Annotated in this window: 53 protein-coding genes and 1 pseudogene (1 of these 54 running past the window's edge); 38 read left to right on the forward strand and 16 right to left on the reverse strand. The window is 73.0% G+C overall.

What is annotated here, in order from left to right:
• Positions 1–135: 135 nt before the first annotated feature.
• The 14 genes from F9B16_RS00005 (at position 136) to F9B16_RS00070 (ending at position 16,030) form a co-directional block, all read left to right on the forward strand.
• Positions 136–990 (forward strand): HpcH/HpaI aldolase family protein, encoded by an 855-nt coding sequence (locus F9B16_RS00005; RefSeq protein ID WP_151537690.1) that lies wholly within the window; start codon positions 136–138, stop codon positions 988–990.
• 11 nt (positions 991–1,001) lie between these two features.
• Positions 1,002–2,030 carry an amidohydrolase family protein gene (locus tag F9B16_RS00010; RefSeq protein WP_151537691.1) on the forward strand — a complete coding sequence of 343 codons (1,029 nt, stop codon included), beginning with the start codon at positions 1,002–1,004 and terminating at the stop codon, positions 2,028–2,030.
• Positions 2,027–3,667, forward strand: a complete 1,641-nt coding sequence (locus tag F9B16_RS00015) for a thiamine pyrophosphate-binding protein (protein WP_151537692.1) — start codon at positions 2,027–2,029, stop codon at positions 3,665–3,667. The genes F9B16_RS00010 and F9B16_RS00015 overlap by 4 nt, the downstream gene beginning before the upstream one ends.
• Positions 3,667–4,506, forward strand: a complete 840-nt coding sequence (locus F9B16_RS00020; RefSeq protein WP_151537693.1) for a substrate-binding domain-containing protein — start codon at positions 3,667–3,669, stop codon at positions 4,504–4,506. The genes F9B16_RS00015 and F9B16_RS00020 overlap by 1 nt, the downstream gene beginning before the upstream one ends.
• On the forward strand, positions 4,494–5,630 hold the full coding sequence (locus F9B16_RS00025) for a DUF3500 domain-containing protein (protein ID WP_151537694.1): 1,137 nt from the start codon (positions 4,494–4,496) through the stop codon (positions 5,628–5,630). Before F9B16_RS00020 ends, F9B16_RS00025 begins: the two co-directional genes overlap by 13 nt.
• Positions 5,631–5,659: 29 nt before the next feature.
• The gene (locus tag F9B16_RS00030; RefSeq protein WP_151537695.1) at positions 5,660–6,526 is read left to right on the forward strand and encodes a hypothetical protein; all 867 of its coding nucleotides are present in this window, start codon (positions 5,660–5,662) and stop codon (positions 6,524–6,526) included.
• 27 nt (positions 6,527–6,553) lie between these two features.
• Positions 6,554–7,519: a substrate-binding domain-containing protein gene (locus tag F9B16_RS00035; RefSeq protein ID WP_151537696.1), complete on the forward strand. Its 966-nt coding sequence runs from the start codon at positions 6,554–6,556 to the stop codon at positions 7,517–7,519.
• A gap of 17 nt (positions 7,520–7,536) precedes the next feature.
• Positions 7,537–8,397 (forward strand): amidohydrolase family protein, encoded by an 861-nt coding sequence (locus F9B16_RS00040; protein WP_151537697.1) that lies wholly within the window; start codon positions 7,537–7,539, stop codon positions 8,395–8,397.
• Positions 8,398–8,449: 52 nt separating this feature from the next.
• Positions 8,450–9,169 (forward strand): GntR family transcriptional regulator, encoded by a 720-nt coding sequence (locus F9B16_RS00045; RefSeq protein WP_225991200.1) that lies wholly within the window; start codon positions 8,450–8,452, stop codon positions 9,167–9,169.
• The gene (locus tag F9B16_RS00050) at positions 9,169–10,755 is read left to right on the forward strand and encodes a carboxylesterase/lipase family protein (protein ID WP_151537698.1); all 1,587 of its coding nucleotides are present in this window, start codon (positions 9,169–9,171) and stop codon (positions 10,753–10,755) included. Before F9B16_RS00045 ends, F9B16_RS00050 begins: the two co-directional genes overlap by 1 nt.
• Positions 10,756–10,862: 107 nt before the next feature.
• Positions 10,863–11,717 carry an ABC transporter permease gene (locus F9B16_RS00055; RefSeq protein ID WP_151537699.1) on the forward strand — a complete coding sequence of 285 codons (855 nt, stop codon included), beginning with the start codon at positions 10,863–10,865 and terminating at the stop codon, positions 11,715–11,717.
• A gap of 98 nt (positions 11,718–11,815) precedes the next feature.
• Positions 11,816–12,967, forward strand: coding sequence for a lactonase family protein (locus F9B16_RS00060; RefSeq protein ID WP_151537700.1), 1,152 nt, complete (start codon positions 11,816–11,818; stop codon positions 12,965–12,967).
• A 61-nt stretch (positions 12,968–13,028) separates the two neighbouring features.
• A complete protein-coding gene (locus F9B16_RS00065; RefSeq protein WP_151537701.1) occupies positions 13,029–14,108 on the forward strand; it encodes an ABC transporter substrate-binding protein in 1,080 nt (359 codons plus the stop codon).
• 26 nt (positions 14,109–14,134) lie between these two features.
• Positions 14,135–16,030 carry a TolB family protein gene (locus tag F9B16_RS00070; RefSeq protein WP_151537702.1) on the forward strand — a complete coding sequence of 632 codons (1,896 nt, stop codon included), beginning with the start codon at positions 14,135–14,137 and terminating at the stop codon, positions 16,028–16,030.
• Between the two features lie 96 nt (positions 16,031–16,126).
• Here F9B16_RS00070 and F9B16_RS00075 read toward each other — a convergent pair whose 3' ends face one another.
• Complete coding sequence (locus F9B16_RS00075) at positions 16,127–16,714, reverse strand: TetR/AcrR family transcriptional regulator (RefSeq protein ID WP_151537703.1); 588 nt, start codon at positions 16,712–16,714, stop codon at positions 16,127–16,129.
• A gap of 95 nt (positions 16,715–16,809) precedes the next feature.
• Between F9B16_RS00075 and F9B16_RS00080 the strand changes: the two genes are divergently transcribed.
• The 5 genes from F9B16_RS00080 (at position 16,810) to F9B16_RS00100 (ending at position 21,320) form a co-directional block, all read left to right on the forward strand.
• Positions 16,810–17,514, forward strand: a complete 705-nt coding sequence (locus F9B16_RS00080; RefSeq protein WP_151537704.1) for a TetR/AcrR family transcriptional regulator — start codon at positions 16,810–16,812, stop codon at positions 17,512–17,514.
• A gap of 97 nt (positions 17,515–17,611) precedes the next feature.
• Positions 17,612–18,598: an NAD(P)-dependent alcohol dehydrogenase gene (locus F9B16_RS00085; RefSeq protein ID WP_151537705.1), complete on the forward strand. Its 987-nt coding sequence runs from the start codon at positions 17,612–17,614 to the stop codon at positions 18,596–18,598.
• A 125-nt stretch (positions 18,599–18,723) separates the two neighbouring features.
• A complete protein-coding gene (locus F9B16_RS00090) occupies positions 18,724–19,302 on the forward strand; it encodes an RNA polymerase sigma factor (RefSeq protein WP_151537706.1) in 579 nt (192 codons plus the stop codon).
• Positions 19,302–20,327 carry a hypothetical protein gene (locus tag F9B16_RS00095; protein ID WP_151537707.1) on the forward strand — a complete coding sequence of 342 codons (1,026 nt, stop codon included), beginning with the start codon at positions 19,302–19,304 and terminating at the stop codon, positions 20,325–20,327. Before F9B16_RS00090 ends, F9B16_RS00095 begins: the two co-directional genes overlap by 1 nt.
• A gap of 177 nt (positions 20,328–20,504) precedes the next feature.
• The gene (locus F9B16_RS00100) at positions 20,505–21,320 is read left to right on the forward strand and encodes an oxidoreductase (RefSeq protein WP_225991201.1); all 816 of its coding nucleotides are present in this window, start codon (positions 20,505–20,507) and stop codon (positions 21,318–21,320) included.
• Between the two features lie 42 nt (positions 21,321–21,362).
• Here F9B16_RS00100 and F9B16_RS00105 read toward each other — a convergent pair whose 3' ends face one another.
• The 5 genes from F9B16_RS00105 to F9B16_RS00125 all read right to left on the reverse strand — a co-directional run bounded on the left by F9B16_RS00105 (position 21,363) and on the right by F9B16_RS00125 (position 24,877).
• Positions 21,363–22,256 carry a LysR family transcriptional regulator gene (locus F9B16_RS00105; protein ID WP_151537708.1) on the reverse strand — a complete coding sequence of 298 codons (894 nt, stop codon included), beginning with the start codon at positions 22,254–22,256 and terminating at the stop codon, positions 21,363–21,365.
• Positions 22,257–22,339: 83 nt separating this feature from the next.
• Complete coding sequence (locus F9B16_RS00110; RefSeq protein WP_225991202.1) at positions 22,340–23,557, reverse strand: RNA polymerase sigma factor; 1,218 nt, start codon at positions 23,555–23,557, stop codon at positions 22,340–22,342.
• A 2-nt stretch (positions 23,558–23,559) separates the two neighbouring features.
• Positions 23,560–23,898 (reverse strand): YciI family protein, encoded by a 339-nt coding sequence (locus tag F9B16_RS00115; RefSeq protein ID WP_151537709.1) that lies wholly within the window; start codon positions 23,896–23,898, stop codon positions 23,560–23,562.
• Positions 23,898–24,320, reverse strand: coding sequence for a VOC family protein (locus F9B16_RS00120; protein WP_151537710.1), 423 nt, complete (start codon positions 24,318–24,320; stop codon positions 23,898–23,900). The genes F9B16_RS00115 and F9B16_RS00120 overlap by 1 nt, the downstream gene beginning before the upstream one ends.
• Before the next feature lie 128 nt (positions 24,321–24,448).
• The gene (locus F9B16_RS00125; protein WP_151537711.1) at positions 24,449–24,877 is read right to left on the reverse strand and encodes an ArsI/CadI family heavy metal resistance metalloenzyme; all 429 of its coding nucleotides are present in this window, start codon (positions 24,875–24,877) and stop codon (positions 24,449–24,451) included.
• A 127-nt stretch (positions 24,878–25,004) separates the two neighbouring features.
• Between F9B16_RS00125 and F9B16_RS00130 the strand changes: the two genes are divergently transcribed.
• The 4 genes from F9B16_RS00130 to F9B16_RS53445 all read left to right on the forward strand — a co-directional run bounded on the left by F9B16_RS00130 (position 25,005) and on the right by F9B16_RS53445 (position 27,470).
• On the forward strand, positions 25,005–25,385 hold the full coding sequence (locus F9B16_RS00130) for an ArsR/SmtB family transcription factor (protein WP_151537712.1): 381 nt from the start codon (positions 25,005–25,007) through the stop codon (positions 25,383–25,385).
• A gap of 14 nt (positions 25,386–25,399) precedes the next feature.
• Entirely contained in the window at positions 25,400–25,813 is a 414-nt protein-coding gene (locus F9B16_RS00135; protein ID WP_151537713.1) for an arsenate reductase ArsC, read from the forward strand.
• Positions 25,814–25,878: 65 nt separating this feature from the next.
• Complete coding sequence (locus tag F9B16_RS00140; RefSeq protein ID WP_151537714.1) at positions 25,879–26,229, forward strand: ArsR/SmtB family transcription factor; 351 nt, start codon at positions 25,879–25,881, stop codon at positions 26,227–26,229.
• Positions 26,229–27,470: a GNAT family N-acetyltransferase gene (locus F9B16_RS53445; protein ID WP_151537715.1), complete on the forward strand. Its 1,242-nt coding sequence runs from the start codon at positions 26,229–26,231 to the stop codon at positions 27,468–27,470. Before F9B16_RS00140 ends, F9B16_RS53445 begins: the two co-directional genes overlap by 1 nt.
• A gap of 34 nt (positions 27,471–27,504) precedes the next feature.
• Here the strand turns inward: F9B16_RS53445 and F9B16_RS00150 are convergent, their stop codons facing one another.
• A complete protein-coding gene (locus F9B16_RS00150; protein ID WP_225991203.1) occupies positions 27,505–28,536 on the reverse strand; it encodes a sigma-70 family RNA polymerase sigma factor in 1,032 nt (343 codons plus the stop codon).
• 181 nt (positions 28,537–28,717) lie between these two features.
• Here F9B16_RS00150 and F9B16_RS00155 point away from each other — a divergent pair, with 181 nt between their 5' ends.
• The gene (locus F9B16_RS00155) at positions 28,718–29,014 is read left to right on the forward strand and encodes a YciI family protein (protein WP_151537717.1); all 297 of its coding nucleotides are present in this window, start codon (positions 28,718–28,720) and stop codon (positions 29,012–29,014) included.
• Positions 29,011–30,501 carry an MFS transporter gene (locus F9B16_RS00160; protein WP_225991204.1) on the forward strand — a complete coding sequence of 497 codons (1,491 nt, stop codon included), beginning with the start codon at positions 29,011–29,013 and terminating at the stop codon, positions 30,499–30,501. Before F9B16_RS00155 ends, F9B16_RS00160 begins: the two co-directional genes overlap by 4 nt.
• Positions 30,502–30,553: 52 nt before the next feature.
• Here the strand turns inward: F9B16_RS00160 and F9B16_RS00165 are convergent, their stop codons facing one another.
• The gene (locus F9B16_RS00165) at positions 30,554–31,426 is read right to left on the reverse strand and encodes a helix-turn-helix transcriptional regulator (protein ID WP_225991205.1); all 873 of its coding nucleotides are present in this window, start codon (positions 31,424–31,426) and stop codon (positions 30,554–30,556) included.
• Between the two features lie 103 nt (positions 31,427–31,529).
• On the opposite strand from F9B16_RS00165, the gene F9B16_RS00170 reads away from it, so the two are divergent.
• Positions 31,530–31,970: a VOC family protein gene (locus F9B16_RS00170; protein ID WP_192808525.1), complete on the forward strand. Its 441-nt coding sequence runs from the start codon at positions 31,530–31,532 to the stop codon at positions 31,968–31,970.
• Positions 31,971–32,006: 36 nt separating this feature from the next.
• On the opposite strand, the gene F9B16_RS00175 is transcribed toward F9B16_RS00170, so the two are convergent.
• Both F9B16_RS00175 and F9B16_RS00180 read right to left on the reverse strand, forming a co-directional pair.
• Complete coding sequence (locus tag F9B16_RS00175; RefSeq protein ID WP_151537719.1) at positions 32,007–33,203, reverse strand: RNA polymerase sigma factor; 1,197 nt, start codon at positions 33,201–33,203, stop codon at positions 32,007–32,009.
• Entirely contained in the window at positions 33,193–33,537 is a 345-nt protein-coding gene (locus tag F9B16_RS00180; RefSeq protein ID WP_151537720.1) for a YciI family protein, read from the reverse strand. Before F9B16_RS00180 ends, F9B16_RS00175 begins: the two co-directional genes overlap by 11 nt.
• 205 nt (positions 33,538–33,742) lie before the next feature.
• Between F9B16_RS00180 and F9B16_RS00185 the strand changes: the two genes are divergently transcribed.
• The 4 genes from F9B16_RS00185 (at position 33,743) to F9B16_RS00200 (ending at position 36,677) form a co-directional block, all read left to right on the forward strand.
• Positions 33,743–34,192 carry an SRPBCC family protein gene (locus F9B16_RS00185; RefSeq protein ID WP_151537721.1) on the forward strand — a complete coding sequence of 150 codons (450 nt, stop codon included), beginning with the start codon at positions 33,743–33,745 and terminating at the stop codon, positions 34,190–34,192.
• A 75-nt stretch (positions 34,193–34,267) separates the two neighbouring features.
• Positions 34,268–34,768: an SRPBCC family protein gene (locus tag F9B16_RS00190; protein WP_151537722.1), complete on the forward strand. Its 501-nt coding sequence runs from the start codon at positions 34,268–34,270 to the stop codon at positions 34,766–34,768.
• A 184-nt stretch (positions 34,769–34,952) separates the two neighbouring features.
• A complete protein-coding gene (locus F9B16_RS00195; RefSeq protein WP_151537723.1) occupies positions 34,953–35,732 on the forward strand; it encodes a polysaccharide deacetylase family protein in 780 nt (259 codons plus the stop codon).
• A gap of 30 nt (positions 35,733–35,762) precedes the next feature.
• Positions 35,763–36,677 (forward strand): aminoglycoside phosphotransferase family protein, encoded by a 915-nt coding sequence (locus F9B16_RS00200; protein ID WP_151537724.1) that lies wholly within the window; start codon positions 35,763–35,765, stop codon positions 36,675–36,677.
• Here the strand turns inward: F9B16_RS00200 and F9B16_RS00205 are convergent, their stop codons facing one another.
• The 3 genes from F9B16_RS00205 to F9B16_RS00215 form a co-directional block, all read right to left on the reverse strand.
• Complete coding sequence (locus F9B16_RS00205; protein WP_225991206.1) at positions 36,678–38,693, reverse strand: APC family permease; 2,016 nt, start codon at positions 38,691–38,693, stop codon at positions 36,678–36,680. It abuts the gene before it with no gap.
• 183 nt (positions 38,694–38,876) lie between these two features.
• Positions 38,877–39,554: a response regulator gene (locus tag F9B16_RS00210; protein WP_151537725.1), complete on the reverse strand. Its 678-nt coding sequence runs from the start codon at positions 39,552–39,554 to the stop codon at positions 38,877–38,879.
• On the reverse strand, positions 39,551–40,984 hold the full coding sequence (locus tag F9B16_RS00215; RefSeq protein ID WP_151537726.1) for a sensor histidine kinase: 1,434 nt from the start codon (positions 40,982–40,984) through the stop codon (positions 39,551–39,553). The genes F9B16_RS00210 and F9B16_RS00215 overlap by 4 nt, the downstream gene beginning before the upstream one ends.
• 448 nt (positions 40,985–41,432) lie before the next feature.
• Here F9B16_RS00215 and F9B16_RS00220 point away from each other — a divergent pair.
• From F9B16_RS00220 to F9B16_RS00255, 7 genes and pseudogenes are all read left to right on the forward strand, one after another.
• Positions 41,433–42,077: pseudogene (locus F9B16_RS00220) on the forward strand (diaminopimelate decarboxylase family protein); the annotation flags it as partial.
• A 452-nt stretch (positions 42,078–42,529) separates the two neighbouring features.
• Positions 42,530–42,802, forward strand: coding sequence for a K(+)-transporting ATPase subunit F (gene kdpF, locus F9B16_RS52220; RefSeq protein WP_225991207.1), 273 nt, complete (start codon positions 42,530–42,532; stop codon positions 42,800–42,802).
• Positions 42,803–44,473, forward strand: a complete 1,671-nt coding sequence (gene kdpA / locus F9B16_RS00235; RefSeq protein WP_151537728.1) for a potassium-transporting ATPase subunit KdpA — start codon at positions 42,803–42,805, stop codon at positions 44,471–44,473.
• A complete protein-coding gene (kdpB, locus tag F9B16_RS00240) occupies positions 44,470–46,647 on the forward strand; it encodes a potassium-transporting ATPase subunit KdpB (protein WP_151537729.1) in 2,178 nt (725 codons plus the stop codon). The genes kdpA and kdpB overlap by 4 nt, the downstream gene beginning before the upstream one ends.
• A 1-nt stretch (position 46,648) precedes the next feature.
• Positions 46,649–47,566 carry a potassium-transporting ATPase subunit C gene (locus tag F9B16_RS00245; protein ID WP_151537730.1) on the forward strand — a complete coding sequence of 306 codons (918 nt, stop codon included), beginning with the start codon at positions 46,649–46,651 and terminating at the stop codon, positions 47,564–47,566.
• 85 nt (positions 47,567–47,651) lie between these two features.
• Positions 47,652–50,393: an ATP-binding protein gene (locus tag F9B16_RS00250; RefSeq protein WP_151537731.1), complete on the forward strand. Its 2,742-nt coding sequence runs from the start codon at positions 47,652–47,654 to the stop codon at positions 50,391–50,393.
• Positions 50,394–50,654: 261 nt separating this feature from the next.
• Positions 50,655–51,332, forward strand: a complete 678-nt coding sequence (locus F9B16_RS00255) for a response regulator (RefSeq protein WP_151537732.1) — start codon at positions 50,655–50,657, stop codon at positions 51,330–51,332.
• An 89-nt stretch (positions 51,333–51,421) separates the two neighbouring features.
• On the opposite strand, the gene F9B16_RS00260 is transcribed toward F9B16_RS00255, so the two are convergent.
• On the reverse strand, positions 51,422–52,186 hold the full coding sequence (locus tag F9B16_RS00260) for a hypothetical protein (RefSeq protein WP_151537733.1): 765 nt from the start codon (positions 52,184–52,186) through the stop codon (positions 51,422–51,424).
• A 174-nt stretch (positions 52,187–52,360) separates the two neighbouring features.
• Here F9B16_RS00260 and F9B16_RS00265 point away from each other — a divergent pair, with 174 nt between their 5' ends.
• Complete coding sequence (locus F9B16_RS00265) at positions 52,361–54,040, forward strand: BTAD domain-containing putative transcriptional regulator (RefSeq protein WP_151537734.1); 1,680 nt, start codon at positions 52,361–52,363, stop codon at positions 54,038–54,040.
• A gap of 37 nt (positions 54,041–54,077) precedes the next feature.
• Here F9B16_RS00265 and F9B16_RS00270 read toward each other — a convergent pair whose 3' ends face one another.
• Both F9B16_RS00270 and F9B16_RS00275 read right to left on the reverse strand, forming a co-directional pair.
• Positions 54,078–54,740 carry a response regulator transcription factor gene (locus F9B16_RS00270; RefSeq protein ID WP_151537735.1) on the reverse strand — a complete coding sequence of 221 codons (663 nt, stop codon included), beginning with the start codon at positions 54,738–54,740 and terminating at the stop codon, positions 54,078–54,080.
• Positions 54,737–55,535: the 3' portion of a sensor histidine kinase gene (locus tag F9B16_RS00275; protein ID WP_151537736.1), read on the reverse strand. 461 nt of this gene lie beyond the right edge of the window; 799 of the gene's 1,260 nt are visible here — the last part of the coding sequence; its start codon lies beyond the right edge, outside the window; the stop codon is at positions 54,737–54,739. Before F9B16_RS00275 ends, F9B16_RS00270 begins: the two co-directional genes overlap by 4 nt.

Genomic DNA, 55,535 nt, shown 5'->3' on the forward strand with positions numbered 1-55,535 from the left:
AGCGGCGCCGGGCGCGGCGGGGGCGCCGGCCGCGGCGGCGCCGGCGCGGCCCACCACGTTCGCCGCCCGGATCCGCGCCTGGTGGTCGGCGCTCTGGAGCGGGCGTTCCGCACGAACCGGTCAAGGAGGTACGGCGTGACCAGGCTCAACGGGATCGTCCGGGCACTGGAGGCGGGGGAGCACGCGTTCGCGTCGTTCGCGCCGCCGGACCCGGCCGCGGCCCTGGAGTTCAGCACCGCGGACTACGACGGGCTGATCTTCGAGATGGAGCACAAGCCCTGGGACGTCGTCGGCCTCAAGGACAGCCTCCAGTACCTGCTCAACCGCAGGCAGATCGCGACCGCGGGCGACATCGCCCCGGCGGTGACCCCGCTGGTGCGGATCCCGACCAACGGCGCCGAGAAGGGCCAGTGGCACGCCAAGCAGGCCCTCGACCTGGGCGCCTACGGCATCGTCTGGCCGCACATCACGACGGTGGAGGAGGCGTACAACGCCGTCGCCGCCTGCCGCTACCCGCGGCTGCCGGACGCCGAGCGCTACGAGCCCGCGGGCGTGCGCGGCGACAGCCCCGCGGCGGCAGCCCGCTACTGGGGCCTGACGAACGACGAGTACTACGCCAGGAGCGGGGTCTGGCCGCTGGACCCGGACGGCGAGATCCTCGTCGCCCTCATGATCGAGGACCAGCTCGGCATCCGGAACCTCCCGGACATCCTCGACCAGGTGCCGGGCATCGGGCTGGTGATCGTCGGCGAGGGCGACATGAGCCAGGAGCTCGGCATCCCGCGCCAGTACGAGCACCCGAGGCTCCTCGAGTGCAAGCGCCGGATCCTCGAGGTCTGCGGCGAGCGCGGCGTCGCCGTCGGCCACCCGCACGTGACGGCCGGGAACGTCGAGCAGGTCGTCAAGGACGGCTACCGCTTCCTGATGACCATGCCCGTGCGCTCGTACCCGGGGCTCGACCGGGGCCGCGAGCTGACCGGCCGCGCCTGAGGAGGACATTGATGATCATCGACTGCCACGGCCACTTCACCACCGCGCCGAAGGCCCTCGGCGCGTGGCGGGAACGGCAGATCAAGGCGTTCGGCGAGGGCGTCCGGGTGAGCCCCGACGAGCTGGAGATCGGCGACGACGAGATCCGCGCCGCCATCGAGAACGGCCAGCTCAAGCTGCAGACCGAGCGCGGCACCGACCTGACGGTCTTCTCGCCGGGCGCGGGCAAGATGGCCCACCACTACGGCGACGAGCGCACCAGCCTCGACTGGTCCCGGGTCGCCAACGACCTGGTCGCCCGCGTCTGCGGGCTGTTCCCCGACCGGTTCGCGGGCGCCTGCCAGCTCCCGCAGTCGCCCGGCGACGCGCTGGAGACCTCGGTCCGCAACTCGGTCGAGGAGCTGGAGCGCTGCGTCGAGGACCTCGGCTTCGTCGGCTGCCTGCTCAACCCCGACCCGTCGGACGGCTACTACCAGGCGCCGCCGCTCACCGACAAGGTCTACTACCCGCTCTACGAGAAGATGGTCGAGCTCGACGTCCCCGCGATGATCCACGTGGCGATGTCCCGCAACGACGCCCTGCAGGGCACCTGCGCGCACTACCTCGCCGGCGACACCGCCGCGTTCATGCAGCTCTGCACGTCCGACCTCTTCAAGGACTTCCCCGGGCTGCGCTTCGTGATCCCGCACGGCGGCGGCGCGGTGCCCTACCACTGGGGGCGCTACCGGGGCTTCATGCAGGACAAGGGACTGCCGCCGCTGGAGGACGCGGTGCTCGGCAACGTCTTCTTCGACACCTGCGTCTACCACCGCCGCGGCCTGGAACTGCTGCTGGACGTGATCCCGGCGGAGAACGTGCTGTTCGCCTCGGAGATGATCGGCGCCGTCCGCGGCGTCGACCCCGAGACCGGCCGCAACTTCGACGACGTCAAGTTCCTGCTCGACGGCATCGACCTGACCGATGAGGACCGCGCCGCGGTGTACGGCGGCAACGCCCTGCGCGTCTTCGGCCGGCTGAAGTCCAGGGGGGTTACCAAGTGAAGGCCTACGAGGCCATGGCCGAGGCGTTCGTCAAGGAAGGCACGACCGACGTCTTCGGCATGATGGGCGACGCCAACATGCACTGGATGGACGCGCTCGCCCAGCGCGACGTGCGCCTGTACGAGGTGCGGCACGAGGGCTCCGGCCTCGGCATGGCCGACGGCTGGGCGCGGGCGGCGGGACGGCCGGGCGTCGTCACCACCACCAGCGGCCCCGGCGTCTCCCAGCTCGCCACGTCGATGCTGTGCGCGAGCCGCGCCGGCACGCCGCTGGTCGCGTTCTGCGGCGAGACGAGCTGGGGCGACGAGGGCGCCGTGCAGTACCTCGACCAGCGCCGGTTCGCCGCCGCGATCGAGTGCGGGTTCGTCCACCTGTCGAAGGCCGACCAGGCCGAGGAGGCCGTGCAGCGCGCCTTCTACCTGGCCCGCACCGAGAACCGGCCGGTCATGCTGAGCGCCCCGTTCGACGTGCAGACGCAGGAGTTCGAGCCCGGCGACTACATTCCTTCGCACGAGCTTCTCCCGGGGTCCCGGACGCTGCCCGACCCGTCCCGCATCGAGGCGGCCCGGGAACTGATCGAGGGCAGCAAGCGCGTCGTCATCATCGCCGGACGCGGCGCCCGCCGCGCCGGGGCCGGCGAGGAGATCCTCGAACTCCAGGCCAAGACCGGCGCGCTCCTCGCCACCACGCTCCAGGCGAAGAACTGGCTGTGCGACCGCACCGAGTTCCACGTCGGGCTGTCCGGGCTGTTCGGCAGCAAGCCCGCGCAGGAGCTGCTCCAGGAGGCCGACTGCGTGATCGCGGTCGGCGCGAGCCTGAACCACTACACGACCGAGCACGGCTACCTCTACCCCGACGCCCGCTACGTGCAGATCGACTCGGCGCCGAACGTGGTGATGGGCAACGGCCGGGTCGCCGACTGCTACGTCCAGGCCGACGCGGTCACCGCGCTCACCGAACTGAACCAGGTCCTCGGCGCGACCCGCATCGAGGGCTTCCACACCGCCGAGACCCGCAGCCGGCTGACCGGCTGGCTCGAAGCCCCGATCGACTACGTCAACGAGCCCGGACGCATCGACCCGCGCGAGGCCATCAAGGTGCTCGACGCGGCGATGCCCCGCGAGTTCGACCTGGTCCTCGGCAGCGGCCACCAGACCGACTTCGGCACGATGCTGTTCCAGCGGTCCCGGCAGGTGACGTCCAACTACGGCATGTTCGGCGCGATCGGCCAGGCACCGCTGCTGACCATCGGCCAGATCGTCGCGACCGGACGGCCCACGTTCGTGGTCGAGGGCGACGCGAGCTTCCTCATGCACCTGCCGGAGTTCGAGACGGCCTGCCGCTACGGCCTGCCGATGCTGGTCGTCGTCATGAACGACGAGGGCCTCGGCGCCGAGTACCACAAGCTCGGCGCCAAGGGCCTCACCCAGGACCTGGCGATCATCCCGAACCCCGAGCTGGGCGGGGTCGCGCGGGCTCTCGGCGGCGGCGGCGCCACCGTCCGGAGCGCGGCCGAACTGGAGGCCGCCGTCGCCGAGTACGTCGCGGACCCGCGCCCGTTCGTGATCGACGTCCGCATCTCGCGCGAGGTGCTGAGCGTCCCCTATCGGCGCCTCTGGTACGGGGAGGACGTCTGATGAAGGTCGTCCTCGGCGACTACCCCCGCACCCGCGCCGTCAAAGAACTGCCGGGCCATGAGTTCATCGAGTTCAAGCCGCTCCCGCCGGCGTTCGCGAGGATGGTCCGGACCCTGGAGTTCGACGTCTGCGAGATGGCGCTCGCGACCTACCTCCAGGCCAGGGACCACGGCGTGCCGGTCACGCTGCTGCCGGTCGTGATGATCGGCGGCACCCACCACCGCTCGCTGACCCGCCTCCCGGACGCCCCGAAGCTCGCCCCCGGCGACCTGCGGGGACGCCGCGTCGGCGTCCGCTCCTACAGCCAGACCACCGGCCTGTGGGTGCGCGGCCTGCTCCGCGAGGAGTACGGCGTGGAGGCCGCCGACGTCACCTGGGTCACCACCGAGGAACCGCACGTCGCGCAGTACACCGAGCCGCCGTTCGTCGAGCGGTCGGACGCGGCGAAGGTCGCGGACCTGCTGAAGTCCGGCGACGTGGCGGCGGCCGTGCTCGGCCCGCGCGCCGTCGGGGGCCAGGGCGAGGGCCTCGTCCCGCTGATCGAGGACGCCGAGGTGGCGGGACGCGCGTGGGTGGAACGCCACGGCACCGTGCCCGTCAACCACGTCGTCGTCGTGCGGAACGCGGCGCTGGACGAGAACCCCGACCAGGTCGACGCGCTGTACGCGGCGCTGAAAGAGGCCACCGCCGGCGCGGAGCCGCCGGTGGCGGCCGGCTGGAGCGAACCGCTGGCGAAGGCCCTGGAGATCGGCGGCCGGTACGCCCTGGAACAGGACCTCGTCCGCACGAAGGTCGACGTCGCCGAGATCGAGAGGGGAGCGGCCCGATGGTCGCAATGAGGCACCGCACCGGCGCCTACACGCGCGAGCCGGACGAGTGGACCCCGGAGCTGCTGGAGAAGGTCGCGTGGCGCCGCGAGGCCGCCGCCGAGCCGTTCCGCGGCGTCGCGACGTCCGGCGGGATCCAGCGGGGCCTTTTCCCGCTCCGCGAGACCGGCCTCGACGTGAGGCCGCAGCGCAAGGCCGCCGAGGACTACCTCGCCCTGCTCACGCCCAAGGAGCTGGCCGAAGGCCGGTTCCCGATGGACGACGTGACGTGGCGGCACTGGGCGAACGGCGCCCGCTACTTCCTGCGCCACGGCCTGTGCATGGAGGACCTGGACGAGCCGAAGCGCCGCGCGATCATGACGATCCTGCGCCGCAGCCTCAGCCCGTACGGCTACCAGCAGGTCGTCGACCTGATGCACCTGAACCTCACGGTCGGCGAGCTGCGCGGCGAGGAGCACCTGCTCAACGAGTGGATGTACTGGTTCAGCGTCTACGGCGAGCCGGAGGACGGCGGCCCGTGGGGCTGGCAGATCGACGGCCACCACGTGAACGTCAACTGCGCCTTCGTCGGCGACCAGATGGTGCTGACCCCGACGTTCCTCGGCGCCGAACCGGTGGTCGCCAAGGGCGGGAAGTACGCCGGGACCTCCGCGTTCCGCCGCGAGGAGGCCATCGGCCGCGCGCTGTTCACCCGCCTCACCGACGCGCAGCGGGGCCGCGCGGTCATCGCCGAGGAGCTGCCGCGCGGCCTGTACGCCGGGGCGTTCCGCGACAACTGGGAGATGGACTACGCGGGCCTGCCGTTCGGCGAGCTGACGGTCGAGCAGCGCGAGACCGCCGTCGACCTCCTGGACCTCTACGTCGGACGGGCCGGCGAGGGCCACGCCGAGCTGCGGATGGCCGAGGTCCTGGGGCAGGAGACCTTCTTCGCCTGGGCCGGCGACCCCGCCGACGTCTTCTACTACCGCCTGCACAGCCCCGTGCTCCTCGTCGAGTTCGAGCACCAGTGGGGCGTGATGTTCGACAACGACGAGCCGATGCGGCACCACATCCACACCATCGTGCGCACCCCGAACGGCAACGACTACGGCGCCGACCTGCTCCGGCAGCACAACGAACGCTTCCACCGGCGCTGAGCGCTCCCACCGGCACTGAAGGGCATCGAATGAAACTGGTCATCGGACGGGACGACCTGGCGCGAGCCGCGGTCGAGGCCACGGGCGCGGAACGGCTCGCCGTCAAGCCGGTCCACAGGGCGTCCAGGAGCTTCGTGAACGACCAGGCCGTGGACCTGGCCGAGCTGGCGATCGTGACGCTGCTCCAGGCCGTCGCGCACGGCCGGCCGGTCGTGCTCCTCCCGGTCACCACGCTGGGCCGGTTCCAGCACCAGACGCTCGTGACGATGGGCGATCTGACGGTCGGCGACATCGAGGGCCGCAGCGCCGGCGTCCGGTCGTGGAGCCAGACGACCGGCGTGTGGATGCGCGGCTTCCTGACCGAGCAGTACGGCGTCGACCTCCGCAAGGTCGCCTGGACGACCTACGAGGGCGCCCACGTCGACGGCGCCGGGGACCCGGACTTCGTGACGCGGGCGCCCGAGGGCGCCAAGCTCCAGGCCGACTTCCTGGAAGGACGCCTCGACTTCGGGATCATGGGCAACGAGCTCCCCGACGACGACCGCATCCGCACCGCGATCCCCGGCGCGCGCGAGGTCGCCGCCGAGTGGTCGCGGGCCAACGGCTTCGCCCCCGTCAACCACGTCCTCGGCGTGACCGAGCAGGCGGCGCGGGAGCACTCCGGGGCCGTGTGCGCGGCGTACGACGCGATGCGCAAGGTCGTCGAGTCCCTGCCGCGCGGCACCGAGCCGGTCGACCTGAACCCCGTCGGTTTCGCCGCGCTGCGCGGCGCGGTCTCGCGGGCGGCGGCGTACGCGCTGGAGCAGGGCGTGCTGCCGCGGCCCGTGGAGTTCGACGAGCTGGTGGACGCGTCCTGCGCCGCCCTCGGCGTGCCCGCGTCCCGGCTCGGCGGCTGAACTTTCGACTTCCTAGGAGTACTGCGAATGGACGAGCTGACGGTCGCCTTCGGCGACTATCCCCACGCGACCGGCCTCGACGTGCCGGGCTACCGGGTCGAGCCGGTCGAGGTCCGCCCGATCATCGGCGCCTACCGGCGGATGATCCGCGACCTGGAGTTCGACGTGTGCGAGCTGGCGCCCGTGTCGTACCTCATGGCGGTGCAGGCCGGGGTGCCGCTCACCGCCGTCCCGGTGTTCCTCAACCGGCGCTTCCACCACGGGGACGTGCAGTGCGCCGCGAACAGCGGCATCCGCGTCCCGCGCGACCTGGAGGGACGCCGCGTCGGCGTCCGCGCGTACACGGTCAGCACCGGCGTCTGGGTGCGCGGCATCCTCGCCGAGGAGTACGGCGTGAACGTCGGCGCGATCACCTGGGTCGTCGACGACGAGGACCACGTCGAGGGCCGCGCCCCCGCCAACGTGGAGCGGGTCACCGACGGCCGCTCGCTCGGCGAGCTGCTGCGGGCCGGCGAGATCGACGCGGCGTTCTCCGGCAACGCCGGCACCGGCCGCGCGGGCGCCCCCCGCGCGGGCTGGACCGCCACCGCCGAACCCGACAGCGGCCCCGACGGCCCGTACCCGCTCTTCGCCGAGGCCGAGGTCCTCGGTGCGGACCACTACGTCCGCACCGGCATCTACCCGCTGCACTCGGTCGTGGCACTGCGGACCGAACTCGTCGAGCGGGACCCGGAGCTGCCGACCAGGCTCTACGCCGCGCTCGCCGACGCCAAGCGGCGCCAGGTCGCCGCCGATCCCGGCTGGACGGCGCAGAAGCGCTTCGCGAAGCAGGCGGCCCAGATCAACGGTGACCCCGCGCCCTACGGCATCGCCCGCAACGAGCCGACCCTGTCCGCGCTCGTCCGCTACTCCCGCGAGCAGGGCCTGCTCGACGCCGACTTCCCCGCCGACCCGAAGGCGCTCTTCGCCGCCGGCGACTACCCCGACGCCTGACCCCAGAGGAGGACACCGTGGACGTCGTCGACGCGCACTGCCACATCATCTCCGCCGACCTCGACGCCTACCCCAGGGCGCCGCTCGGCGGCAAGCAGTCCGGCTGGGCCGCGACCCGGCCGGTGACCGCCGAGGGCATGGTCGCCCGCATGGACGAGACCGGCATCGCCCAGTCCGTCCTCGTGCAGGCCACCACGAACTACGGCTACGACAACTCCTACGTGCTGGACAGCGCGCGCAAGGAGCCGGGACGGTTCGTCGCGGTCGGCACCTTCGACCCGCTGCGGCCCGACGCCGCCGCGGCGCTGGAGGAGGCCGTCGGCGACGGCGGCCTCGCCGGGGTGCGGCTGTTCACGACCGGCAGCACGATGCAGACTCAGGGCGAGTGGTTCGCCGCCCCCGAGTCGTACGCCTTCTGGGAGCAGGCGCAGGCGCTGGACGTGCCCGTCTGCCTCCAGATGCGGCTCGGCCCGGCGACCGCGCAGGCGGAGGAGGTCCTCGACCGCTTCCCCGGCGTCCGGGTGCTGCTCGACCACATCGGCTACCCCGACATCGCCGCGTCCCCGGCCAAGGCGGGGGAGGAGGTCGCCGCGCTGGCGCGGCACGAGCGCCTCCACCTGAAGCTGACGCACCGCAACCTCGAGCGGCTGCGGGACGCGGGGGAGCGGGCCGCCGACTTCCTCGAACCGGTCGTCGCCGCGTTCGGCGCGGGCCGGATCGCGTGGGGGTCGAACCTCCCGGCCGCCGAGCAGCCGCTGCCGGAGCTCCTGAAGCTCGCCGAGGACGTCCTCGCGCCGCTGCCGGAGCACGATCGCGCAGAGATCTTCGCCGGCACGGCGCGCCGCCTGTACCCGGCGCTCGGTGACGCCGCTCAATGACGGGCGGTATCGGACCGGCGGCGGCCGGCAGGCGGAGAGCGAACAGGTGATCATGATGGACTCCAGTGAGTACGACGACGTGGCCGAGCCGGGCCGCGGCTCGCAGACCCGGCAGGACCAGGCCTACGAGGGCCTGCGGTCGCTGCTGCTGTCCGGCAGCATCGAGCCGGACACGCGGCTGACCGAGGCCGACCTGACCCGGATGTTCAACGTCTCGCGCAGCACGATGCGGGCGGTGCTGGTCAGGCTCGTGCAGGAGGGCTTCGTCACCAGCGAGGTCAACCGCGGCGTGCGCACCCGCAGCTTCACCGTCGAGGAGGCCCTCGACATCCTCGAGGCGCGCGAGACGCTGGAGTCCGCGCTCGCCGGCAAGGCCGCCGAGCGGGCCACCGACGAGGAGATCGACGCGCTGCGCCGCATCCTCGACGAGATGGTGGACTGCAAGGCGCGCGGCGACCAGGCGGCCTACTCGCAGTGCAACCGCCGGTTCCACCAGCAGGTGAAGGAGGCCGCCCACCAGCAGACGCTGGCCCGGGCCTACGACACCCTGCTCTACCCGCTCGTCATGCGGCAGTACCGCAACCTGTCCGCGCGGCATCCGCGCGGCGGGTCGCTGGAGGAGCACCAGGCGATCCTCATGGCGATCGTCACCCGGAACCCGGACGCGGCCGTCGCCGCGATGCGGCACCACGTGGCGTCCGCCCGCCGGGCCCTGCTGCTCCAGGCCCGCGAATCCACGCCCGCAGCGAAGACCGATCAGGAAACGACGTGATGCGACATCCGGTGGCGACCGAGTCCGGGCTCCTGGAGGGGATCCAGAGCCGGGACCGGTCGGTGACCGTCTTCCGCGGGGTCCCCTACGCCGCCCCGCCGGTCGGGGACCTGCGCTGGCGGCCGCCGCGCCCGCCCGAGCCGTGGGACGGGGTCCGCGTGGCGGGCGCCTTCGGCCCGGTCTGCCCGCAGCCGCCGAGCAGCGAGCTCGCCGGTCTCGACCTCCCGATGAGCGAGGACTGCCTCACCCTCAACGTGTGGACCGGCGCCGCGTCCCCCGACGAGCGGCGGCCCGTGCTCGTGTGGATCCACGGCGGCGGCTTCCGGCTCGGCACCGGCGCCGACCCCCGCCACGACGGCGTGAACCTCGCCCGCAAGGGCCTGGTCGTCGTCACCTTCAACTACCGGCTCGGCGCGTTCGGCTTCCTCGCGACCCCCGAGCTCAGCGCGGAGTCGGAGCACGGCGCGTCCGGCAACTACGGGCTGCTCGACTGCGTCGCCGTCCTGCACTGGGTGCGGCGCAACATCGCCGCGTTCGGCGGCGACCCGGAGCGGGTCACGATCGCCGGGCAGTCGGCCGGCGCCGGGACGGTCAACTTCCTGGCGATGTCCCCCCTCGCCCGGGGCCTGTTCCAGCGCGCGATCGCGCAGAGCCACGCCCGCTACTCCCGCGACCCCGAGCTGCGCTACCTCTCGACGTCCTACCGGCTGCTGCACGACGCCGAGGAGGCGGGCACCGCCTTCGCCAAGGAGCGCGGCACCGGGACGCTCGCCAAGCTGCGCGAGCTGCCCTGGCAGAAGCTGATGGGCGGGGCGGCCGTGGACACGGCCGTGCACACCGGCGGCTCCGGCAAGCCGCCGCTGTTCCGCCCGGTGGTGGACGGCCGGGTGCTCCCCGCCGGCTATGACGAGACGTACGCCAAGGGCCTGCAGAACGACGTCCACTACCTCGCCGGCAACAACCTCGACGAGACCGGCGCCGTGCCGGACGACATGTTCGAGGCGTACCGCTCGGAGAGCCCGCGCGGCCGGCGTCCCGGGATGCCGGCGGTGCACGTGACGCTGGACGGCTTCGTCGCGGCGGCGCGCGAGAAGTTCGGCCCCCTCGCCGAGGAGTTCCTCGCGCTCTACCCGGCCGCGACGGACCGGGAGGCGGCGCGGGCCAGCAGCGCGGCGATCCGCGACAACGCCCGGATCTCCACCTGGCTGTGGGCGGCGGACTGGTCGCGGCGCACGACCCGGCCCGTCCGCACCTACTTCTGGACGCACCGGTCCGCCGCGCAGGGCCGCAACTTCCGCCGCGCCTCCCACGGCTCCGAGATCGACTTCGTCTTCGGCAACCTCGCCCCCGAGGACGCCGAGTGGACCGCGGAGGACCGCGAGATCGCGGACACCATGTCGTCCTACTGGGCGAACTTCGCCGCCTCGGGCGACCCGAACGGCCCCGGACTCCCGCACTGGCCGGAGTACGCGCCGGAGGCGGAGGCGGTGATGGAGGTCGGCGGCGGGTTCGGGCCGATCCCGGTCGCCGACCCGTCCCGGCTCGCGTTCTGGAAGCGGTTCTTCCGGACCCAGGAGCCCTGGTGACGCCGCGCCGCCGGCCGCCGCCCGCGCGGCGGCCGGAGCCCACCGGACCGACTCGACGACGACTGCCCGCAGTGACGCTGCCGGACACGGACAAGGAGGAGCGGATCATGGTAACCGCGACCAGAAGTGCGGAACGCACGACCGAGGCGGCGGCCGAGCCCCGGCGGCAGGGCGAGCGGTGGCGGGGCACGGCCACCGTCGTGCTGCTGCGGGTCGCCGTGATCGTCCTCGCCGGCGTGCTGTGGCAGGTGCTGAGCGGGCCGGTGCTGCCGGAGTACGCGGTCAGCAAGCCGACGGACGTCGTCGACGCCCTCTGGACCTACCTGCAGTCCGCGCAGGGCTGGACCGACATCAAGACGACGTCGATCGAGATCCTCGCGGGCTTCGGCATCGGGGTGGCGCTGGGCACGGCGGCGGGGCTGCTGCTCGGCTCCTTCCGCCTCGCCGGGCAGGTCCTGGAGCCGCTGATCGCCGCGATCAACGGCATTCCCAAGATCGCGCTCGCGCCGCTGTTCCTGCTGTTCTTCGGCATCGGGATCTGGTCCAAGATCGCCATCGCGGTCACCGGCGTGGCGTTCGTGGTCTTCTACAACATCTACCTCGGCCTGCGGCTGCGGCAGCGCGAGCTCGTGGAGATCGTCCAGGTGATGGGCGGGCGCAGGCACCACGTGCTCGGCTACGTCACGGTCCCGACGCTGGCGGCGCCGTTCTTCGCGGCGCTGAAGACCGGCGGGCCGCTCGCCATCCTCGGCGTCATCGGCGCCGAGTTCATCGCGTCCGCGGAAGGGGTCGGCCACGAGCTGTTCGTGGCCGCCAGCAACCTGGACGCGCCGAACGAGTTCGCCGGCCTCATCGTCCTCGTGGTCATGACGCTCATCCTCAACGGGATCCTGACCCGGCTGGACGCGTACGCCCTGAAGAAGCTCGGCCTCGCCGGACGCCGCCGCGCGCGCAAGGGCTGAGCCCGACCCCCTGAACGAGGCCGTCACCCGGGCGGCCCGCTCGCACCCACCCCCACCATCACCTTTCGCGGCCCGCGGGGCCGCGGCTGGGAGCCGTCATGCCCGATTCACTTCCGTCCCGCCGGACCGTCCTCGGCGCGGTGGCCGCGACCGCCGCGGCGCCCCTGCTCGCCGGCGTCCCGGCCGCCCGCGCGTCCGCGCGCCGGGACGGCCTGCTGTTCGTCAGCCCCTGGAAGGGCACCCAGATCCATGGCGCCCGCTTCGACGCGGGCAGCGGCGCCCTGACCTCGCTCGGCCCGGTCGGCGACGCCCCGTCCAACTGGACGGCGCGGCACCCGGCGAAGCCGCTGCTGTACGTCGGCAGCAGCGAGGACGGCGGCATCGTCCACACCTACGCGGTCGACCCGGCGACCGGCGCCCTGACCCGCACCGGCACGTCCGTCCATACCGACGAGGGCGGTACGGCCGGCGGCGGCATCTCCTACCTCGGCGTGGACCGGCCGTCGCGGACGCTGCTGGTCGCCAACTTCGAGGCCGGTCTGGCCGCCTCGCTGCCGCTGGCGAAGGGCGTGCCGGGACAGCCGGTCTCGGTGGTCAGGGACACGGGCAGCGGCCCGAACCCCCGGCAGAACGGCCCCCACGTCCACCACGTGACGATCGACCCGGCCGGACGGCGCGCCCTGGTCGCCGACTTCGGCGCCGACCGGGTCCTCGTCCACCGCTTCGACCGCTCGACGGGCGCCATCACGCCGGGCACCTGGGCGTACGCGTCCGCCCCCGGGTCCGGGCCGCGCCGCATCCTGTTCCACCCCAGCGGCCGGACGGCGTACGTCCTGAACGAGCTGTCCGGTGACCTGGAGACCCTCGACTGGCGTGACGGCACCCTGACGCCGCGGCAGCGCCTGGCGCTCGACTCCGACGCCTTCACCGGCACCAAGAGCGGCGCCGAGCTCGCCCTCAGCGCCGACGGCCGCTTCGTGTACGCCTCCAGCCGGGGCGAGAACGTCCTGGTCGTGTTCGCCGCCGACGCGAGGACCGGCCTGCTGACGCTCGTCCAGCGGATCCCGAGCGGCGGGCTCAAACCGTGGAGCCTCACCCTGCACCCCGGCGGCGGCTGGCTGCTCGCCGCCAACCAGGCGAGCAACACCGTCACGGTCTTCGCCGTGGACCGGCGGAAGGGCACCCTCACCGCCGCCGGCGCCCCGGTCGCCTTCCCCGCGCCCGCGTGCCTCACGTTCTTCGACCGATGACCCGACCCCGCACAGGCCCGACGTCACTACTCCACCCCGAACCTGGTGACAGGAGATCCCCATGACACACCGCATCACCGTTACCGGCCGCGCCGGCGGCACGCCCGGCACCGGCCGCCGCGTGCGGGTCCTCGCGCCCGCGGCTGCCCTGGCGCTCGGCTCGGCGCTGCTGACCGCGTGCGGCGGCTCCTCCGACTCCGGCGGGTCGACCACGGTCACGGTCGGCAGCAACGGCAACATCTTCGACATGCCGCTGAAGCTGGCGGACTCCGCCGGCTACTTCCGCAAGCAGGGCCTCAAGGTCAAGTTCGTCACGACGACCGCGTCCACCGGGACCTCAGCGCTCCAGTCCGGCTCCGTCCAGTTCCTCAACAACAGCCCCACCGGCTTCACCTCCGCGCTCGCCAAGAAGGTCCCGGAGGTCGCGATCGCCGTGTCCGGCCTCGGCAACCCGCTCGGGCTCGTCGTCAGCAAGAAGTTCGCCGCCGCGCACAAGCTGGCCGCCGAGACCCCGGCCGCGCAGGTGGCCCAGGCCCTGGCCGGCTCCAAGGGCGGCGTCAGCTCCGCCAACACCAAGGCCGAGGCCGGCCTGTTCCTCAAGGCGAACGGCGTCGACCCCGGCAAGGTGAAGTGGGTGACGCTGCCGAGCGCGTCCGCCGACAAGGCCGCGCTCAGCAGCGGCCAGATCGACTGGTTCATCACCTCCGAGCCGATCCCGCTCCAGGTCCAGAACCAGGGCGACGGCATCGTGGTGGTCGACCCGAAGAAGGCCCCGATGTGGGCCGCCGCGCAGGCGGGCTACGGCGAGGTCGTCGTGGCGACCAAGTCGTACCTGTCGGGGCACGCGAGCGCCGCGAAGAAGTTCGTCGCGGCCGTCCAGGAGGCGAACAACTACCTGGCCACCCACCAGGGCGACCCCATGGTGATGGACGTGGCGAGGAAGGTGCAGCAGGGCGTCCCGGACGAGGTGCTGAAGAGCAGCGTTGCCCTGGTCGAGTGGCCGGCGAGCGGCTCGATGGACGCGGCCGGCTGGACCAAGACGCTCGCCTTCGTCAACTCGCTCGGGGCGCTTCCCGACGGGGCGAAGGTGACCTCGGAGAACTGGACCAACAAGTACCTGCCGGCCGGTGGCCAGTCATGACGTCGTCCAACCGGAAGGACAAGGCGATGGAGACCAGCATGAAGCGCAGGACGTTCCTGGCGGCCGGCGCGGCCACGGTCGGTGCGACCCTGCTGCCCAGGCCCTTCTCCGTGGCGGCCGCCGCGGCCGGCAGGAAGGGCGTGATGCTGATGAACCGCATCGGCCCCTCGACCTCGGACCTGTACATCGCCGACAGCGACGGTACGAACGAGCGCAAGCTGCTGGCGAGCGCCGGGTACGACTACAACGCCGCCGTCTCCGCCGACGGCACGTCGTTCGTCTTCACCTCGGAACGGACCGGAGACGGCAACTCCTGCCTCTACCGCGCCCGGATCGACGGCACCGGCGTCCAGCCGCTCGTGGTGGGCGCGGCCATGAACGACTCGGGCGTCCTGTCGCCGGACGGGACGAAGCTGGCCTTCGTCTCGACCCGCGGCGACCACAAGGCGCAGATCTGGGTGCTGGACCTGCGCACCAACGCGCTGCGCTGCCTGACGAACGGGTCGGCCGTCGCAGGCGACCCGGCCCTTCCCGACGGCCACTTCCGCCCGGCGTGGTCGCCCGACGGCCAGTGGATCGCCTTCTCCAGCGACCGCAACACCGCCTGGCGGGGGCATGACGACGGCCGCGGCTGGGAGCACACGCAGGAGCTCAGCATCTACGTCATCCGGCCGGACGGCAGCGGGTTCCGGCAGGTCGCGTCCAAGCCGGGCTACTGCCTCGGCTCGCCCAAGTGGTCGCCGGACGGCGCCCGCATCGTCTTCTACGAGATCACGACCGAGGGCACCTGGCTCGCGCACCGCCCGGAGGGCATCGGAAAGGTCGAGTCGCAGATCGTCTCGGTCGACGTCGCGACCGGCGCGCGCGTCGAGCACACCTCCGGGCCCAACCTGAAGGTCTCGCCGCAGTACGTGACCGCCACCGAGATCGGCTACCTCGTCAAGGGCGGCGCCGACGAGGGCCTGGCCTACACCGCCGGGACCCTGCCGGCGGTCAAGCGGGCCCTGCGCTCGCCGGTGTGGACGCCGGACGGGAAGTCGGTGATCTACCAGAAGGTCGGCTTCGCTCCCCGCCCGATCGACACGCCGCTCTACAGCTGGGACTCCGACTGGGAGTACCGGCACTGCGACGTGTTCCCCGCCCTGTCGCGGCAGGGCCGCCTCGCGATCACCGAGAAGCAGCTCGGCAACTCCTCGATCGTCACCCTGCGCCCCGACGGCACGGACCGGCGGGTCGTCTTCGACAACGCGACCAGCGGCCTCGACCCCGTCCTGATCGCCAAGGGGCTGGCCGGCGCGTTCCGGCCCGCGTGGTCGCCGGACGGCGCATGGATCGCGTTCGGCCTCGGCGGCTGGTTCCAGGAACGCGCGGAGATGACCGCCGTGGTCGCGCGCGTGCGCAGCGACGGCACCGGGTTCGAGAAGCTCACCGACGGCACGACCAACGCCGGCTTCCCGAGCTACTCCGCCGACGGGACCCAGATCGTCTACCGCGTGTGGGGCGCGGACGCCAAGGGCCTGCGCATCCTCGACCTCAGGACCGGCGCGACGCGCGTCCTCACCACCGAGCCCGACAACCTGCCGGACTGGTCCGCGGACGGCAAGCTCATCCTCTTCACCCGCAGGACGAGCGACACCAACTTCGACGTGTGCACCATCCGTCCCGACGGAACCGGGCTGCGGGTCCTGACCAGCAGCGGCTCCAACGACGGCCACGCCGTCTGGAACTGCGACGGCCGCATCCTCTACAACAGCGGCATGTACGGCTTCCGCCAGGAGGCGGCGCTGTACGACAACACCTTCCAGCCCTACGGCCAGATCTTCAGCATGAAGGCGGACGGCTCCGACAAGAGGCTCCTCACCGACAGCCAGTGGGAGGATTCGATGCCGCTCTACCTGACGCAGGACGTCCTTTCGCAGTGACGCGCCGCAGGCCACCGGTTCCCCTTCCCGCCCTCCGGGGCGGAGGGGGACCGGTGCGCCGGCACGCGTCGGCCGATCCCGCGCCGCGGCGGGCCGTCACGGGGCGGGGGCAGGGGCGATCATCCGGTCGATGAGGACGTGCAGGTACCCGCGGAAACGCTCGATCGCCTCGGGGCTGCGCGGCTCCGTCCGCCCGCGCCCGCCGGGCACCCCGCCCGACAGGAACCCGAACACGCACCACACCACCGTCCGGACGAGCAGGTCGACGGCCACGTCCGGCGGCACCAGCCCCCCGACGACGCCGGAGACGAGCGCGTCCTGCGGGTCGACGAAGTCGTCCTCCAGCTCGCCGACGTCGGCGGCGTCGCCCATCCACCGGTGCATCCAGAGCGCGACGATCTCCGGGTTCGCGACGTAGAAGTCCAGGTACACGTCGATCACCCGGTGCGCGCCGTCCCCGTCGGGCGTGTACGCGGCGAGCGCGGTCTCCAGCATGCCCTGCTCGGCGCGGTACGCCCGGTCCATCACCCGCCGGTACAGGCCGCTCTTGCCGCCCGCCGCCGCGATCTGCTCCTGGCCGCCGTCGCCCGCCGCGTCCGCGATCAGCTCGGTCTCGGTCGAGTCGTAGCCCAGCTCCGCGAACAGCCGGGTCGCCACCGCGATGATCCGCTCTTCATCCCCCACGCCACTACGTTATGTGATGCTCTCGTCGTGCTCCGTGAGGGATCCCGGCCTTGTGCCCGGCGGCTTCCCGCTCGGTACGATCGGGCGCGAGGAGGATGCGCAGGTTGGTCGCCCGGAACAAGGCTGGAACCGAGCCGAGAGTCCCGCTGAGCAGGGAGCGCGTGCTGCGGGCCGCCGTCGCCATCGCCGACGAGGGCGGTCTCCGGGCGCTGACGATGCGCCGGCTCGCCGAAGAGGTCGGGGCCGAGGCGATGTCGCTGTACTACCACGTCGCCAACAAGGACGAGGTCCTCGACGGCATCGCGGACGCCGTCGTCGAGGAGATCAACGAGGTCGTCGGCCGGATCGACGTCCCGTCCCGGGGCGATGCCTGGAAGGCGGCCGTGCGCCGCCGGATCCTGTCGGCCCGCGAGGTCCTGCTCCGCCATCCGTGGGCGCCGGGCGTCTTCGAGTCGCGCACCGCGATGAGCCCCGCGGTCCTGCGGTACCACGACGGCCTGATCGGCCTCATGCGCGACGGCGGCTTCTCCAACGACCTGTGCCACCACGCCCTGCACGCGCTGGGAAGCCGGGCGCTGGGCTTCTCCCAGGAGCTGTTCGACCCGGGCTCCGGCGGCGGTGATGACACCGCGGCGCTCGAAGGCATGGCCGCCGAGCTGCCGCATCTCGTCGGCATGTTCATGGAGGTCGCGCACGACGACCCCGACTCGACCCTGGGCTGGTGCGACGACCAGACCGAGTTCGAGTTCGGGCTCGACGTGATCCTCGACGGGCTCGACCGGCTGCGCGCGCAGGACTGACACCGCTCCGCCCCCTTGACCGTCTTACGGCGTAAGACGTACCTTACGACGTACGACTTACAACGTACGAAACGACTCGTCCACGGAAGGACCTGCCATGAAGGCGTTCGTCGTCCGTTCGTACGGTTCACCCGATGTCCTCGAACTCGCCGACGTCGACCGGCCCGTGCCCGGCGACCGGGAGGTGCTCGTCCGGGTGCGCGCCACGTCCGTCCAGCCCTACGACTGGCACCACATGAGGGGCGAGCCGTACGTCGCGCGGCTGATGCCGGGCACGCTCGGCCTGCGCGCGCCGAAGATCGGCATCCTGGGCGCGGACGTCGCCGGGCACGTCGAGGCGGTCGGCGGGAGCGTGACGGGGTTCCGGCCCGGCGACGAGGTGTACGCGCTCGTCGCGCAGGGCGGCTTCGCCGAGTACGTGTGCGTCCCGGAGGACCGTCTCGCCCGGAAACCGGAGAACCTCTCGTTCGAGCAGGCGGCGGCCGTCCCCCTGGCGGGCGTCACCGCGCTGTACGGCCTCCGCGGCCAGGGGCGGATGCGGTCCGGGCAGCGGGTCCTCGTCAACGGGGCGTCCGGGGGAGTCGGGACGTTCGCCGTGCAGATCGCCGCGGCGTCCGGCACGACGGTGACGGCCGTCTGCGGCACCCGGAACATGGACCTGGTCCGCTCGCTCGGCGCCGACGAGGTCCTCGACTACACGGCGCAGGACTTCACGCGCCAGGGCCGGCGCCACGACCTGCTGCTGGACGTCGCCGGAGCCCGCTCGGCGGCGGTGTGCCGGCGGGCGCTCACGTCCAAGGGGACCTACGTCGCCGTCGGCGGCCCGCAGGGGCGGTGGCTGCAGCCCGCCGCCCACGTCTTCGCAGCGGTCGCGATGTCGCCGCTGGTCTCCCAGCGTATGGTCATGGCCGACGTGTACGCCTACACCGAGCACAAGCGGAGCCTGACGACGCTGACCGAGCTCATCGAGGCCGGCAAGGTCACGCCGGTCATCGACCGGAGCTTCCCCTTCGATGACATTCCGGCGGCCGTCGCCTACCAGGAGGAAGGCCACGCCACCGGCAAGGTCGTCATCGGGCTCTGACCCCCGGCCCAGGACCTCCTCTCCGCCGGCGCCCCGCTCCGAACAGGGCGCTGACCAGCGCTGAACGCTTCACCCACCGGTCTGGCAATTCCCGGGTGCAAGGCGAACCGGACACGAGGAGGGTCATGACAGCTGATCCGGATGACGCCGAGTTGATCGCCCGGTCGCTCGGCGGCGACGTGGACGCCTTCATGGAGGTGGTCCGGCGCCACGAGGCGGCCGTGGGCGCCTACCTCGCGCGACGGGCCGGCCGGGACGCGGCCGAGGACCTGCTCGGCGAGGTGTGGGTGGCGGCGCTGGCGTCCCGCGCGGCCTACGACCGCTCGTTCCCCGGCGCCCGCCCGTGGCTGTTCGGCGTGGCGCACAACGTGCTGCGGCGGCACTGGCGGTCCCGCCCGGCCGAGGAGCCCCGGGCGGACGTGCCCGACGCGGTGTCCGGGTGGGACCCGTGGGCCGCCGTGGACGACCGCGTCGACGCCGAACCGGTGCTGCTGCGGGCCCTGGCGCTGCTGCGCCCGCAGCAGCGGGAGATCTTGGCCCTGGTCGCCTGGGAGGACCTGACCGTCGCCGACGCGGGACGGGCGATCGGCATGCCGCCGGGAACGGCGCGCCGCTACCTGCACGAGGCGCGCGCCGCGTTGCGGGACGCGCCGGGGATGGCCGCTCTCTTGACCGAGCACGACACGATTAAGGAGGCCCGCTGATGGTCGACGAGATGGACCTGCTGAGGGAGCTGAAGGACGTCGAGCCGGTGCGGCCGCGCGCTTTCGAGGAGGCCAGGGCCGTGCTGCGGACGGCGATGGCCGTGGACGAGGCGCCGGAGCCCGAGGCGCCGGAGCCCGAGGCCGCTTCCCGCGCGCGGGTCCGGTGGAGCAGGCGCCGCACGGTGGGCCTCGGCGCCGCCGCGCTGGTCGCCGCGGTCGCTGCCGGGGTGCTGGTCGTGACGTCCGCGTCGTCGCCCGGCAAGGCCCCCGTGAAGGCGGCGGCGACGGCGAACCCGATCCTGGCCGAACTCGCCGCGGACATCACGCCCCTGCAGGCCAAGGTGCCGGGCGACGCGACGCTGGAGATCCGCAATCAGTCGCCCACCAGCGCCGGGCTGGGCGACCACGGCATCGGCCTCTACACCGACGACGGCACCTACTACTGGGGCAACGACAAGAGCGCCCTGCGGCGGGCCATCGTGAGGAAGGCGGGCGACGACACGTTCAAGCGCGGTGTGGCGGTGGCCCTCTACGCCGTGAAGGGCGACATCGGCACCGCGCGCGCACGGATGGAGGTCGCCAACATCGCGCCGGGCACGGACCCCTCGGCGGCGGAACGGGCAAAGACCGAGAAGCTCAAGGCCGCCGCCAAGGCGCGCGGCGAGGCGTACACGCCGCCGAAGCCGCCGACCCCCGAGCGGCGGAAGGAGATCACCGACAACCACATCTGGACGAACGCCGTCGGCGCGCTGCTCGCGGCGCCGGAGAACCCCCAGGTCCGGGCCGGGGTGCTCCGCATCATGGCGACGATGCCGAAGGTCCGGGTCACGAAGACCACCACCGCGGGGCAGCCCACGCTCACGCTGGTGGACGGCTGGTCCGACGGCCGGGAGACGCTGGTCGTGCAGGCCCGCACGGGGCAGCCCGTCGCGTTGCTCAGCGAGGTCACCGGCATCAAGCCGAGCATGACCTACTACCACAACTCCAGGGTGAGGATCGCCGACGTCAAGGCCGGCAGGTTCTGACCCGAGGGTGAGAAGGTGCGGGACGTCCGGTCTCCGGGCGGCCCGCACCAGGCCATAGGCGTTCCCTATAGCCCCCGCTGGCATTTCGTCTTTGCTTCCGGTTCTTTTCCGGTCGTACCGTGAAACCGCTCGACGAGGTACTCGCCGCGATTTCTCCGATGATTTCGCTTTCAGTGCGTGTTCCGTCGGGCAGGTGAATATGCGATCGAAAGGGCCAATGGCATGACGACGAACGGACCGGGAACGGGAGAGCTCGCGGGAAAGCGGGCTCTGGTCACGGGTGGTTCCCGTGGAATCGGGGCGGCCGTGGTGCGCGGGCTGCTGGACGCGGGAGCCGAGGTGCTCACGACCGCCAGGTCGGCGACGGGAACGGTGCCGGCCGGGGCCGCCTTCGTGCAGGCCGACGTGCGGACACGGGCCGGCGCGGAGGCGCTGGCCGCGGCCGCGCAGGAGACGCTCGGCGGGGTGGACATCCTCGTCCACAATGCGGGCGGCGCACGACCGTTCGAGGGGGCCTCGGCCATTCCCGACGAGGAGTGGCAGGACGCGCTCGACCTGAACTACCTGGCATCGGTGCGGCTGGACTCGCTGTTGACGCCGGGAATGCGGGAACGGCGTTCTGGGGTGGTCGTACATGTCTCCTCGGCCGCCGTCCTCACCCCGATGGGACCGTTCCTGCATTACACGGCGGCCAAGGCGGCGCTGGAGAACTACAGCCGGGGACTGGCCATGGAACTGGCCCCGTCCGGGGTCCGGGTCAACACCGTGTCTCCCGGCAGGACGGCCACCCCCGGCGGCGAGGCGACGCGGGAGGAGTGGGCGCGCCTGGCCGCGGGGTCGGGGGAGGTCAACGCCGACGACACGACCCCGCTGGGACGCGATGGCCTGCCCGATGACATCGCCCAGGCGGTGCTGTTCCTCGCCTCCGGCCGCGCGGGCTGGCTCACCGGGAGGAATCTCATCGTGGACGGAGGCGAATTCCCCATGGGGTGACGCCAGTGACGCCGAAGGTGACGTCCGCTTCCTTCTCCGCCGTCAGGGGACCGGCGAGAAGGGAGCGGACACCGGCCAGGACTCCTCGCGAAGGAGCTCGAGCAGGGCCGTCTCCGCCGGGCCCGCACCCTCCCGGAGGACGGCGATGACGGGCTGGGACACCACCGGGAACACCGGGCGGACGAGATGCTCGTAACCGTGGGGCACCGCGGAGGCCGGGACGAGCGTCACGCCCAGCCCGTGGGCGGCCCAGCGCACGGCCGTCGCCGTCTGCGACACGCGGGCGGCCGTGGCCGGGGCCAGGCCGTTGTCGCGCAGCACGTTCAGCAGCACCCCGTCGAGCGCGCTGTCGCGGTCGAACCGCACCCACGGCTCGCCCTCCAGGTCGCGCAGCTCGACCCGGTCCGCGGCGAGCCGCCGGTGCCCGGCGCCCAGGACCACGACGAACTCCTCGCCGCCGAGGCGGTGGGCGTGGTCGGGGGACCGGTCGCACGCCGCCATCAGCGCCAGGTCCAGCACGCCCCGGCGGCACAGCCGGTCCAGCTCGGCGGAGCTCGGCTCCTCGAAGACGGTGGCCTCCAGCCGCGGGAAGCGGCGGCGCAGCGCGCCCAGCGCGCCCGGCAGCTGCCGCGTCCCGAAGCCCATCTGCGCCGCGACCACCAGCTCGCCGGTCAGCTCGCCGGCACCGGCCCGGGCCGTCGCCTTCGCGCGGCGCGACGCGCGCACCGCGATCTCCGCCTCCCGCAGGAACGCGCGGCCGACGACGGTCGGCACCAGCCCGGTCGGCGTGCGGGCGAAGAGCTCCACGCCGAGGTCCCGCTCCAGGCCGCGGATCTGCTGGGACACCGAGGGCTGAGCGACGTGCAGCACCTCCGCCGCCGTCACGGAACCCTCCTCCGCGACGGCCAAGGCGTACTCGTACTGGCGAAGGCTCATCGGCTCCCGCCCCTCCCCGCGCGACTTCCGGTAATCGACGCAACAGTGTAAGTGCCGCTGCGGCGGCGGCCGGGGGACCGGTGTCACGTCCAGACGAGGCGCTGTTCCAGGAGCGCCTGCTGGGCGGGATTGGCGGTGAGGTCGAGGGCGCGGCGGTCGGCGCCGGCGGCGTCGGCGGGCCGGTCCAGGGCCCGCAGGAGTTCGGCCCGGGTCGCGTGGTACAGCGGGTAGCCGTCGAGGGTCCGCCGGTCGTCGGGCGGGAGGGCGTCGAGTTCGGCCAGCGCGGTGGCGGCCCCTCCGCGCGGCGGCGGCGCGTGGTGCAGGGCGATGACGCGCTGCAGGCGGTGGACGGGGGACGGGGCGAGCGCCAGGAGCATGTCGTAGAGCAGGACGATCTGGAGCCAGTCGGTGTCGTCCCAGCCGGGAGCCTCCGCGTGGCAGGCGACGATGGCGGCTTGGAGCTGGTACGGGCCGGGGCGGCGCAGGGCCGCGGCGCGCTCGATCAGCTGGACGGCCTCGGCGATGGCCTGCCGGTCCCAGCGGCCGCGGTCCTGGTCGCGGAGCAGGACGAGGGAGCCGCCGGGCGTGAAGCGGGCTGCGGCGCGGGCCTGGTGCAGCCGGATGAGCGCGAGCAGCCCGAGCACCTCCGGTTCGCGCGGCACCAGCCAGGCCAGGGTCGCGGCGAGCCACTCGGCGTCGTCGGCCAGGTCGCGGGCCTGCGGCCGGTCGCCGCCACTGGTCAGGTAGCCCTCGTTGAACAGCAGGTAGATGACGGTCAGGACCTCGCCGAGCCGGTCCGGCAGCTCGCCGTCGGACGGGACGCGGTAGGGGATCCGGGCGTCGGTGATCTTCCGCTTGGCGCGGGTGATCCGCTGCGCGACCGTGCTCTCCCCGACCAGGAACGCGGCGGCGATCTGGGCGGTCGTCAGCCCGCACACCGTGCGCAGGGTGAGGGCGACCTGCGCCTGCCGCGGCAGCGCCGGATGGCAGCAGGTGAAGATCAGCTTGAGCCGGTCGTCCGGCTCGGCCGGCACCGGCCAGGCGAGCCGGGCCAGCTTGTCGCGGTAGACCGCCTGGCGGCGGAGCACGTCCAGGCCGCGGCGCCGCGCGACGGTCAGCAGCCAGGCGTCGGGATGGTCGGGGACGCCTTCCTCGGGCCAGCGGCGCAGGGCCGTCTCGACGGCGTCCTGCATGACGTCCTCGGCGGCGGCGAAGTCGCCGAGGACCCGGACCAGGCAGGCGGTGAGCCGGCCCGCGTGCTCGCGCACCACGCGGGCCAGCTCGTCCTGGACCTCGTCCACGGTCAGTCGATCGGGCGGATCTCGACGACCGGGCACGCCGGCCACGACCCGGCCACGGCCAGCGCCTCGTCCAGGTCGGCCACCTCGATCTCGGCGTATCCGGACACGACCTCCTTGCCCTCGACGAACGGGCCGTCGGTGACCAGCGGCTCGGCGCCGTCCAGCCGCAGCGTGGTGGCGGTGTGCGCGGGCCGCAGGTGCGCGTGGTGGGTGATCTTCGCGGCGTGCTCGGCGAACCACCGGCCGACCTCGTCGTAGGCGGCCTGCCGGGTCTCCTCGTCCATCGACCGCAGGTCGCGGGCGAACCGCTCGGTCTCGACGAACAGCAGCACGTACTTCATCAGGTCTCCTCCCGGCAGGGCACGGTCTCCTCGGGGAGCCGGGCGTACAGGTCGACGCCGTTGCCGTCCGGGTCGAGCACGCTGGAGTAGCGCATGCCCCAGAACGCGTCCCACGGCTCCCGCAGCCCCTCGTACCCGGCCTTCGTCAGCTCGGCGTACTTGGCGTCGACGTCGGCCGGCGCGGGGAACTCGAAGGCCAGGAAGTTGCGCGGCCCGCCCTCCGGCTTGGTCCAGCCCGGGGTCGTCGAGCCGCGGAAGCCGGCGGTGTCCAGCATCAGGTGCATGCCGCCCGGGAGGTCGCAGCCGGCGTGGTCGGGATACTGCGGGTCGACGTCGAAGTGGACGTCCAGGCGCGCGTAGAAGGCGATCGCGGCCTCCAGGTCGGTGACGATCAGGTCGATCGTGTTCATGGTCGGGCTCATCATCCGCTCCTTGTGTCGTAGGGAGCCTCCTGCACCCCCTAGACGAACGGCGCCGACCTCCATACGACACCTTCCCGGCACCGATTCCGGCCATGACCCGCCCGAATCCGTTCCCCGGTTCGCGAGGTTCAGCAGCAGGCCGACCCGGAGGTGGCGCAGCAGGCGGAGTCCTCGGCCTTGGCGAGGGTGCTCGCGTCGGCCTTGACCGTGTAGACCTCCCAGGGCTCTCCACCGGGGCCGTGGACCCAGACCTTGTCCTGCAGGGCGTAGCAGCAGGACGTGTCGTTCTCCTCCAGCGTGGCGAGCCCGGCGCCTGCCAGGCGCTCGGCCGCGCCGGTGACGAGGCCCGGGTCCTCGACCTCGACGCCGAGGTGGTCCATACGGGTCGGCTCGCCGTCCTCGCCCTCGATCAGGACGAGCTTGAGCGGCGGCTCGGCGATGGCGAAGTTGGCGTAGCCGGGCCGGACCTTGGCGGGCTCGGCGCTGAACAGCTTGGAGTAGAAGGCGATCGAGCCTTCCAGATCGGGCACGCGCAGAGCGAGCTGGACGCGGGACATGCGGTTCCTCCTCGGCCATGGACGGTGCCGGCCGGTCGCCGGCCGGCCTCGCGCTGTTTAGATGATTGTCTAATCAGCCCGTGGCCCGAGTTTGCCTCCGTGCATAGATGGATGTCAAATTAGAGACATGTCTAAGCAGTCGTTGTCGATCGTGAACCCCGCCGACGCCGGGGAGGCGTGCTGCGCCCCCCTGGTCCGCGAGCCGCTGGGCGAGACCGAGGCGGCCGAGCTGGCGCCGCTGTTCAAGGCGCTCGCCGATCCCGTCCGGCTGCGGCTGCTGTCGTTGATCGCCTGCCACGAGGGCGGCGAGGCGTGCGTGTGCGACCTGACCGCCGCGTTCGACGTCACGGCGCCGACGATCAGCCATCACCTGAAGGTGCTCAAGCAGGCCGGGCTGATCGACTCCGAGCGGCGCGGGACCTGGGTGTACTACTGGCTCAACCCCGGCGTCCTGGACCGTCTCGCGGCGACCCTGGGCCCGCGCGCCACCGCGGCGTCCGCCTCCTGACCGGGACGTCCGCGATGACCGCCGATGTGCCCGAGGTGCTGTTCGTGTGCGTCCACAACGCCGGACGCTCGCAGATGGCCGCCGCCCTGCTCGACCACCACGCCGCCGGACGGGTCCGCGTCCGCTCGGCCGGATCGGCGCCCGCCGTCGAGATCAACCCCGCCGTCCGCGCGGTGATGGCCGAACGCGGCCTGGACCTGTCCAAGGCGTTCCCCAAGCCGCTCACCGGCGAAGCCGTCCGGGCCGCCGACGTGGTCATCACGATGGGCTGCGGCGACGTCTGCCCCGTGTTCCCCGGCAAGCGCTACCTGGACTGGCGGCTCCCGGACCCCGCCGGCCGGCCGGTCGAGGACGTGCGGCCCATCCGCGACGAGATCGACGCCCGCGTCCGCGCCCTGCTCGCCGAACTCCTGCCCGCCGGCACCTGACCGCGCCCCGCGCATCGGTCTCCGGTCTTCCCCGTGGGGTATTCATCGTCTATCGTCGATGGACGATGAATCACGGGAAAGGGCCGCTCGACCGGCCGACCGCCACCGAGTACGCGTCCTGGTTCAAGGCACTGGCCGACCCGACGCGCGTCCAGATCGTGTCGCTGCTCGCCCGGCAGGGACGGCCGATGAGCGTCGGAGAGATCGTCGACGCCGTCCACGTCGGGCAGTCGACGGTGTCCGCGCACCTCAAGGTGCTGGCCGAGGTCCGGTTCGTGCTGGCCGACCAGCACGGCACGTCCCGCTTCTACCGGATCAACACCGCGTGCGTGGAGTGCTTCCCGACCGCCGCCGATCTGGTCATGGGACGTCCCGCACCGGCCGCGCCGACCTGCCCTCCCGAAGGAGGCGACTGATGTCCGACGCCCGCACCACCGGCACGCCCGCCACCGACGAGATCGTGGCCCGCTACTCCGCCCGCGCCCGAGCCGTCCTCGCCGGCGGCACACCGGACGAGGGCGGTGACTCCTGCTTCGGTGCCGCCGCCTACGAGGACGTGGACGAGGTGCCCGAGGCCGCCCTGCGCGCGAGCCTGGGATGCGGCAACCCCCTCGCCGTCGCCGAGCTGCATCCCGGTGAGACCGTGCTCGACCTCGGATCGGGCGGCGGCTTGGACGTGCTGCTGTCGGCCCGTCGCGTCGGCCCGGCCGGAACCGCCTACGGGCTGGACGCCAGCGACGACATGCTCACCCTCGCCCGCGCCAACGCCGCTCAGGCCGGAGCCGGCAACGCCCGCTTCCTGCACGGCCACATCGACGACATCCCGCTCCCCGACGGGAGCGTGGACGTGGTCATCTCCAACTGCGTCATCAACCTCGCCGCCGACAAGGCCCGCGTCCTGGCCGAAGCCTTCCGCGTCCTGCGCCCTGGCGGCCGCTTCGGCGTCAGCGACATCGTCGCCGCCCCCGGCCTCGACGCCGCCGGGCGCGCCGCCGCTGAGCGGCGCATCGGGTGCGCCGCCTCCACCCTCACCGCCGAGGAGTACCGCCGCAACCTGCTGGCCGCCGGGTTCACCGCCGTGACCATCACTCCCACCGCCGGCACCGGCGACGGGCTGCAGGCCGCCATCGTGCAGGCCGCCAAGCCCGCGTCCCCGCCCGGCACCCTCATCCGCCCGATGCGCGCGGGCGACGCGGCCGAAGTCCTGGCGATCTACCAGGCCGGACTCGACACCGGCGACGCCAGCTTCGAGACCAGCGCCCCGGCCTGGGACGAGTTCGATCGCGCGAAGTCGCCTGGCCAACGGTACGTCGCGGCCGACGCCGCCACCGGGAAAGTGCTCGGGTGGATAGCCGCCACCGCCGTCTCCGACCGGTGCGTGTACGCCGGCGTCGTGGAGCACAGCGTCTACGTCCACCCTGATCACCAGGGCCGCGGCCTCGCCTCGGCTCTGCTGCGCGCCTTCATCGGCTCCGCTGAGGCCGCCGGGATCTGGACCGTCCAGTCGGGCGTCTTCCCCGAGAACACCGCGAGCCTCCGCCTGCACGCCGGAGCGGGCTTCCGCGTCGTCGGCACGCGCGAAAGGATCGGCCGCCACCACGGCCGCTGGCGCGACGTCGTCCTCATCGAACGCCGCAGCCCCGCCATCGGCGACTGAACGACGTCCCCGGCCAGGCGCGGGCGGCCTCGCGTCAACAGGGGCTGTCTGGTTCGGGGAGGGTCCGGGGGAGGCCGAAGCGGGTCATGACGCCGGTGTTGAAGCAGGTGATGGCGGTGATGCGTTCGCCCGTGGTGCTGACGACCAGGAGGACGTAGGCGCGGTAGATGCCGGAGTGGGGGTCCGCCAGGTACAGGCCTACGGCGGGCTGGCCGTTGGCGCGGGTGGGGACCACGCGGTAGTTGCGTCCAGGGCGGAAGCTGACGGCGGCGAAGACGCGCCGGGCCGATTCGATGCCGCGGTATTCCAGCATCGCCGGGGGCATGGAGAGCCTCACGTCCGCGACGAGCAGCCCGATGAGGGCGTCCAGGTCGGCGCGCTCCAGGGCGTCGGTGAGCCGGGCGACGAGCCGCTGTTCGGCGGCGGTGTCGAGCTGCCGGGCCGCCTCACCGGAGTCGGCGAGGCGGGTGTCGACGGTGGCGCGGGCGCGTTTGAGGGCGCTGTTCACGGCCTCCTGGGTGGTGTCGAGCATCCGGGCGGCCTCCGCGGTGCGGTACCCCAGGACGTCGCGGAGGACGAGCGCGGCGCGTTGGCGCGGGGGCAGCAGTTGCAGGGCGGTGATGAAGGCGAGGGAGACGGCCTCGGTCGTCTCGTAGCGGGCCTCCGGTCCGGGGCGCTGGTCGACGAGGTGGTCGAGCAGGACGTCGGGGTAGGGCTCCAGCCAGGGCGGGGCGTCACCGGCGCCGGTGGGTTCGGGCAGGGCGGCCTCGGGCGGCGAGGAGACGGTGCGGGGGCGCCGGCCGTCGGCGCGCAGCATGCTCAGGCACCGGTTGGTCGCGATCTGGTAGAGCCACGTCCGCAGCGACGACCGCCGGCCGAACCCGCCGAGGTTACGCCAGGCGGACACGAGGGTCTCCTGGAGCGCGTCCTCGGCGTCCTGCAGCGATCCCAGGATGCGGTAGCAGTGCACCTGCAGTTCGCGGGAGTGGCCCTGGACCAGGTCGCGGAACGCGTCCTGGTCGCCGGCCCGGGCGCGGGCGATCAGGTCCGTCGTGTCCATCTCCATCGGCATGCATCCTCGCCTTTCTTCTTTCCGCGGGGCGCGTTCGGCTCGCTCACCGATATGGACGCCGCCGGTCCCGCGAATTGGGCGGTCCCGCGCCGCCCGATTCGCGCGGGCGGTGGCGTCTACCCGGTTGGAGGCGGTCCCGGCCCGGGGCGCCCCAGAGACGGAAGAGGACCACATCATGGGCAAGTACGTTTTCTCGTTCCGCGTGCCCGCCGACTACGCGCCCGGCGCAGGGACGGCGGCCGAGTGGCAGGCCTGGTTCGCCGGGCTGGGCTCGGCGCTGGTGGACGTCGGCAACGCGGTGACCGATCACGCCTCGGTCGGCGAGGTCGGCGGCGGCTCCCGGATGGTGGCCTACTCGGTGGTGTCCGCCGAGGACATGGACTCCGCGCTGGCGCTGGCGAAGGACTGCCCGGTGATGCGGGCCGGCGGCGGCGTCGAGGTCGGCCCCGTGATGGAAGCGGCCGGGTCGTGAGCGGCGCCATGACGGCGTCGGCGCCGCCGGACGGGTCGTTCCTGGCGACCGGGCGTGGCAAGGTCACGCTGGCCCTGCTGTGCGCGGTGACGTTCCTGGACGTCATGGACGGCGCGATCGTGAACGTCGCGCTGCCGACCATCCGGACGCATCTGGGGTTCTCGGTGCAGAACCTGCAGTGGGTGGTCAGCGGCTACCTCGTCACCTACGGCGGGTTCCTGCTGCTGGGCGGCCGGGCCGGGGACCTGCTGGGCCGGCGGCGGCTGCTGGTCGCCGGTACCGCGCTGTTCGCGGCGTCCTCGCTGGCCTGCGGGCTGGCCGGCGGCCAGGGGATGCTGGTCGGCGGCCGGCTCGCCCAGGGGTTCGGGGCCGCGCTGATGTCCCCGGCCGCGCTGTCCATCCTGACCACCACCTTCCGGGACGCCGACCGGCACAGGGCGCTGGGCGTGTGGGCCGGGATCAGCGGCATGGCCTCGGCGGCCGGGCTGCTCTTCGGCGGGGTGCTCACCGAGGGCCTCGGCTGGCGGTGGGTGTTCTTCGTGAACCTCCCGATGTGCGCGCTGGTCCTGTTCGGGACGTTCCGGATCCTCAAGGCCGACCGCGGCCGGTCGGTGCCGGGCGGTTTCGACGCGGCCGGCGCGGTGCTGGCCACCGCCGGCATGCTGCTGCTGATCTTCACGTTGGTGAAGGCGCCGGACGAGGGCTGGGCCGCGGCCCGCACCATCGGCGGGCTGGCCGCCTCGGCGGTGCTGATGGCCGCGTTCCTGGTCAACGAGCAGCGGCGCGCCCATCCGCTGGTGCCGCTGTCGATCTTCCGGATCAGGGGCCTGGCCGCGGCCGACGCCACCCAGGTGATCGCCTGGGCCGGGCTCTCCTCGATGTTCTTCTTCGTCACGCTGTACATGCAGAACGTCCTGGGCTACTCCCAGCTGCAGTCCGGGCTCTCGTACGTGCCGGTGAGCGTCGGCATCGGGGTCGGCTCGACCGTCGCGACGAAGATGTTCGTCCGGACCGGTACCCGTCCGGTCATCGTGTCCGGCGCGCTGCTCGCCGCCGGCGGCGTCTTCTGGCTGTCGCGCATCCCGGTGGACGGCACGTATCTCGGCGACCTGCTCGTCCCGCTGGTGGTCATGGGGGCCGGGCTGGGGCTGCTGTACGCCGGGGTGCAGACGGCCGCGAACGCGGGCGTGCCGGAGGACCAGGCCGGATTGGCCGCGGCCCTGATCACCGCCTCCTTCCAGCTCGGGTCGGCGCTCGGCCTGGCGGTGTTCAGCGGGATCGCGACCAGCCGCACCGGCCATCTGCTGGCCGTCCGCACCCCACTTCCGGAGGCGCTCACCGCCGGATTCCAGCGGGCCCTGCTCGTCAGCGCCCTCTGCCTCGTGGCGGCCGGAGCCATCGCACTGCGCGCCTCAAACACCCGCGGCGAACCCGCGGCCACAACCGAAATCCAACAGAACCTGGAATCCTCCTACGACCCCGCGTAACACAACGCGGCGAAATCCCGGGACGGCGTTCAACGCCATCCCGGGATTCCTTTCATCGCCGGGCGCCGGTGCGGAGTCCGGCGATGCCCGAGACCATCGCCCGGCGGAATCTGGTCTCGTCCTCGGTACCGGGAGCCGCGGTGAGGACGACGACCTTGCGTTCGGCGTCGCCGTCGGCCAGGACGTCGCAGTCCACCGCGATCGGGCCCGTTCCGGGGTGCTCGACGATCTTGCGGTCCTCGCGGTGCGCGCCGACCGCGCCGGAGGCCCACAGTTCGGCGAAGCGCGGACTGCCCGCCGCGAGGTCCCGGATCAGTCCGGCCAGGCGTTCGCTGTCCGGGAACCGCCCGCTGGCGCGGCGCAGGTCGGACACGACGGAGGCCTCGACGTCCGGCCGGGCGAGCGAGGTCACCGGCCAGTGAGACAGGCGGGGACCGGCGCCGGCGGCCGGGAAGGTGTCCCGGGCGAAGTTGCGCAGCGCCGACGGCGTCGAGGACGGGTCGCCCAGCAGCGCCGCCCAGCCGCGGTTCCACCAGATGAGCTGCCAGTCCGCGGCGAACACGGCGGCCGCGGCGTCGCCGAGCCGGTTCAGCATGCGGTTCAGCCCGGGCGGGACGTGGTCGGAGATCTCCCCGTCCGCCGGAGGAGCGAGCCCGGCCAGCCGGTAGAGGTGGTCCCGCTCGGCGCCGGTGAGCTGCAGCGCGCGTGCGAGCGCGGCGGTCACCTGCGCCGACGGGGACACATGGCGTCCCTGCTCCAGGCGGACCACGTAGTCGACCGAGATCCCCGCGAGCTCGGCGAGGTCCTCCCGGCGCAGTCCGGCGACCCGGCGCCTGCGGCCGCCGGGCAGTCCCGCCGCGCCCGGCGAGACGCGGCCGCGCCACGTGCGCAGCATCGGGCCGAGTTTCGCGACGTCAGCGGTCATGAGACCGATTGTCGCACCCGGCGCCGGCCTGAAGGTGGGAGCGGTTTTCCTACCGAACTCCCCGCCCTGGCCGCCGGCCCCGCGGCCGATGATCCTCAACGGCATGACCTTCACGTTCTCCCACGACCACGTGGGCATCACCGTGACCCGGGACGACCTCGACGCCACGATCGCGTGGTACTCGCGCACCTTCGGGTTCGCCGTCGAGCGGCGGTTCGAGGCCCACGGCACGACGTTCGTCTTCCTCACCGCGGGCGACGTCAAGATCGAGCTCCTCGCGGGGGCGTCGGACCGGGGCGCGGCGCCGTCCGACGACATCCTCACCAGCATGCACACCTCGCGCCTGCACCATCTCTGCCTCGCCGTGGCGGATCTCGACGCGGCGGTGTCACGGCTGCTCGAACTCGACGTGCCGCTGATCGGCGGCCCCATGCGGATACCGGCGACCGGGCAGCGCATCGCCTTCGTCACCGACAACGTCGGCACCATCATCGAGCTCAGCGACCCCGGCACATGGACGTCCGGCCGGAAGGCGGGGGCCTGACGCCGGACCGCACCGGACCCTGGGACGGGTGCGGCGCTAGGGGGCGTGGGGCGCGGTCTCGGCGAGGCGGTCGGCGAGGAAGCGCCGCTCCGGCTCCGTCTGGGCGAGGTCGAGCGCCCGGCGGAAGGCGCGGTGGGCCTCGCCGGCGCGGCCCGCGCGGCGCAGGAGTTCGGCGCGGGTGGAGTGGAAGTACCGGTAATGGCCGAGGTCGAGGCGGTCGAGGACGGCCAGGCCGGCTTCGGGCCCGTCGATCTCGGCCACGGCGACGGCCCGGTTCATCTCGACGATCGGGGAGCGGGTCAGCCGGGCGAGCGTCCTGTACAGCGCGGCTATCTGCCGCCAGTCGCGAGGCTCGTGCAGGTACAGGTCGGCGATGGCCGCCTGGAGCAGGTACGGCCCGGTGCGGCCCCGCGCCATGGCCCGCCGCAGCAGCGCTCTTCCTTCGTCGATCTGCCGCGCGTCCCACAGGGCGCGGTCCTGATCGTCGAGGGTGACGAGCCGCCCGTCGCGCAGGCGGGCCGCCCTGCGCGCGTCGTGCAGCAGCATCAGCGCCAGCAGCGCGAGCACCTCGGGCTCGTCCGGCATGAGGCCGGCGAGCGCCCGGCCGAGGTGGATCGCCTCCGCGGCGAGGTCGACGCCCCCGCCGCCCCACCCCTGGTTGAAGCTCAGGTAGACGACGGACAGGACGGCCGCCAGCCGGTCCGGCAGCCGGTCGCCGGGCGGCACGGCGAACGGGATGCCCGCGTCGCGGATCTTGTGCTTGGCCCTGGTCAGCCGCTTGCTCATCGTCTCGGGCGGGACGAGGAACGCCAGCGCGATCTGGTCGGTGGACAGGCCGCAGAGGGCGCGCAGGGTGAGCGCGACCTGCGCCTCGGCGGCGAGCGCCGGGTGGCAGCAGGCGAAGATCAGCTCGAGCCGTTCGTCCGGGATGGCGGCGCCGCCGTCCGTGGCCGCCTCCGGCGGCCGCGGCCCCGTCCCGAGGTCGCGGGCGAGCAGTTCGGTCTTCTCGGCGAGCAGCCGCCGGCGGCGCAGCTGGTCGATGGCGCGGTTGCGCGCGGTCGTGACGAGCCACCCGGTCGGGTTCGCCGGCTCCCCGTCGCGCGGCCAGCGTTCGGCGGCGATGGCGAACGCCTCGGCGGCCGCGTCCTCGGCGAGCTCGATGTCGCCGAGGACGCGGACGAGGGTGGCCAGGACGCGCCCCCAGTGGTCGCGGAAGACGGCGTCAAGCGCCACGGAAGCGTCCCTCGATCACGGGCCGCACCTCGATGGCGGTGCCGGGCCTGGTCTCCCGCAGCAGCTCGCCGGCGCCGGCGAGCGCTCCGTCGAGGTCGTCGGCCTCGATCAGGATCAGGCCGGCGAGGTACTCCTTGCTGTCGATGAACGGTCCGTCGGTCAGCAGCGTCCGTCCCTCCCCGCCGCGCAGCGTCGTCGCCGACCCGCTGGCGTGGAGCCGTGCCCAGCCGGTGACGTCCGGCCCGTCGAGCAGGGCGCCGAGCGTCTCCGGGACGGGGCGCGCCGCCCGGTCGGTGTCCTCCGGCGGGGAGTAGATCAACAACGCGTACTGCATGGGGCCTCCTGGCACGGGTCGACGCCGCGTCAAGTATCAGACGAACGGCACCCCCGCGGACGGACGGCGACCGGCTCCCGTTTTTTTTCCGGCGCGGTGTCCGTCCCGCGGCCGGCCGTTCGTCACCGCTGTAGGTCCGCCCGACAGGACCGCACCACCGCGACCTGGCCGGCGCCCCGGCGCCGCCCGACCGAAGGAGCCCGACATGCCCGACATCCTGCACCGCATCAGCATCGACGCCGCGCCGCAGCGGGTCCACGACCTCGTCGCCAGCACCGACGGCATCGCCCGCTGGTGGACGGGGCGTCCGCTCGCCGGCGAGCACGCCGTCGGCTCCAGCTTCAGCGTCTTCTTCCGCGACGCCGAGCGGCCCGCCGCCGTCCTGGAGGTCCTGGCCGACGCCCCGGACAGCGTGGTCTGGCGGGTCACCGACGGGCCCGACACCTGGCTCGGCACCCGGATCACCTTCACGCTGCGGCCCGGCGGCCGCGACCGGACGACCCTCCTGTTCACGCACGCCGGCTGGGAGCAGGCCGGCGAGTTCATGAGCGGGTGCAGCACCAACTGGGGCGCCTACCTCACCAGCCTCAAGACCGGCGCCGAGAGCGACGCGTTCACGCCCTTCCCCGCCGGCGAGATCAGCCGCTGGGACTGAGCACGGCCCGCGGACGCCGGCCCCGCCCCGGCGTCCGCCATCACCCGATTCCCGTCCTTCGACCGAGGAGAACCCATGACCACCGAACCCGCGTCCAGCCCGGACGCCGCACGACTCGAGCGCGCCTACGACGCTCCGGCCGAGCTCGTCTGGGAGCTGCTGACCACCGCCGCCGGGCTGGAGGAGTGGTGGGCCCCCGACGGCTTCGCGACCCGCGTCGGCGAGATCGAGCTCAAGCCGGGCGGCCGGCTGCGCTACACGATGACCGCGACCGCGCCGGAGCAGGTCGCGTTCATGCGCGAGACCGGCAATCCGCTGACGGCCGAGCTGCTCAAGACGTTCACCGAGGTCGTGGCGCCGACGCGCCTCGCCTACCTGCCGCGGGTCGACTTCGTGCCCGGCACCGACCCGTACGAGCATCTGACCGTCATCGATATCGAGGCCGCGGGTGACCGCACGAACCTGGTCATGACGATCGACCCCCTCCACGACGAGGCCTGGACGCGGGAGTACCGCGCCCACCGCGGCACCGAGCTCGACAACCTGGAGGCGGCGATCAGGCGGCGCACGAACTGACCCGGACATTCCCGGCCAGAGCGGACGGCTGCGCCCGCGGCCGCGGCGACGAAGGCCCGCACGGACGGGCCCGATGATGTTCAGACGCGATTCCCAGGGAAATCCAGCAGGGGCGGGCGCCAACCCGCCGGATCGCCGGGTCGTCTCACCACCCGACGCCTTCTACGACAAAAGGACCCTTGGAATGGATCGCCGCCAGGTGCTGACCATGATCGTCGCTGGGGCCGCGGGCGTGGCCGCCGGCGTGACTCCGGAGCTGTGGCGTCCGGAGCGGCACCGCTCGGCGCACGCGGCCGCGGCCCACCGGGCTCCCGCGCCGCCGCCCGATCCCGGGTTCGCGCCGGCCCGGTCCATGCGGGCCGCCACCAGCCCGATCCACTCCCTGCACGACCTGGCTCCGGCGGCGCCGCCGAACGCGGTGGCGCTGACCATCGACGACGGGCCGCACCCGTACTGGACGCCCAAGGTCCTGGACGTGCTCGCCGAGTTCGACGTGCACGCGACCTTCAACATGATCGGCGAGCAGGTACCGGACAACGCCCGGCTCGTCCAGCGGATCGTCGCGGCGGGGCACCAGATCGCCGACCACACCCTCACCCACCCGATCAACCTGCCGAGGCTGCCCGCGGCGCGCATCCAGCAGGAGATCGCCGAGGCGCACGACCGCATCGCGCAGGCCGCCTCCGCCGCCCCGCGGTTCTTCCGCTCCCCGGGCGGGAACTGGTCGCCGCAGGTCATCGAGACCGCCACCGCCCTCGGGATGATCTGCGTCGACTGGGGCGTCGACCCCCGCGACTGGGCCCGCCCCGGCGTCCCGCACATCACCGAGAACCTCGAGAAGGCCAAGCCGGGCGACATCCTGCTGTGCCATGACGGCGGCGGCGACCGCTCCCAGACCGTCGCGGCGCTCCGCACCGTCATCCCCGCCCTCAAGCAGCGCGGCCTGACCTTCGTCGCCCTCTGAGGAGCCGGCGGGCGCGTAGGGTCGCTCCGCATGGCGCATGGGGAGATCGAGATCACCGCGGAGCTGGTGCGGGACCTGCTGCGCGACCAGCACCCCGACCTGGCCGAGCACCCGGTGAGGTTCGGCGCGCGCGGCTGGGACAACCAGCTGTGGCGGCTCGGCGACGACCTCGCCGTCCGGCTGCCCTGGGCGACGGAGTCAGCGGACGAGCTGGTGCGCAAGGAGCACACCTGGCTGCCCGCGCTCGCCCCGCGCCTTCCGCTGCCGGTCCCCGTTCCGCGACGTCTCGGCGAGCCCTCCGCCCGGTTCCCGCGGCCGTGGATCGTCACCACGTGGGTGCCGGGCACGCCCGCCGACCGCGCGCCCGTCACGCGCGGGGAGGACGCGGCCACCGCCCTCGCCGCCTTCCTCACGGCGCTCCACCGGCCCGCCCCCGAGCGGGCGCCCGCCGGCAGGGGCCGCGGAGGGCCCCTGAAGGGTTACTCCGAGGGCTTCGCCGAGCAGCTCGCCGCCGTCACCGAGCTGGGTCTCGTGCCTGACCCAGACGCCGTCCGCGCGGTCTGGGACGACGCCGTCGCCGCACCCGACTGGGACGGCCCGGCGCTCTGGCTCCACGGCGACCTGCATCCGGCGAACGTCCTCACCGAGGACGGCACCGTCTGCGGCGTGGTCGACTTCGGCGACCTCTTCGCGGGCGACCCGTCCATCGACCTCGCCGCCGCCTGGACCCTGCTGCCGGACGGCGCCGCCGACCGTTTCCTCGCCGCCTACCGGCCGGCACCTGACGCCGCGACGCTGCGCCGCGCCCGCGGATGGGCGGTGGGCCGCGCGCTCGCCTGCCTCCTCATCGGGGACGCCGGCGTCCACGGCAGGCCCGGCGGCAAGGCCACCTGGGGGCCGCCCGCCCAGGCCGCACTGCGACGCCTCATCGCCACCCAGAGCTGATCAGCCGGCGGGCATCCGGGGGCGGCGCGCGGTGATCGTGCTCGCGGCCTGGTGGCGGGAGGTCAGCGCCGCCTCGTCGGTGCGGCGGGCGAACGCGGCCTCCGCCGAGCCGAGCTGCCACGGGACGCTGGTGACCATGACCCCGGACCGGAACAGCAGCCGCGCCTTCAGCCGCAGCGCGCTCTGGTTGTGCAGCAGGTGCTCCCACCAGTGGCCGACGACGTACTCGGGGATGAACACGCAGACGACGTCGCGGGGGCTCTTGCGGCGGATCCGGCCGACGTAGTCCAGCACCGGGCCGGTGATGTCGCGGTACGGGGAGTCCAGGACCTTGAGCGGGACGGGGATGTCGCGCCGCGCCCATTCCTCTTCGAGCGCGGTGGTGTCGGTGGCGGACGTCGACACGGTCACCGCGGTCAGGTCGAACGGACGCGTCGCGCGGGCGAACGCGAGCGCTTGCAGGGTCGGTGCGTGCAGCTTGGAGACCAGGACGACGGCGTGGATCCGGCTCGGCAGCGCGAGGGAGCCGTCGCCGGCCGACAGCTCGACGGCGACCCGGGAGTAGTGGCGGTGGATGCCCTTCATCATCAGGAACACCAGCGGCATCGCGATGACCACGATCCAGGCGCCGTGCGTGAACTTGGTGATCAGCACGACGACCAGGACGAGCGCGGTCAGCACGGTGCCGGCCGCGTTGATCGCCCGGGCGCGGTGCAGCGCGTGCCGGGCGGGCCGGGTGCCCGGCGGCGTGGTGCGCAGCGCGGTTGTCCAGTGCTTGACCATGCCGGCCTGGCTGAGGGTGAAGGAGACGAAGACCCCGATGATGTAGAGCTGGATGAGCCGGGTGGTGCTCGCGTTGAAGATCCAGATGAGGCCGCCGGCCAGGACGGCGAGGATGACGACGCCGTTGCTGAAGACCAGGCGGTCGCCGCGCCGGGAGAACTGCTTGGGCAGGAAGCCGTCCTCGCCGAGGATCGAGGCGAGGATCGGGAAGCCGTTGTAGGCGGTGTTCGCCGCCAGGACCAGGATCGCGGCGGTGAATCCGGCGACGAGGTAGAACAGCCACGATCCCGAGCCGGACACGGCGGCGGCGACCTGGGTGATCACCGTCTTCTGCTCGTAGCCGGGCGGGGCGCCGGTGAGGGCGGAGACGCTGTCGGCGATCCGGACGTGCGCGGCCAGCGCCAGCCAGGTGATCCCGGCGAAGATCGCGATGGTGACCGCGCCCATGATCGCCAGGGTGTCGGCGGCGTTCCGGCTCTTCGGCTTCCTGAAGTTGGGCACCCCGTTGCTGACGGCCTCGACGCCGGTCAGCGCCGTGCACCCCTGGGAGAAGGCGCGCAGGATCAGCGCGACGGCCAGCAGCCCGGTGGTCTGGTGGTGCGACGCGATGCCGAAGTGCGCCGACTCGGCCTGCGGGGTGTCGCCGAGCAGCGCCCGGACCAGCCCCCAGACGATCACGACGCCGATGACGGCGATGAACCCGTAGGTGGGGACGGCGAACACCGACCCCGACTCCTTGACCCCGCGCAGGTTCATGAGGGCCAGCAGGGCGACCAGCCCCAGGCAGAGCGCGACGGAGTAGGGGGCCAGCGCCGGGAAGGCCGAGACGATGTTGGCCACGCCCGCCGCGACCGACACCGCGACGGTCAGCACGTAGTCGACCAGCAGCGCGCTCGCGGCGGTCAGGGACGCGTTCACGCCCAGGTTCTCGCGGCTCACCGCGTACGCGCCGCCGCCGTTGGGGTAGGCGTGGCAGGTCTGCCGGTACGACAGCACCACCACGGTCAGCAGCACGACCACCGCGAGGGCGATCCACGGGGCGACGTGGAACAGCGCGAGCCCGCCCAGGCTCAGGCCGAGCAGGATCTCCTCGGTGGCGTACGCGTTGGACGACAGCGGGTCGCTGCAGAACACCGGCAACGCCAGCTTCTTGGGCAGCAGCGTCTCGCCCATCTGCTCGCTCCGCAGCGGGCGGCCGACCAGCAGGCGCTTGGGGGTGAGGACATTGCGCACATTCCCATCCGACTGCCCCGCCCGGCCGCGTCGACAGCTTCCTTAACGCGCTCTTGACGGCGACACCGCCGATCTTGACGCGTCCTTAACGCCGCGCGCCGGCCGCGGATCCCCGCCCGGCCATCGCCGGTGACCAGGGCCGGGAAGCAGTGCCGGGAAGCAGTGCCGGAGGGCAGGGCCGGGTCAGGGTTCGAAGCGGTAGCCCATCCCCGGTTCGGTGATCAGGTGGCGGGGCCGGGACGGGTCGCGTTCCAGCTTGCGGCGCAGCTGGGCGAAGTAGACGCGCAGGTAGTGCGTCTCCGTCTCGTACGCCGGGCCCCAGACCTCGCGCAGCAGCTGCCGCTGGCTCACGAGCCGCCCCGGGTTGCGCACCAGCAGCTCCAGCAGATGCCATTCGGTGGGCGTCAGCCGGACGTCGGCGCCCTCCCGCGTGACGCGCTTCGCCGCGAGGTCGATGGTGAACGCGTCGGTGGCGACCACGGCGCTGCCGCCCTCCACCGGCGCGGATCGCCGGATCGCCGCCCTGAGCCGCGCCAGGAACTCGTCCATCCCGAAGGGTTTGGTCACGTAGTCGTCGGCGCCCGCGTCGAGCGCGGCGACCTTGTCCGGCGACCCGTGCCGGGCCGACAGCACGATGATCGGGACGCCGAGCCAGCCGCGCAGGCCCCGGATCACCTCGGTGCCGTCCATGTCGGGCAGGCCGAGGTCGAGGATCACCACGTCCGGGGGGCGCCGGGCGGCGAGGTCGAGCGCGGTCCGGCCGTCCGGCGCGGCCTGCACCTCGTAGCCGCGGACCTTCAGGTTGATCCGCAGCGTGCGGACCATCTGCGGCTCGTCCTCCACCACGAGCACCAGGGTCATCGGCCCTCCTCCGCCGCCGGCGCGTCCGGCGCGATCGGCAACGCGAACACCATCGTCAGCCCCCCGCCCGGGGTGTCGCGCGCGGTGAGCGTCCCGCCCATCGCCTCGGTGAAGCCGCGGGCGACCGCCAGGCCCAGCCCCACGCCGGCGCCCTTCGGCGCGTCGCCGAGCCGCTGGAAGGACCCGAAGACGCGGTCCTTGTCGTGATCGGGCACGCCGGGCCCGTCGTCCACCACATGGATCTCGATCCGCCCCTCTCCGACGCCGAAGCGCAGCTCGCTCGCGACGACCTGGACGGGCCCCGCCCCGTACCGGACGGCGTTCTCCACCACGTTCGCGAGCGCCCGTTCCAGCAGGCCGGGGTCGACGAGCACGGGCGGCAGGGTCTCGGGGACGTCCACCTCGATCCGCGCCTCCGGCACCGCGGCGAGCGCGAACGGGACGATCTCGTCCAGCGTCGTCGGGCGCGTCAGCGGCGCGACCGCGCCGGTCTCCAGCCGGGTCATGTCGAGCAGGTTGGCGATCAGCCGGTTCAGCCGGTCGGCAGACTCCTCGATCGCGGCGAGCAGCTCCGCGCGGTCCTCCGGGTCCCATTCCACGTCGTCCTGGCGCAGGCTGCTGACGCTCGCCTTCACCGACGCGAGCGGGGTGCGCAGGTCGTGGGAGACGGCGGCGAGCAGCGCCGTCCGGACCTTGTCGATCTCGGCGAGCTCGCGGGCCCGGGTCGCCTCGGCCTGCAGCCGCTGCCGGTCCACGGCGGCCGCCGCCTGGTGCGCGAACGCCGACAGCACCCGCCGGTCGGCCTCGGGCAGCACCCGGCCGCGCAGGGCCAGCAGCAGGTCGCCGGTCACCGCCACCCGCATGTCCGCCTGGTGCGGGTCGGTGCAGTACCCGTCGCCGGACGATCCGAGGACGTCCCAGCCGTGCCGGGTCCGCTCCAGCATGGTCACCGACGTCAGCGCGAACGTCTCCCGCGCCTGGCGGAGCAGGTCGGGCAGGGTGTCCTCGCCGCGCAGCACGGTGGTGGACAGCCGGCTCAGCGTCACCGACTCGCTCCCGGCCTGGACGGCCCAGCGGCGCCGCCGCTCGGCGAGGTCCACCACCAGCGACACCGCGGCCGCGACCACCACCGACAGGACGAGCGCCAGGACGTGCTCGAAGTCGGCGATGGTGAGCGTGTAGTAGGGCGGCGTGAAGAACCAGTTCGTCAGCAGGTTCCCGGCGATCGCGGCGAACAGCGCCGGGCCGAGCCCGCCCGCCAGCGCGACGAGGACGGTGAAGGTCAGGAACACCAGCAGTTCGGACGCGAGGCCGAGATCGCCGCGCCAGGGCAGCAGCAGCCCGGTCAGCAGCGGTGGTCCGGCGAGTGCCAGGGCCCATCCGGCGACCAGCCTGCGGCGGCTCAGCGCGCCGTCCTTGGGCGTCCTCATGGTGATCCCAGCGTATGCCGCGCCGCCTACCGGCCCGCGACCAGGGACGGGCCGCGAGTGGACCGTTGTGCCGCGCCGGGATGTGCGGGTTCCATTCAGGGCGGCCAATGCGACCAGCGGCCGTTCGCGGCGCGGGATGCCGGGGGCGCCGTATGGAATTCGACAATTTTAAAGTTGCGGCGTTAATTCTCCGTAGCTGAACCGAGGGCTACGCCCTGGAGCGGTTTAACGTGGTCGCCCTACCGGGATTCGTGGAGAGAAGGGGCACGTGGACGACGGCGGTCATCCTTGGATCGCTCCGGTGGGGGAGGGCGCCGATGGCGCTCTCGTCCTCAGGACGGGGCGAACGGACCAAGGGGCGGAACGGGTCGGGCTGGCCTTCACCGATGTCGCGCACATCCGTCAGGCGATGGGGGACGCGCAGCACTGGATCGTCCTGGCGGAGCCCGCGCTCGGCCACGGAGTGGGCCGCATCGTGGTCGACTCGTTCAGCGAGATCAACCGGTTGGCGGCGCTCGCCACCGGCGGCGTCCGGCCGAGGCTGATGGTCCGGGCCACGCCGGGAGTCGACCCGCACACCCATGCCGCGATGGCCACGGGCACCGACGACCAGAAGTTCGGGTTCTCCCTGGCCTCCGGCGCGGCCGCCGAGGCGGTCCGGCGGGTCCTCGCGCAGCGGGGGCTGGAGCTCGCCGGCCTGCACTGCCACATCGGATCCCAGGTCGCCGACATGACCGCCTTCGAGCGGGCGGCCGTGGGCGCCGCCTGCCGCGAGCGGCGCCTGCCCGTGCCGAGGATCACCGTGGAACCCGGCCGCGCCATCGTCGCGCGGGCGGGCGTGACGGTCTACCGGGTGGTCAGCGTGAAGCACGGCGCGTCCGGGGACGTCCTCGTCCACGACGTGCCGCTGCCCGCCGACGTCCGCGCCGGCGACCTCCTCGCGGTGCCCTGCACCGGCGCCTATCACCATTCGATGGCCTCCAACTACGACCTCGTCCGCCGCCCGCCCGTGGTCGCCGTCCGCGACGGGCGCGTCCGCGTCCTCGTCCGCAGGGAGACGGAGGAGGACCTGCTCCGCCGGGACGTCGGCTGAAGCCGCCGCAGGCGGTATCCGGCCGATGGAAGGCGAACGCGGCCCTGCCCGGGCAGGGCGGGCCGCTCCGTCATTCCCGGTTCATTCCCACCGGATGACCTTCAGGTGAGCCGGCGGCGCCGTCGGCCGGTCGATCCGCGAAAGACGCATACCAGATGTAGGCCCGTCACGTTCCGAGTGGCGGGCCTTTCCGCTCGGCCACTGGAATCGGTGGCGTGGGAATGGCCGGGCGGGGAGCGGTTCCGGTCGCTTTGGGAGAGCGCTGTGAAGTGGCCCGCTATGGCCGCGGGTGACCTGCGCCACTGCGGGAGGGGCCCGGCGTTAGGAACGCGTTAATTCTGCCGCTCACGCCGCTAAAAGGGCGTCAAGGTCGGTCAACTCTCCCCAAAACGGCGCTTTACTCCATTGTGCCCTGGAAGGAACCGGGGCGTGATGAGCGCTGGGAGGCCGCGATGGAGCGCCTGGAGGCGGCCGCGCGGCCGCTGGGAGGGGGTGTGCCGTGCGCGTTCGTGACGGGCGTACCGGCCGCGATGACATTCGACAAGGAAAACGACTATGAGCGACGTGGTGTTCGTTCTGCTGACCGTGGGCGTGTTCGTCCTGCTCGGGCTTGTGGTGAGGGGCGTGGAGAAGCTGTGACCGCCGAGAACGCGGTCGGTCTCGTGCTCGCCGCGATCCTGACCATCTTCCTTATCGCCGCACTCTTGTATCCGGAGCGCTTCTAGATGAGTACGACCCTCGCGGGGATCATCTTCATCGGATCCCTCGTGCTCGCCCTCGCGGTGGTCTATCGGCCGCTGGGCGACTATATGTACCGCGTCTACAGCGGTACGAGGCACGCGCGCGCCGAGCGGGTGATCTACCGGCTGATCGGCGCGAAGCCGGACGCCGAGCAGACCTGGCCCGTCTACGCGCGCAGCGTGCTCGCGTTCTCGGTCATCAGCGTCCTGTTCCTGTACGGGCTGCAGCGGCTGCAGAACCATCTGCTGCTGAGCCTCGGCTTCCCGCCGGTCAAGGCGGACCAGGCGTGGAACACCGCGGTCAGCTTCGTCACCAACACCAACTGGCAGTCGTACTCGGGCGAGTCGACGATGGGCCACCTGGTGCAGATGGCGGGGCTGGCGGTGCAGAACTTCGTGTCCGCCGCCGTCGGCATGGCCGTCGCCATCGCGCTCGTGCGGGGCTTCGCCCGCAAGCGCACCGACACGCTCGGGAACTTCTGGGTCGACCTGGTGCGCGGCACCCTGCGGATCCTGCTGCCGATCGCGTTCGCCGGCGCCCTCGTGCTCATCGCCGGCGGGCTGGTGCAGAACTTCGCGGACGCCAACGACCACGTGGTGAACACGCTGTCCGGAGGGCACCAGGCGATCACCGGCGGGCCGGTGGCCAGCCAGGAGGCCATCAAGGAGCTGGGCACCAACGGCGGCGGCTTCTACAACGCCAACTCCGCGCATCCGTTCGAGAACGCCGCCCCGTGGACGAACTGGCTGGAGATCTTCCTCATCCTGCTCATCCCGTTCCCGCTGTGCCGGACGTTCGGCCGGATGGTCGGCAGCAACCGGCAGGGGTACGCGATCGTCTCGGTGATGGCGACCCTGGCCGTCATCAGCGTCGTGCTCGTCCAGGTGTTCCAGCTCATGCACCACGGGACGGTGCCGACCGCGGTCGGCGGGGCCACCGAGGGCGTGGAGACCCGGTTCGGGGTCTCCAACTCCGGGACGTTCGCCGCCGCGACCACGCTGACCTCGACGGGCGCCGTGGACTCCTTCCACGACTCCTACACCAGCCTCGGCGGCATGATGACGATGTTCAACATGATGCTCGGCGAGGTCGCGCCCGGCGGGACGGGATCGGGCCTGTACGGGATGCTGATCCTCGCCGTCATCACGGTGTTCGTGGCGGGCCTGATGGTCGGCCGTACGCCCGAGTACCTGGGCAAGAAGATCGGCTCCCGCGAGATCAAGCTGGCGTCGATGTACTTCCTCATCACGCCGATCCTGGTGCTGGCCGGCACGGGCGTGGCGATGGCGACCGGCAGCGGCCGCGCCGGGATGCTGAACCACGGGGCGCACGGGCTGTCGGAGGTGCTGTACGCGTTCACCTCGGCGTCCAACAACAACGGCTCGGCGTTCGCCGGGCTCACCGTCAACACCGTGTTCTACGACACCGCGCTCGGCCTGTGCATGGCCCTCGGACGCTTCCTGCCGATGATCTTCGTCCTGGCGCTGGCGGGGTCGCTGGCCCGGCAGGGGCAGGCCCCGGAGTCGGACGGCACGCTGCCCACGCACCGGCCGCAGTTCGTCGGCCTGGTCGTCGGCGTCACCGTCGTCCTCGTCGCGCTCACCTTCCTCCCCGCGCTGGCGCTGGGGCCGTTGGCCGAAGGAATCCACTCATGACCACTCAGACCGTTCGGGCGTCGGGTTCGGCGCCCCGGCCGCCGGAACACCGCGGCGGAGGCAGGATCCAGGGCGGCCTGCTCGACCCGAAGCAGATGGTGACGTCCCTCCCGGACGCGCTGCGCAAGCTCGACCCGCGCACCCTGTGGCGCAACCCGGTGATGTTCATCGTGGAGATCGGCGCGGTGTGGACCACGGTCCTGGCCGCGCTGGACCCGAGCGTGTTCGCGTGGCTGATCGCGGCGTGGCTCTGGCTCACCGTCGTCTTCGCGAACGTGGCGGAGGCGGTGGCCGAGGGCCGGGGCAAGGCGCAGGCGGACGCGCTGCGCCGCGCCAAGACCGACGCGGTGGCGCGCCGCCTGACCGGCTGGGCCCGGGACCGCGCCGACCTGCGCGAGGAGCGGGTCGCCGCCCCCGACCTGCGGCAGGGCGACCATGTCGTGGTCGAGGCCGGCGAGATCATCCCCGGGGACGGCGACGTCGTCGAGGGCATCGCCAGCGTGGACGAGTCGGCGATCACCGGCGAGTCGGCGCCGGTCATCCGCGAGTCCGGCGGCGACCGGTCCGCGGTGACCGGCGGGACCAAGGTGCTGTCGGACCGCATCATCGTGAAGATCACCCAGAAGCCCGGCGAGTCGTTCATCGACCGCATGATCGCGCTGGTGGAGGGGTCGAGCCGGCAGAAGACGCCGAACGAGATCGCCCTCAACATCCTGCTCGCCGCGCTGACGATCATCTTCCTGCTGGCGGTCGCCACGCTGCAGCCGCTGGCGATCTTCTCCAGGTCCGTCAACCCCGGCGTCGGCGACGGCCCGGCGCTCGACGCCCACGGCGTCACCGGGATCGTGCTGGTGTCGCTGCTGGTCTGCCTCATCCCGACCACGATCGGGGCGCTGCTGTCGGCGATCGGCATCGCCGGCATGGACCGGCTCGTCCAGCGCAACGTCCTCGCGATGAGCGGACGCGCCGTCGAGGCCGCCGGCGACGTCAACACCCTGCTGCTGGACAAGACCGGCACGATCACCCTGGGCAACCGGCAGGCCGCCGAGTTCCTGCCGCTGCGGTCCGGCGGCGCCGACGAGCTGGCCGACGCGGCGCAGCTGTCCAGCCTGGCCGACGAGACCCCGGAGGGCCGCTCGGTGGTGGTGCTCGCCAAGCAGCGCCACGGCCTGCGGGAGCGCACGCCCGGCGAGCTGTCGCACGCCACCTGGGTGCCGTTCTCCGCACAGACCCGGATGAGCGGCGTCGACCTGCACGAGTCCGGCAACGGCACGCCCGACCGGATGCTGCGCAAGGGCGCCGCCGCCGCGGTGGGCGAGTGGGTCCGCGAGCAGGGCGGCGACGTCCCGGCGGACCTGCACCGGATCGTGGACGGCATCTCCGCCTCCGGCGGCACCCCGCTGGTCGTCGGCGAGGTCGTGGACCGCACCGCGCGGGTCCTCGGCGTCATCCACCTCAAGGACGTGGTGAAGGCCGGGATGCGCGAGCGGTTCGACGAGATGCGCCGGATGGGCATCCGCACCGTGATGATCACGGGCGACAACCCGCTGACCGCCAAGGCCATCGCCGACGAGGCCGGCGTGGACGACTTCCTCGCCGAGGCCAAGCCCGAGGACAAGCTCGCGCTCATCAAGCGCGAGCAGGAGGGCGGCCGGCTCGTCGCGATGACCGGCGACGGCACCAACGACGCGCCCGCGCTCGCGCAGGCCGACGTGGGCGTCGCGATGAACACCGGCACCTCGGCCGCCAAGGAGGCCGGGAACATGGTCGACCTGGACTCCGACCCGACCAAGCTCATCGAGATCGTGGAGATCGGCAAGCAGCTGCTCATCACCCGCGGCGCGCTGACGACCTTCTCGATCGCCAACGACATCGCCAAGTACTTCGCGATCATCCCGGCGCTGTTCGCCGGCCTCTACCCGGGGCTGGACGCCCTCAACATCATGCGGCTGCACAGCCCGCAGTCCGCGATCCTGTCCGCCGTCGTGTTCAACGCGCTGGTCATCATCGCGCTGATCCCGCTGGCCCTGCGCGGTGTCCGGTACCGGCCCAGCAGCGCGTCCACGCTGCTCTCGCGCAACCTGTACGTCTACGGGCTGGGCGGCATCGTCGCGCCGTTCGTCGGCATCAAGATCATCGACCTCATCATCCGCTTCCTTCCGGGGATGTCCTGACATGCGCTATCCCACCTGGATCCGGCAGCACCTCGCCGCGCTGCGCGCCGTGCTCGTGCTGACCGTCCTGCTCGGCGTCGCCTACCCGCTGGCCGTGTTCGCGGTCGGCCAGATCCCCGGCCTGAAGCACCACGCCGACGGCTCCTACGTCTCCCTGCACGGCCGCACGGTCGGGAGCGCGCTCATCGGCCAGTCGTTCACCGACTCCGACGGCAACCCGCTCAAGCAGTACTTCCAGAGCCGCCCGTCCAACGCCGGAGACGGCTACGACCCGACCGCCACGTCCGCGAGCAACCTCGGGCCCGAGGACATCGTCGACACCCTGCCCGACCCGAAGCTGGTCGCCGCCGGGAAGGAGGACGAGAACGCCGAGCAGAGCCTGCTCACCCAGGTGTGCGGCCGCAGCAAGGCCGTCGGCGAGCTCGAAGGCGTCAGCGGGGCGCGCCCGTTCTGCACCCCGGGCGGTGTCGGCGCCGTCCTGGCGGTGTTCGGGCACCGCACCGCCGACGGCACCGTCCCGCACCCCACCCGGGTGGTCAGCCTCAACGAGGAGCAGGGCGTGGTGAAGGCGCCGTTCATCGCCGCCTACAAGGGCGTGCCGGTCGAGCTCGCCAAGTACGGTGAGGACTACGCCAGGGGCCTCGTCGTGCCGATCAAGGGCGGCGCGCCCGCCGAGCCCGCCGTCCCGGCCGACGCGGTCACCGCGAGCGGCAGCGGCCTCGACCCGCACATCTCGCCCGCCTACGCTTCGCTGCAGGTGAACCGGGTCGCCAAGGCCCGCGGCATGACGCCCGCCGAGGTGCGGCGGCTGGTCGCGGACAACACCGACGGGCGCGACCTCGGCTTCATGGGCGAGCGGCGCGTCAACGTCCTCAAGCTCAACATCGCGCTCGACCGGACCCACCCGGTCCGCGGCTGATCCCGCTCGAGCCCGGTGCCGTGGTGGGCCCCCGGAGATCCGGTCCGGGGCCCACCACGGCGGGCGCTCAACGAAGGAGGTGCGCATGGGGCGCGGCAGGTTGCGCGTCTATCTCGGCGCGGCGCCCGGCGTCGGCAAGACCTACGCCATGCTCGCCGAAGGCGCCCGCCGCCGGGAACGGGGCACCGACGTGGTGGTCGGCTTCGTGGAGACCCACGGCAGGCCGCGCACCGCCGCGCTCCTGGAAGGCCTGGAGGTCGTCCCGCGCAGGACGCTCGGCTACCGCGGCACGAGCTTCACCGAGCTGGACGCCGGTGCCGTCATCGCCCGCAGGCCCCAGGTCGCGCTGATCGACGAGCTGGCGCACACCAACGTGCCCGGCTCGCGCACCACCAAGCGGTGGCAGGACATCGAGGAGATCCTGGACGCCGGCATCGACGTGGTCACCACCGTCAACGTCCAGCACCTGGAGTCGGTCAACGACGTCGTCGAGCAGATCACCGGGGTCCCGCAGCGCGAGACCGTCCCCGACGAGGTGGTCCGCCGCGCCGACCAGGTCGAGCTGGTCGACATGGCGCCGGAGGCGCTGCGCCGCCGGATGGCGCACGGCAACATCTACGCGCCGGAGAAGATCGACGCCGCGCTCGGCAACTACTTCCGCGTCGGCAACCTCACCGCGCTGCGGGAGCTGGCACTGCTGTGGCTGGCCGACAAGGTCGACGACCAGCTCGACCGGTACCGCGCCGACCACGGCATCGCCCGCACCTGGGAGACCCGCGAGCGCGTCGTCGTCGCCCTCACGGGCGGTCCCGAGGGTGACACCCTCATCCGCCGCGCCGCCCGCATCGCCGACCGCACCAAGGGCGCCGACCTGCTCGCCGTGCACGTCGCCCGCAACGACGGGCTCACCGACGTGAGCCCCGCGAACCTGACCCGGCAGCGCGCCTTGGCGGAGAGCCTGGGCGGCAGCTACCACCAGGTCGTCGGGTCGAACGTGCCGGACGCGCTGCTGGACTTCGCGCGCGGCGTCAACGCCACCCAGCTCGTCCTCGGCGCGTCCCGGCGGGGGCGGGTCGCCCAGCTGTTCTCGCGCGGCGTCGGCGTCACGACGACGGCGCAGTCCGGAACCATCGACGTGCACTTGGTGACCCACGAGGAGACCAACCAGGGGCGCCGGTGGAGGGCGCGGAGAACGCCGGGCCTTCCGGCCGCGCGCCGCAACGCCGGGTTCGCCTTGGCCGCGGCCGGGCTGCCGCTGCTGACCGTCCTGCTGGTGCAGCTGCGCGAACAGCTGTCCCTGGCCAGCGACATCCTGCTGTTCCAGGCGGCGGTCGTCGGCGTTGCGCTGCTGGGCGGGCTGTATCCGGCGCTGTTCGCGGCGATCGGCGGCTCCCTGCTGCTCAACTACTACTTCACCCCGCCCATCGGGAAGTTCACCGTCCAGCATCCCGAGGCGGTGCTCCAGCTCGTGATCTACGTGGTGGTGGGCGTGACGGTGAGCACGATCGTCGACATCACCGTGCGCCGCAGCCGGGAGGCGGCCCGGGCCCGCGCCGACGCGGAGGTGCTGTCCACCCTCGCCGGAGACATCCTGCGGGGCGAGCACGCGCCGATCGCGGGGCCCGGCGGCTACAGCGCGCTGGGGAACATCCTCGAACGGCTCCGCGAGACCTACGCGCTCCGCACCGTCACGCTGCTGGAACGCGACCCGGACGCGCCCGTCACGCCCGACACGCTGCGTGATCCGGACTGCTGGGGGATCGTGGCCACCGCCGGCGGCGAACCCTGCACCAGCCCGGACGCCGGCGAGTCCGACATCCTGGTCGAGGACGGCACGCTCTCCCTCGTCCTGCGGGGCCGGACGCTGCCCGCCTCGGACCGCCGCGTGCTCGAGGCGTTCGCCGCCCAGGCCGCCGTCGCGCTCCGCCACCAGCGCCTCGCCGAGACCGCCCGCCAGATCCGCCCGCTGGAAGCCGCCGACAGGATGCGCACTGCGCTGCTCAACGCCGTCAGCCACGACCTGCGCACCCCGCTCGCCTCCGCCAAGGCCGCGGTCGAGAGCCTGCACAGCCCGGACGTCGCCTGGAGCGCCGAGGACCAGGACGAGCTGGTCGCCACCGCCGCCGAGTCCCTGGCCAGGCTCGACCACCTGGTCACGAACCTGCTGGACATGAGCCGCCTGCAGGCCGGATCGCTCGGCCTGTCCCCGCGCCGCGTCGCCGCCGAGGACATCGTCGCCCGGGCGATCGGCGACACCGACCGGGACGCCGTCGAGATCCACATCCCCGACGACCTGCCCGAGATGGTCGCCGACCCGGCGCTCCTGGAGCGCGTCCTCGCCAACCTCATCGCCAACGCCGTCCGCTTCAACCCGCCGGGCGAGCCCGTCGTGATCACCGCCAGTGCCCACGGCGACCGGCTCGAACTGCGCGTCATCGACCGCGGCCCCGGCATCCCGCCGGCCGACCGCGACCGCGTCTTCCAGCCGTTCCAGCGGCTCGGGGACCGCGACAACGAGACCGGCGTCGGCCTCGGCCTGGCCCTCGCCCGGGGCCTCGCCGAGGCCATGGACGGCGACATCACCCCCGAGGAGACCCCGGGCGGCGGCCTCACCATGATCCTCACCATGCCGGTCGGCCCCGGGCGCACCCCGCCCGAGGCGCCCTCCGGAGGCGAGGCCCCCGCCGCTCCGGCCCCGGGTCCGGTGGACGGGCCGGGCGAGGGCGCCACGGAGGCCGACCTCGCCGACCCCAGGATCATCGACAGGGTCGCCGCCTGGCGAGACCGCATCGGCCACGGCAACGACCGCGCCGGACCCGCGCGATGAGCGCGGCCTGAGGCGGGCCGTCAGGGAGGCGTCAAGATTCCAGGCGGCGGCATCAACAAGACGTAATGATCCCGAACAGCGATGAAATTCGACCCTAGGGTGGGGTTTGTGGCTGCGGGCAGCAAAAGGTGCATTCATGGAAAGCGATTCGCGGCGGTGACCGGCAGACCCGCAGGACGTTCAGCAGAGGTGACCAGTGCTCTTCCCCATCCCCTCACCGGCTCCGGCCGGCGAGGCGGCGAGCCGTCGGGACAGACGGCCATGACGCGCGTCCTGGTGGTGGACGACTCGCCGCAGATCCTCGCGACCCTCCGGCTCAACCTCCGGGCCCGCAGGTACCAGGTCCAGGTCGCTCCGGACGGCAAGGACGCCCTCACCGGCGCCGCCGAATGGCATCCGGACCTGGTGATCCTCGACCTCGGGCTGCCCGACATGGACGGGGTCGACGTGATCCGCGGGCTGCGCGGCTGGTCGGCGGTGCCGATCATCGTGCTGTCCGGGCGGGCCGGGAGCGGCGACAAGGTCGACGCGCTGGACGCCGGTGCCGACGACTACGTCACCAAGCCCTTCGGCGTCGACGAGCTGCTGGCCCGGATCCGCGCGATCACCCGCCGGGTGCCCGCCGGCGAGGACCTGCCCACCGTGGACGTCGGCCGCCACTCGGTCGACCTGAACGGCAAGATCGTCCACGGTCCGGGCGGGACGCGCGTCCACCTCACCCCCACCGAGTGGGGACTGCTGGAGATCCTGGTGCGCAACCCCGGCAAGCTGATCTCGCAGCGGCGGCTCCTCACCGAGGTCTGGAGCCCGAACCACCTCAGCGAGACCAACTACCTGCGCGTCTATCTGGCCTCGCTGCGCCGGAAGCTGGAGGACGACCCGTCCCGCCCGAGGCACTTCATCACCGAGCCGGGAATGGGCTACCGGTTCGAGCCCTGACCGGGGCCGGGGCCTGGATCTGGGCCGGGCCGTCCTCGCGCCCCCTCCTGGGGAACGCGCCGCCGCGCCGACCGCGCCGGCTCAGGGCTTCAGGGCTTCAGGGCCGAGGCGTCGACGACCTGGGCCGCGGGCGGAGCCGTGATCGCGACCGCCGCGCCGTAGCCGTCGAAGTCCAGGCGGTTCCCCGGGCCGCCGCCCATGCGCAGGGCGTACGGCTCGCCCACCGTCGCCACGTACAGCTTCCCGCCGGACCCGTCCCGGAGCGCGATGGCGGGCGTCCCCGCGATCATCTCCGTCCGCCCCTTGGTCACCGTGCCCTCCGGGGCGAACAGCTCCGCGAAGAACCTCGCCCGGTCGCTGAACTCGGCCAGGTCGGCGAAGCCCTCGTCCTTCGACGTCGTCCGCAGGTACTTGCCGGACATCAGCTGGGCGGCCCCCTTGCCGCCGATCGACTTCCAGAACGCGTCGTCGCCCTTGAAGTACACGGACCGGCCGATCCGGATCAGGGTGAACCGCTCGCGGCCCATCGTCACGTCACCGACGGCCTCCTTCGCGCCGGCGTAGCGGAAGTCGAGCGCCAGGATCTTGCCGCCGTCGTGGAACGTCCCGTGCAGCCGGAGGGTCCGCGCCGCCAGCGTCGCCTTGCGGGCACGGGCCAGGATCTCGGTGGGGCGCAGCTTCTCCACCCCGTTCGCGGCCGGGGTGGGCGACGGCGTGGCGGTGCGGGCCGGGGAGGCGGCGGTGGTTCCGGACGCCTTCTTCGCCGCGCCGCCCGCCTTCGGTCCGCAGGCGGTCGCGGGCATGAGCGCGAGCGCGGCCGCGATCCCCAGGAGCGGCACTGTGGTGATGCGCATCGGTCCCCCTCTTTCAGGTCGGTCGAAAAGGTCTCGCCGAGCAGCCTGGGGCGTGCCGATGCCGGATCTCTGTCGTTATGCTTCGGCTACCCCGCACGCACTGCCGGACGGCTGCGGCGCCACTGCGCCGCCGCTGCGGACGGCCGCAGGCGCGACTGAGCAGAGGGGGTGCCCATGGCCGCCGATCCCCTTTCCCTCCAGGTACCGCGCTTCGAGATCCTCGGGCGGCTCCGCGCGTGGCGGGGCGAGGAGGAGCTCGACCTCGGGCCGGGCAAGCAGCGCGCGGTGCTGGCCGTCCTCCTGCTGGAACCGAACCGGGCGGTCTCGACCGAGGCGATCGTGGACGCCGTCTGGGGGGAGGAGCCGCCCGACAACGGGGCGAACGTCGTGCAGAAGTACGTCGCGGGGCTGCGCCGCGTGCTGGAACCGGACCGTTCCCCGCGTGCGCCGAGCCGTCTCCTCACGCTGACGAGCGCCGGGTACTCGCTCCATGTCGACCGGGGCGCCCTCGACGCGGAGGTCTTCCGCGACGACGTCCGCGAGGCGCTGGCCGCTCGCGCGCGAGGCGAGATCGAGGAGGTGCGGTCGCTGTTGCGCGCTGCGCTCGGCCTCTGGCAGGGGCGAGCGCTGCACGACGTCCGCGGCCGCTTCTTCGACGCGGCACGCGAACGCCTCGCCGACGAACGCGCCGCCGCGGCGGAGGCCGCCGCCGAGATCGACCTCGACCTCGGACGGCACGCCGAGCTCGTCCCGGAGCTCCACCGGCTCGTCGCCGACTTCCCCCTCAGGGAAGGGCTGCGCCACCTGCTGATGCTCGCCCTCTACCGGTCCGGCAGGCAGGCCGAGGCGCTGGCCGCCTACCGGGACGCCCGCGCCTTCCTCACCGAGGAGTTCGGCGTCGAGCCCGGCGACCGCCTCCAGCACCTCCACCTGGGCATCCTGCGCGGCGATCTTCCGCGGGAGCCCGTCCCGGTGCCGGCGGACGCGACCGCCACCCGGTTGCCGGTCCAGGCGCACGCGGCGGCACCGCACCTCCCGGCGGACGCGCACGTCGCGGACCTGGCGGAGACGTCCGGATCGGCCGCCACCGCCCCATGGGCCGACGACGCGATCCCGGCCACGCCACCCCAGCTGGGCTGGGCGGTGCCGGCGCCGCACGCGGGCGCCGCCGTCGACGGCCCGGCGCGCCGGCACCCGTGGCCGCTGCGGCTCGCGGCGAGCGCCGTCCCGGTCGTCACGTTCGGGATCTGCACCTGGGCGATGATCGCCTACTTCGCCGGACGGCGCCGGAGCACGCGCCTCGGCGCGGCGGCGGCCGGCTACCTCGTCCTGATCACGGTCTTCCTCACGATCGTCACCAGCGAGGACGCCGACGCGGTCTCGGCGCTGGACGGCGTGGCGATGGGCGCGTGGCTCGTCACCATGTTCGGCGGCGCGGTCCACGTCGCCGTCCTGACCGCCGACCCGGACGGACCGGGCCGTCCGGCGGGCGCTTCGCGGCTCCCCGCGTCGGCGATGGTCGACTACATCGAGCGCCGCACGCGCCGCGAGCAGGCGCGTTCGCTGCTCCGGCACCATCCGGAGATGGCGCGCGAACTCGGGATCGGACGCCCCGACCTCCCGCGCGACTTCGACGACGGCGGCCTGGTGGACGTCAACGCCGTGCCGGAGCGCGTCCTCGCGTCCCTGCCGGGCGTCGGCCCGTACCACGCGAAGGCGATCGTGACGGCGCGGCGATCGCGCCGCTTCACATCAGCGGAGGACCTCGTCACGCAAGGCGTGCTGCCCGCCCCGGTCGTGCGCGCCCTCGACGAGGTTCTCGTCGCCGTGCCCCTGCCCGAGCCGAGCCCGTGACATCGGCCCGGACGTGCCCGCACCGGCGCGGGCGAGCCTAGGCGGTGGCGAGGCCCGTCCTGTAGGCGATCACGACGAGCTGCGCCCGGTCGCGGGCGTCCAGCTTCGTCATCGCGCGCTGCACGTGGGCGCGGACCGTGAACGGGCTCAGGAACACCCGCTCGGCGATCTCCTGGTTGGACAGGCCCGTCGCGACCAGCGCCACCATCTCGCGTTCCCGCGGGGTGAGCGCGGCGAGCCGCTCGGGGTCGCGCGGCGGGCCGTCGTCCGGTGCGGCCAGGAAACGGGCGACCAGCGACCGGGTCGCGGCGGGGGAGAGGAGCGTGTCGCCGGCGGCGATCGTGCGCACGGCGTCCAGCAGCTCCTCCGCCCCGATGCCCTTGCCGATGAAGCCGCCGGCCCCCGCGCGGAGCGCCTGGGCGACGTACTCGTCGGTCTCGTAGGTGGTGAGGATCAGGATGCGGCTGCCGCGCAGGTCCGGGTCCGCGCAGATCTCCGCGGTCGCGGTGAGGCCGTCCACCTCGGGCATCCGGATGTCCATGACCACCACGTCCGGGCGCAGCTCCCGGGTGAGCCGCACCGCCTCGCGGCCGTCGGCGGCCTCGCCGACCACGGTGATGTCGTCGGCGGTGTCGAGCAGCATCCGGAAGGCGCCCCGGAGCAGGGCCTGGTCGTCGGCGAGCAGCACGCGGAGCGTCATGGCGCGTCCCCGGCCCCTTCGACGGCCGGCGCTCCGCCGATCTCGCGCGCCGCGTCCTTGGCGGGCGGGAGGGGCAGCTCGGTCGAGACGAGGAAGCCGCCCTCCGGGCGCCTGCCCGCGGAGAGGTGCCCGCCGACCGCGGTGGCGCGTTCGCGCATCCCGATCAGACCATAACCGGGCGGACGGTCCGTCCCCGCCGACGCGGACGGTGCGGCGCCCCCTCCGTCGTCGGCGACGGAGATGGTCACGCGGTCGCGGTTCCAGGCGAGGCGCACCCGGGCGCTGCCGGTGCCGGCGTGCTTGGTCACGTTGGTCAGCGCCTCCTGGACGATGCGGTACGCGGTGAGGTCCAATCCGGGCGGCAGCGGCCTGGCCGTGCCCTCGTGATGCACCGACACCTCCAGGCCCGCGCGGCGGAAGGATTCGAGGAGCGCGGGAAGCCGGGACAGCCCGGGGGCCGGTTCGGCGGGCGCGGCCGCGTCGCCGGTCTGGCGCAGCAGTCCGACCGTGGCGCGCAGATCGTCGAGCGCGTCGGCGGTGGTGTCGACGAGTTCCCGCAGGCTCTTGCGGGTCTGCTCGGGACGGGTGTCGAAGAGGTGCGCGGCGACCGTGGCCTGCGCGTTGGCCAGGGTGATCTGGTGGGCCACGAGGTCGTGCAGTTCCCGGGCGATGCGGACCCGCTCCTCGGCCACCCTGCGGCGCGCCTCGCTGTCCCGGCTCTTCTCGGCCCGCCGGGCCCGCTCCTCCATGGCCGCCAGGTAGGCCCGCCGGTTCTGCGTCGAGTGCCCGAGGACG

It is taken from the genome of Actinomadura montaniterrae, from assembly GCF_008923365.1.
In the GTDB taxonomy this organism is placed as follows: Bacteria; Actinomycetota; Actinomycetes; order Streptosporangiales; family Streptosporangiaceae; genus Spirillospora; species Spirillospora montaniterrae.

What these genes read in the sequence shown, in the direction of transcription:
- F9B16_RS00010 (WP_151537691.1), top strand. Translation starts at nt 1,002, where the DNA reads ATGATCATCGACTGCCACGGCCACTTCACCACCGCGCCGAAGGCCCTC.
- F9B16_RS00020 (WP_151537693.1), top strand. Translation starts at nt 3,667, where the DNA reads ATGAAGGTCGTCCTCGGCGACTACCCCCGCACCCGCGCCGTCAAAGAA.
- F9B16_RS00025 (WP_151537694.1), top strand. Translation starts at nt 4,494, where the DNA reads ATGGTCGCAATGAGGCACCGCACCGGCGCCTACACGCGCGAGCCGGAC.
- F9B16_RS00030 (WP_151537695.1), top strand. Translation starts at nt 5,660, where the DNA reads ATGAAACTGGTCATCGGACGGGACGACCTGGCGCGAGCCGCGGTCGAG.
- F9B16_RS00035 (WP_151537696.1), top strand. Translation starts at nt 6,554, where the DNA reads ATGGACGAGCTGACGGTCGCCTTCGGCGACTATCCCCACGCGACCGGC.
- F9B16_RS00045 (WP_225991200.1), top strand. Translation starts at nt 8,450, where the DNA reads ATGATGGACTCCAGTGAGTACGACGACGTGGCCGAGCCGGGCCGCGGC.
- F9B16_RS00050 (WP_151537698.1), top strand. Translation starts at nt 9,169, where the DNA reads ATGCGACATCCGGTGGCGACCGAGTCCGGGCTCCTGGAGGGGATCCAG.
- F9B16_RS00055 (WP_151537699.1), top strand. Translation starts at nt 10,863, where the DNA reads ATGGTAACCGCGACCAGAAGTGCGGAACGCACGACCGAGGCGGCGGCC.
- F9B16_RS00060 (WP_151537700.1), top strand. Translation starts at nt 11,816, where the DNA reads ATGCCCGATTCACTTCCGTCCCGCCGGACCGTCCTCGGCGCGGTGGCC.
- F9B16_RS00065 (WP_151537701.1), top strand. Translation starts at nt 13,029, where the DNA reads ATGACACACCGCATCACCGTTACCGGCCGCGCCGGCGGCACGCCCGGC.
- F9B16_RS00070 (WP_151537702.1), top strand. Translation starts at nt 14,135, where the DNA reads ATGGAGACCAGCATGAAGCGCAGGACGTTCCTGGCGGCCGGCGCGGCC.
- F9B16_RS00080 (WP_151537704.1), top strand. Translation starts at nt 16,810, where the DNA reads ATGCGCAGGTTGGTCGCCCGGAACAAGGCTGGAACCGAGCCGAGAGTC.
- F9B16_RS00085 (WP_151537705.1), top strand. Translation starts at nt 17,612, where the DNA reads ATGAAGGCGTTCGTCGTCCGTTCGTACGGTTCACCCGATGTCCTCGAA.
- F9B16_RS00090 (WP_151537706.1), top strand. Translation starts at nt 18,724, where the DNA reads ATGACAGCTGATCCGGATGACGCCGAGTTGATCGCCCGGTCGCTCGGC.
- F9B16_RS00095 (WP_151537707.1), top strand. Translation starts at nt 19,302, where the DNA reads ATGGTCGACGAGATGGACCTGCTGAGGGAGCTGAAGGACGTCGAGCCG.
- F9B16_RS00105 (WP_151537708.1), bottom strand. Translation starts at nt 22,256, where the DNA reads ATGAGCCTTCGCCAGTACGAGTACGCCTTGGCCGTCGCGGAGGAGGGT.
- F9B16_RS00115 (WP_151537709.1), bottom strand. Translation starts at nt 23,898, where the DNA reads ATGAAGTACGTGCTGCTGTTCGTCGAGACCGAGCGGTTCGCCCGCGAC.
- F9B16_RS00120 (WP_151537710.1), bottom strand. Translation starts at nt 24,320, where the DNA reads ATGAGCCCGACCATGAACACGATCGACCTGATCGTCACCGACCTGGAG.
- F9B16_RS00125 (WP_151537711.1), bottom strand. Translation starts at nt 24,877, where the DNA reads ATGTCCCGCGTCCAGCTCGCTCTGCGCGTGCCCGATCTGGAAGGCTCG.
- F9B16_RS00130 (WP_151537712.1), top strand. Translation starts at nt 25,005, where the DNA reads ATGTCTAAGCAGTCGTTGTCGATCGTGAACCCCGCCGACGCCGGGGAG.
- F9B16_RS00135 (WP_151537713.1), top strand. Translation starts at nt 25,400, where the DNA reads ATGACCGCCGATGTGCCCGAGGTGCTGTTCGTGTGCGTCCACAACGCC.
- F9B16_RS00140 (WP_151537714.1), top strand. Translation starts at nt 25,879, where the DNA reads ATGAATCACGGGAAAGGGCCGCTCGACCGGCCGACCGCCACCGAGTAC.
- F9B16_RS53445 (WP_151537715.1), top strand. Translation starts at nt 26,229, where the DNA reads ATGTCCGACGCCCGCACCACCGGCACGCCCGCCACCGACGAGATCGTG.
- F9B16_RS00150 (WP_225991203.1), bottom strand. Translation starts at nt 28,536, where the DNA reads ATGGAGATGGACACGACGGACCTGATCGCCCGCGCCCGGGCCGGCGAC.
- F9B16_RS00155 (WP_151537717.1), top strand. Translation starts at nt 28,718, where the DNA reads ATGGGCAAGTACGTTTTCTCGTTCCGCGTGCCCGCCGACTACGCGCCC.
- F9B16_RS00165 (WP_225991205.1), bottom strand. Translation starts at nt 31,426, where the DNA reads ATGACCGCTGACGTCGCGAAACTCGGCCCGATGCTGCGCACGTGGCGC.
- F9B16_RS00170 (WP_192808525.1), top strand. Translation starts at nt 31,530, where the DNA reads ATGACCTTCACGTTCTCCCACGACCACGTGGGCATCACCGTGACCCGG.
- F9B16_RS00180 (WP_151537720.1), bottom strand. Translation starts at nt 33,537, where the DNA reads ATGCAGTACGCGTTGTTGATCTACTCCCCGCCGGAGGACACCGACCGG.
- F9B16_RS00185 (WP_151537721.1), top strand. Translation starts at nt 33,743, where the DNA reads ATGCCCGACATCCTGCACCGCATCAGCATCGACGCCGCGCCGCAGCGG.
- F9B16_RS00190 (WP_151537722.1), top strand. Translation starts at nt 34,268, where the DNA reads ATGACCACCGAACCCGCGTCCAGCCCGGACGCCGCACGACTCGAGCGC.
- F9B16_RS00195 (WP_151537723.1), top strand. Translation starts at nt 34,953, where the DNA reads ATGGATCGCCGCCAGGTGCTGACCATGATCGTCGCTGGGGCCGCGGGC.
- F9B16_RS00200 (WP_151537724.1), top strand. Translation starts at nt 35,763, where the DNA reads ATGGCGCATGGGGAGATCGAGATCACCGCGGAGCTGGTGCGGGACCTG.
- F9B16_RS00210 (WP_151537725.1), bottom strand. Translation starts at nt 39,554, where the DNA reads ATGACCCTGGTGCTCGTGGTGGAGGACGAGCCGCAGATGGTCCGCACG.
- F9B16_RS00215 (WP_151537726.1), bottom strand. Translation starts at nt 40,984, where the DNA reads ATGAGGACGCCCAAGGACGGCGCGCTGAGCCGCCGCAGGCTGGTCGCC.
- kdpF (WP_225991207.1), top strand. Translation starts at nt 42,530, where the DNA reads ATGGAGCGCCTGGAGGCGGCCGCGCGGCCGCTGGGAGGGGGTGTGCCG.
- kdpA (WP_151537728.1), top strand. Translation starts at nt 42,803, where the DNA reads ATGAGTACGACCCTCGCGGGGATCATCTTCATCGGATCCCTCGTGCTC.
- kdpB (WP_151537729.1), top strand. Translation starts at nt 44,470, where the DNA reads ATGACCACTCAGACCGTTCGGGCGTCGGGTTCGGCGCCCCGGCCGCCG.
- F9B16_RS00245 (WP_151537730.1), top strand. Translation starts at nt 46,649, where the DNA reads ATGCGCTATCCCACCTGGATCCGGCAGCACCTCGCCGCGCTGCGCGCC.
- F9B16_RS00250 (WP_151537731.1), top strand. Translation starts at nt 47,652, where the DNA reads ATGGGGCGCGGCAGGTTGCGCGTCTATCTCGGCGCGGCGCCCGGCGTC.
- F9B16_RS00255 (WP_151537732.1), top strand. Translation starts at nt 50,655, where the DNA reads ATGACGCGCGTCCTGGTGGTGGACGACTCGCCGCAGATCCTCGCGACC.
- F9B16_RS00260 (WP_151537733.1), bottom strand. Translation starts at nt 52,186, where the DNA reads ATGCGCATCACCACAGTGCCGCTCCTGGGGATCGCGGCCGCGCTCGCG.
- F9B16_RS00265 (WP_151537734.1), top strand. Translation starts at nt 52,361, where the DNA reads ATGGCCGCCGATCCCCTTTCCCTCCAGGTACCGCGCTTCGAGATCCTC.
- F9B16_RS00270 (WP_151537735.1), bottom strand. Translation starts at nt 54,740, where the DNA reads ATGACGCTCCGCGTGCTGCTCGCCGACGACCAGGCCCTGCTCCGGGGC.